Annotated in this window: 35 protein-coding genes (1 of these 35 running past the window's edge); 17 read left to right on the plus strand and 18 right to left on the minus strand. The window is 40.3% G+C overall.

Annotated features, from left to right (window positions below):
• Positions 1-187: 187 nt before the first annotated feature.
• The 3 genes from G7092_RS06765 to G7092_RS06775 all read right to left on the minus strand — a co-directional run bounded on the left by G7092_RS06765 (position 188) and on the right by G7092_RS06775 (position 7,064).
• A complete protein-coding gene (locus G7092_RS06765; RefSeq protein ID WP_166087488.1) occupies positions 188-1,552 on the minus strand; it encodes a RagB/SusD family nutrient uptake outer membrane protein in 1,365 nt (454 codons plus the stop codon).
• A gap of 38 nt (positions 1,553-1,590) precedes the next feature.
• Positions 1,591-4,674, minus strand: coding sequence for a SusC/RagA family TonB-linked outer membrane protein (locus G7092_RS06770; RefSeq protein WP_166087490.1), 3,084 nt, complete (start codon positions 4,672-4,674; stop codon positions 1,591-1,593).
• A 1,298-nt stretch (positions 4,675-5,972) separates the two neighbouring features.
• A complete protein-coding gene (locus G7092_RS06775) occupies positions 5,973-7,064 on the minus strand; it encodes a lipid A deacylase (RefSeq protein WP_166087493.1) in 1,092 nt (363 codons plus the stop codon).
• A 347-nt stretch (positions 7,065-7,411) separates the two neighbouring features.
• Here G7092_RS06775 and G7092_RS06780 point away from each other — a divergent pair, with 347 nt between their 5' ends.
• From G7092_RS06780 to G7092_RS06805, 6 genes are all read left to right on the plus strand, one after another.
• Positions 7,412-8,083 carry a response regulator gene (locus G7092_RS06780; RefSeq protein WP_166087495.1) on the plus strand — a complete coding sequence of 224 codons (672 nt, stop codon included), beginning with the start codon at positions 7,412-7,414 and terminating at the stop codon, positions 8,081-8,083.
• A 70-nt stretch (positions 8,084-8,153) separates the two neighbouring features.
• Entirely contained in the window at positions 8,154-9,473 is a 1,320-nt protein-coding gene (locus G7092_RS06785) for a sensor histidine kinase (protein ID WP_166087496.1), read from the plus strand.
• 295 nt (positions 9,474-9,768) lie between these two features.
• Positions 9,769-10,170 carry a hypothetical protein gene (locus G7092_RS06790; protein WP_166087498.1) on the plus strand — a complete coding sequence of 134 codons (402 nt, stop codon included), beginning with the start codon at positions 9,769-9,771 and terminating at the stop codon, positions 10,168-10,170.
• A gap of 316 nt (positions 10,171-10,486) precedes the next feature.
• Positions 10,487-13,555, plus strand: coding sequence for a SusC/RagA family TonB-linked outer membrane protein (locus tag G7092_RS06795; protein ID WP_166087501.1), 3,069 nt, complete (start codon positions 10,487-10,489; stop codon positions 13,553-13,555).
• An 18-nt stretch (positions 13,556-13,573) separates the two neighbouring features.
• A complete protein-coding gene (locus G7092_RS06800) occupies positions 13,574-15,016 on the plus strand; it encodes a RagB/SusD family nutrient uptake outer membrane protein (protein WP_166087503.1) in 1,443 nt (480 codons plus the stop codon).
• Between the two features lie 665 nt (positions 15,017-15,681).
• On the plus strand, positions 15,682-15,933 hold the full coding sequence (locus G7092_RS06805) for a hypothetical protein (protein ID WP_166087505.1): 252 nt from the start codon (positions 15,682-15,684) through the stop codon (positions 15,931-15,933).
• On the opposite strand, the gene G7092_RS06810 is transcribed toward G7092_RS06805, so the two are convergent.
• The 13 genes from G7092_RS06810 to G7092_RS06870 all read right to left on the minus strand — a co-directional run bounded on the left by G7092_RS06810 (position 15,930) and on the right by G7092_RS06870 (position 34,271).
• Entirely contained in the window at positions 15,930-16,088 is a 159-nt protein-coding gene (locus G7092_RS06810; protein WP_166087507.1) for an ATP-binding protein, read from the minus strand. The genes G7092_RS06805 and G7092_RS06810 overlap by 4 nt on opposite strands.
• A 422-nt stretch (positions 16,089-16,510) precedes the next feature.
• Entirely contained in the window at positions 16,511-17,635 is a 1,125-nt protein-coding gene (locus G7092_RS06815; protein WP_166087510.1) for a S1 family peptidase, read from the minus strand.
• Positions 17,632-20,502, minus strand: coding sequence for a hypothetical protein (locus tag G7092_RS06820; protein ID WP_166087512.1), 2,871 nt, complete (start codon positions 20,500-20,502; stop codon positions 17,632-17,634). Before G7092_RS06820 ends, G7092_RS06815 begins: the two co-directional genes overlap by 4 nt.
• A 77-nt stretch (positions 20,503-20,579) precedes the next feature.
• Positions 20,580-21,590, minus strand: a complete 1,011-nt coding sequence (locus G7092_RS06825; protein ID WP_166087514.1) for a C1 family peptidase — start codon at positions 21,588-21,590, stop codon at positions 20,580-20,582.
• A gap of 54 nt (positions 21,591-21,644) precedes the next feature.
• Positions 21,645-22,850, minus strand: a complete 1,206-nt coding sequence (locus G7092_RS06830) for a hypothetical protein (RefSeq protein ID WP_166087516.1) — start codon at positions 22,848-22,850, stop codon at positions 21,645-21,647.
• Between the two features lie 667 nt (positions 22,851-23,517).
• Positions 23,518-23,679, minus strand: coding sequence for a hypothetical protein (locus G7092_RS06835; RefSeq protein ID WP_166087518.1), 162 nt, complete (start codon positions 23,677-23,679; stop codon positions 23,518-23,520).
• 532 nt (positions 23,680-24,211) lie between these two features.
• Entirely contained in the window at positions 24,212-27,847 is a 3,636-nt protein-coding gene (locus tag G7092_RS06840) for an ABC transporter permease/M1 family aminopeptidase (protein WP_166087520.1), read from the minus strand.
• A 12-nt stretch (positions 27,848-27,859) separates the two neighbouring features.
• Positions 27,860-28,747, minus strand: coding sequence for an ABC transporter ATP-binding protein (locus tag G7092_RS06845; RefSeq protein WP_166087522.1), 888 nt, complete (start codon positions 28,745-28,747; stop codon positions 27,860-27,862).
• A gap of 23 nt (positions 28,748-28,770) precedes the next feature.
• Entirely contained in the window at positions 28,771-29,505 is a 735-nt protein-coding gene (locus G7092_RS06850; protein WP_166087524.1) for a hypothetical protein, read from the minus strand.
• Positions 29,492-29,893: a GntR family transcriptional regulator gene (locus G7092_RS06855; protein WP_166087526.1), complete on the minus strand. Its 402-nt coding sequence runs from the start codon at positions 29,891-29,893 to the stop codon at positions 29,492-29,494. Before G7092_RS06855 ends, G7092_RS06850 begins: the two co-directional genes overlap by 14 nt.
• A gap of 11 nt (positions 29,894-29,904) precedes the next feature.
• Entirely contained in the window at positions 29,905-30,693 is a 789-nt protein-coding gene (locus tag G7092_RS06860; protein WP_166087529.1) for a hypothetical protein, read from the minus strand.
• Between the two features lie 4 nt (positions 30,694-30,697).
• Positions 30,698-31,531, minus strand: a complete 834-nt coding sequence (locus G7092_RS06865; protein ID WP_166087531.1) for an ABC transporter ATP-binding protein — start codon at positions 31,529-31,531, stop codon at positions 30,698-30,700.
• 292 nt (positions 31,532-31,823) lie between these two features.
• Positions 31,824-34,271 (minus strand): TonB-dependent receptor, encoded by a 2,448-nt coding sequence (locus G7092_RS06870; protein ID WP_166087533.1) that lies wholly within the window; start codon positions 34,269-34,271, stop codon positions 31,824-31,826.
• 301 nt (positions 34,272-34,572) lie between these two features.
• Between G7092_RS06870 and G7092_RS06875 the strand changes: the two genes are divergently transcribed.
• The 4 genes from G7092_RS06875 (at position 34,573) to G7092_RS06890 (ending at position 43,358) form a co-directional block, all read left to right on the plus strand.
• Positions 34,573-37,305 carry a TonB-dependent receptor gene (locus G7092_RS06875; RefSeq protein WP_166087535.1) on the plus strand — a complete coding sequence of 911 codons (2,733 nt, stop codon included), beginning with the start codon at positions 34,573-34,575 and terminating at the stop codon, positions 37,303-37,305.
• Between the two features lie 13 nt (positions 37,306-37,318).
• Entirely contained in the window at positions 37,319-38,524 is a 1,206-nt protein-coding gene (locus tag G7092_RS06880) for a right-handed parallel beta-helix repeat-containing protein (RefSeq protein ID WP_166087536.1), read from the plus strand.
• Between the two features lie 90 nt (positions 38,525-38,614).
• Positions 38,615-41,353 carry an alkaline phosphatase family protein gene (locus G7092_RS06885; RefSeq protein ID WP_166087538.1) on the plus strand — a complete coding sequence of 913 codons (2,739 nt, stop codon included), beginning with the start codon at positions 38,615-38,617 and terminating at the stop codon, positions 41,351-41,353.
• A 199-nt stretch (positions 41,354-41,552) separates the two neighbouring features.
• Positions 41,553-43,358 (plus strand): phospholipase D-like domain-containing protein, encoded by a 1,806-nt coding sequence (locus G7092_RS06890; protein WP_166087540.1) that lies wholly within the window; start codon positions 41,553-41,555, stop codon positions 43,356-43,358.
• Positions 43,359-43,505: 147 nt separating this feature from the next.
• Here the strand turns inward: G7092_RS06890 and G7092_RS06895 are convergent, their stop codons facing one another.
• The gene (locus G7092_RS06895; RefSeq protein ID WP_166087542.1) at positions 43,506-45,581 is read right to left on the minus strand and encodes a DUF1800 domain-containing protein; all 2,076 of its coding nucleotides are present in this window, start codon (positions 45,579-45,581) and stop codon (positions 43,506-43,508) included.
• A gap of 706 nt (positions 45,582-46,287) precedes the next feature.
• Between G7092_RS06895 and G7092_RS06900 the strand changes: the two genes are divergently transcribed.
• The 4 genes from G7092_RS06900 (at position 46,288) to G7092_RS06915 (ending at position 51,046) form a co-directional block, all read left to right on the plus strand.
• Entirely contained in the window at positions 46,288-47,151 is an 864-nt protein-coding gene (locus tag G7092_RS06900) for a sulfite exporter TauE/SafE family protein (protein ID WP_202985230.1), read from the plus strand.
• A 137-nt stretch (positions 47,152-47,288) separates the two neighbouring features.
• Positions 47,289-48,623: an asparagine synthase-related protein gene (locus G7092_RS06905; protein WP_166087546.1), complete on the plus strand. Its 1,335-nt coding sequence runs from the start codon at positions 47,289-47,291 to the stop codon at positions 48,621-48,623.
• Complete coding sequence (locus G7092_RS06910; RefSeq protein ID WP_166087548.1) at positions 48,613-49,542, plus strand: archaeosine biosynthesis radical SAM protein RaSEA; 930 nt, start codon at positions 48,613-48,615, stop codon at positions 49,540-49,542. Before G7092_RS06905 ends, G7092_RS06910 begins: the two co-directional genes overlap by 11 nt.
• Complete coding sequence (locus tag G7092_RS06915) at positions 49,535-51,046, plus strand: NAD(P)/FAD-dependent oxidoreductase (RefSeq protein WP_166087550.1); 1,512 nt, start codon at positions 49,535-49,537, stop codon at positions 51,044-51,046. Before G7092_RS06910 ends, G7092_RS06915 begins: the two co-directional genes overlap by 8 nt.
• A 235-nt stretch (positions 51,047-51,281) precedes the next feature.
• Here the strand turns inward: G7092_RS06915 and G7092_RS06920 are convergent, their stop codons facing one another.
• Positions 51,282-54,815, minus strand: coding sequence for a CRTAC1 family protein (locus G7092_RS06920; RefSeq protein ID WP_166087552.1), 3,534 nt, complete (start codon positions 54,813-54,815; stop codon positions 51,282-51,284).
• Between the two features lie 186 nt (positions 54,816-55,001).
• Between G7092_RS06920 and G7092_RS06925 the strand changes: the two genes are divergently transcribed.
• The 3 genes in view from G7092_RS06925 to G7092_RS06935 are tightly spaced (each overlapping or abutting the next) and all read left to right on the plus strand, a layout consistent with a single transcriptional unit that may run on beyond the window.
• Entirely contained in the window at positions 55,002-56,816 is a 1,815-nt protein-coding gene (locus tag G7092_RS06925) for a CRTAC1 family protein (RefSeq protein WP_166087554.1), read from the plus strand.
• Positions 56,816-57,670: a hypothetical protein gene (locus G7092_RS06930; RefSeq protein WP_166087556.1), complete on the plus strand. Its 855-nt coding sequence runs from the start codon at positions 56,816-56,818 to the stop codon at positions 57,668-57,670. The genes G7092_RS06925 and G7092_RS06930 overlap by 1 nt, the downstream gene beginning before the upstream one ends.
• Positions 57,651-57,671 carry the start of a VCBS repeat-containing protein gene (locus G7092_RS06935; protein ID WP_166087558.1) on the plus strand. 3,264 nt of this gene lie beyond the right edge of the window, so 21 of the gene's 3,285 nt are visible here — the first part of the coding sequence; the start codon lies at positions 57,651-57,653; the stop codon falls past the right edge of the window. Before G7092_RS06930 ends, G7092_RS06935 begins: the two co-directional genes overlap by 20 nt.

Below are 57,671 nucleotides of genomic sequence, written 5' to 3' on the forward strand. Positions count from 1 at the left end.
AGATCGACAGTCCGCATTCCCCAAAACAGCATATTGATGGATATCCTCTAATTTTGTAAAGTCATTGGCCCAAGGGCCAATGACTTTACTTTTACTAGCCGACAAGTCAAGGAGCTCAGCCCTTTCGAAAGTCCAAAGTATCCATAAAGCCTCCCGAACACGGCCTATCCGATCATCGATCAGGCAATTATTTACCCCAATTCACCTCTGCAAGTGGTCTCGGCATCGCATCGAAAATGGTTTGCCTTTTCTGGTCAAGCGGCAATTGGTTCAGACGGCCATAACGGCGCATATCTATCCAGCGGTGTCCTTCATAAAAAAGACTATACCTGCGCTGTTTTAATAATTCGTCAATCAAAGCCTCTTTAGTAAGCACTCCGGTATAAACCGGCCGGCTCCCCGCCTGAGTGCGGACGATATTTAGGGCATTTACCGCGTTTTGATATTGCCCCAGCTGTATCATACATTCTGCATAGATAAGGATTAATTCCTCATTTCGAATGATCGATATAGGTGTCAAATTAGTTGGATAAAGGGCGACATCATATGAACCCGAAATACCAACCAGATTTGCGGCTGAGCTACGTAATGCTACTTTATTCAACCGGGCATCGCCGGGTTCGGCATCCGCAACAAAAGCATTGTTCGCCACTACGGTAACCGCATTGTTAAGAGGCTGATACAAAGGATTGAGCGCATCCGGTGCCACACCCCAGTTAAATACAGGCCCTGTTGTTAAGGGGCCGTCGATTTTGAAAAAGGAAGCATTCAAATCATCCAGTGCAATTTGCCAGTTCTGCTGGTAGATATCCACGCGGGCTGCAACTGCCCGGTTGAACTGAAGAAAAGTAAGGGGCGTATCAAATCCAGCAAAACCAGAAGGCGCATTGAACATAAAAGCATTTCCTGCTTGTTTGAGTTGATTGGCTGCTGTATCAAGTAAAGCCTTAATCGATGTAAGGCCTGCCGCATAGGACACAAATGGTCCTGGATTTAAATAATCAGAGAGGTCCGTACGGATGCCATTTTTGCCCTGCATATTGAGAATATGGAGCATTTCAAAGGCAATAACGGTATTGGAGAATCCTTCCACACCCAGTTTTTCCTGCGCATTTATCGAATTGGTGTTAAGCGCTGACTGTTTCAGAATAGCTGCCGTCTGGCGGGCACTGCTGAACGAAAAATAATAACCATTATAAAATGCCCCGGGGTCAAGCGCACCGTTAAGACCGGCCAACTCATTTACCCACCTGGTTTCCGATTCATTGATCACATAGACTTCACGTCCAAGTGTCCCGGCAACCTTGCAGTAAGATTCGTAACTGCTCGTTCCGTTACCTGGATTTGTATTGTACCCGGTTCTCATGGCAGAAAAAGTGCCGATAGCTAATTGTGTAATTTGACCACGAGTCGCGTTTTTCAGCACGGTTGAAAGTTCGGCACCGTTTGGATTAGGAATCTCCGGGTTATTGAAAACTTTATTACAGGCGAATATCGTCAGTAGCCACATGATACAGGTAGCAGCGACAAGTTTGTTTTTAATTGGTGTCATTGTTAATTTTTTTAAAGTAAAATCAATTGATTGGGAAATCAGAAATCTACACCGAGGTGGAACAATACCCGTTTGGTATAGGGAGCGCTGACAATATCATAATTACTCCCTACCGAGGTTTGACCAAAGGCAGATACTTCAGGGTCCAGACCCGTATATTTGGTAATGGTGAGCAGGTTATTTCCGGAAACGCCGAGGCGCATTCCTTTGATAAAGTTGCCAAACATTCTTTGCAGCTGATATTTGTCAACCGTATAGTTCAATGCGATCTCCCTCAACTTCAGATAACTGGCGGGTTCGATAAAATATCCGGCTGTCAGCCCTATTTGTCTGGCAAGGCCGGTAGGTATTGCAGGTCCGGGAATCCTGTTTCCAGAGGCATCGAAATGTGTCGGAACCATCCAGTCCGCGCTTTGCCCACCTTCGTCCTGTTGGAACCTGGTGAAATTACTTACATAGCTTTTATAACTCCAGTGCAGCAGAAATGACAATTCGAAGTTTTTTAAAAAATCTATTTTATTATAACTCGTCAATTGAAATTTGGGTTGTGCATCACCATATTTGGTCAGGGTACCATCCGGTTTTACAGGGGTTCCCACGAATTCGGTCGGAGATTGTCCAACACGCAATTCATTAAATCCATAAAGCGCACCCAGATTTGGTCCCGCAGCAGAAGGTGGAATGATTAGCCGGGTGATCAGGCTGCGGTTATACCAGTAATTCAATATGGTGGTCCATTTAAAGTTCGGATGATTGACTGGTGTTGCACTTAAGGACAATTCAAGGCCTTTATTTTGCAGATCTCCAATAGGGTAACCCGTAATGCTGGAATAGCCCACAGAAGGCGCCAGGGTAAAAGGCTGTAATAAATTCTTCACCTTTTTATTATATAGGGTCAGTTCAAGTGTGATCAGGTTATGGAAAAAACCGAGATCTGCGCCATATTCTATTTCGCTGGCAATCTCATATTTAACCTTATCATTACCCAAGGTAATTGGTGCGGTAACCCCCAGTTGGTTTTGGTAAACCGTTGGATTTAATTGACTGAAATTACTACCAAATGCAGCCGGTCCGCCGGTTTGCCCGTAGGCCACCCGAATTTTGAACTGGTTGATCGCATTAACGTTCCAGAAATCAAATTTCGAAATATTTGCAGCCAAGGCACCTTTTGGAAAGGGATAAAAAGTATTGTATGCAGTGTTAGTTGTATTTTTATCCACCCGCAACGCGGCGGTTGCAATGATGCGGTCTTTCCAGTTTACCTCATGCTGCAAGAAAGCGCCTGTATTGATCAATTGCTGAAAATAGCTATAGTTGGAACGAACCGCAGCATTTACCGGGTTGATTTGTCCGGTTTCCAGCCCCTCGCCTTGTACTGCGTTAATAGCCAGATTCTGGTTAAAACGAACCAGGCCGGCAGAGGTGGTATTGGTAAAGTCAGTACCATAAAGAGAATTCACCAATGCCAGTTGAAAGTTGGTATTGATATTTCTGTCGTTGGTAAAACGGGATGCACCCGGATAGCCGCTGATCGCATTAACCTGAGATTGTGCATCATCAGGCGCATATAATTCTGCCTCTGTCAACAGGTAATCGATCCCGCCCTGAAAACTTGCTTTGAGATGATGGTGATCCTTCTTAATGAGGGTATAATTAGTGGCAAAAGACTCGATGAAACGGTTGGTCGTTTCCTTGTTGATAAAGTCGTCAATAACGTGAAACGGATTTTCCGCGTAATATGGATTTACCGGGTAAGTTCCATCTGCATTGCGATGTATCTGTGCATAGGCGGGCAACGATGTCAGGTTGGTGCCGATGTCAACACCATTATTATCATTGTTTTCCCAGCCCCTGTTGGTGACATTATTGATGTAGTTGGAGTTAAACTGCAGATCCCAGCGATCGTTGATAGTATGGTTGATGTTGGCTCGTAGTGTAGCCCTTTTGAAACCTGTATTTTTGGTAATCCCGTCTTCGTTGTTGTAGCCTCCTGAAATATAAAATCGCGTATTGGCAGAGCCTCCGCTTAAACCCAACTGGCTATAAGTACCCAGGGCGGTGCGCCCGTAGATTTCTTTGGGGTAATTATAGATCTGACCTGCAGCTTTTGCCTTTAGATAGGCAGCAATTTCAGAGTTCTGTTGTGCCGTATCGCTGTAAAATGCCTTTATTTTGGCCACATCCCAGCTACCGTAATTTAATAGTTTTGTAGCAGAAATAGCTGCCACATCCTGGCTAAAACTGATCTTTGTTGGGCCATTGAATCCTTTTTTTGTGGTAATAATCACCACACCGGCATTTGCCAGTGTGCCGTAAATAGCAGCCGCACTTGACCCTTTCAAAACTTCCACAGACTCAATATCTTCTGCATTAATATCTGCCAAACGGTTTGCCAGATTATCCTGACCCTTGGAAATGCTGTTTGCCCCGGTAAAAGCGTTCGTTCCCCGACCTGCATCAAAACTTGAATTATTAAGAATGACCCCGTCCATGATAAACAACGGCTGAGAACTGCCGGTAATGGATGAAATTCCCCTTAACTGCATCGAAACACCGCCGCCGGGCGCACCGCTCATTTGCGTAATCGTGGCCCCAACAATCTTACCGCTGAATGCTCCATCCAGCGTCGAGGGCGTGACGGTTCCGGTAAGGCGCGCGGCGGAAAGTGACGTGACCGCATTCGCCGCATTACTCCTTTTAACATTGGTAGCCAGGCCCGAGGTGATAACTACTTCTGCCAATGCCTGGCCTACAGGATCAAGAATAACGTCCAAAGTTTTAGAAGAGCCTACTTTGATCTGCTGACTTTTGTAGCCGATATAGGTAAAAATCAGCAAATTGTCATTGCCAGTTACTTTGACGTGGTACATTCCGGAGGTGTCAGAAGTTGTGCCGTTTGTGGTACCCTTGACCCGCACGTTTACGCCCGGCAGTAACTCTCCTTTGGTAGAAGTTATCCGGCCACTGATCATCGCCTGGCCAAAAGCATTGTTTATTAAAAAGAAAGCCAAAAGTAATGTTATTGCGCTGGCCATGTTGACCTTTTTACAAGCGCTGTTTTTGGGGAAGGAAAATATCCGGAATAGAAATTTTATAATATTTTGAATTAGACGTATTTTCATAATCACTGATTAATTTTTCTGATGAAATGGTATTCTAAATGATTGATTTCAATTTTTTTTTACATGCCGTTGGGACTTGGAGGTTCGGCCCCCGTCGTTCCGTAAGCAGGATGGTAAAAAATTGCGCTGAACAGTGATCTTTTAATACACGGTCTAAGAATTGGCTTTTTCATAACCGTCAATTAATTTTCGAATAAAAAATTTTAAGATTGATAACGCGGCAAATAGGTTATCGTAGCGGTAGTAAGTAATTAGGGGGCTCTTTATCCATCGTGTTTAATATTTAAGGGGTTAATAAATATTCCTTGTGGAATGTGCCGCGAAGATAGATTGCCCCCTTTGAAAGAACCGTTAGAGGAAGGACAGAAATAAATTATAAATTCATTAGAAAAAAACAGTGAAATAAAGAGGCAAAATAATGGTTTGAAGCTCATTATACATTAAAGCAAAATCTGTATATGCAACTGTTACCATCAGCAAAGCAATATGGATATGATGATATCCGAAAAGGTCACGAACTTCATCGCTCGAAAACAAAGCAAAACATATTTATGCAGTGTTTCCTGCGTAAGTTTTCTGTGATTTGCCCCATGCCCAGGGTCAGAAAAGAAACAGTTAAAGAAGCAGAATAATCGTTGTTTAGTATTTTCGGAACGTAAATATTGAGCAAAGCCGCGTTACTTTGCCTTAAATTGTTTTTTAAATTTGACCTATAGACATTACAATTTCAGATGCTATTAGATATATAATTTGTGATTTACGCATAACTTTAGTTAGCGGCAATTTAATCATAATGGCGCTTTTTCATAGCGAACATCATTCAGACTATACCGTAACATCTATACCTGTGAAACACCTTCAGCGCTGCTGTTGAGCATTGCCAAAAATAATCTTCCCCGGTGCGGAGTGCATTCCTAATTTTGGTTGCCATTGCCTCATCTTTACCGCTTGGCTTGTTTTTACAGGATTCCTTTATCCGGCTCCTTAGTTTTTCTTGGTAGTAGTCCTAAGACTCTTTACTAATCATTTATACAAGAGATTTCGAACTTCTAAGGCTTTCCTCCTCTTCCCTTTTCTAATTCTTGAAGTATCCATTATGTGCAGCCCTTAAGTTGGATATTTCTATAACATCTTGTCAATTCAACAACGAACAATCATCACTAGTTCATTAAGGCAAGGATAGAAGAACTTCAGATAATTTCTTATGATAAAAATGATTAGTAAAACACAAATATCTTTTAATATAATACGGAAAAACTTGAAATGATTCATAAAGTTTTATCTACTACAAAGAGAATCTAATCATCATTAAATCTTGCTAAAGTTTTTCTTCCGATGTCATAAATTACTTTAAACCCGGGCTGACTATCGCTTAAACGTCCGGGAGACTGGTGTAATCCTAAAATAAACTGACCTTTCAAATGTTTACCCATAAAAGCAGAGTATATAAAGTCAAACCGGTTATAAATAGGTTTAGAATAAAACGGATCAGCAAAAGTTAAATAATTAGGGTCCCCTCTATAAAACTCATCAAATATGGAAAAGCGTTTATAGCTCATATAAACACTGGCCACAAACCCTCGCGAGATTTTAAAATTATATAAGGTTCGGGTACGGTGCGCTGTACCCATGCCGCCAATTTCAAATTTTAAAGAATCAAATATGGTGCGGTGACTGAAATCAAGTCCTAAACGGATTTGAGCGCCGCCGCTATCCTGAATGGCAGCAGTAGTATCGCTTTTAGAACCCGCATCATGTTCAAACAGAAAAAAGTGTGAAATGTAAAACGGGTGTCCGGGATAAGGTATAAACGTACCCAGCTCACCAGCCATAAATTGATTTCGGTCAGTGGGCGTCTGCCTGCTAATCCAGTCAATCCACGCTGTTTCATATCCTAACTTGTGTCTGCTTCTGATCAACAAACCCTGGACATTAGGTCGATAATATTGCATAGTATCGTTTAATAATGCACGTGGGTATTGCGTTAGCAGATCCTGTCGGGGAAATTGCCCGGCATTAAACAACCAATGTTTACTATTGTAACTATAATAAGCAACAGGATCTGCTTTCAAAAAGTAAGGCTTTCCGCCAAATTCATGTAAGGCATTAATACCAACTACAAAATGGTTCGAGCTATCCAGATTATATCCCAGATCAAGTGCAGTGCGTGTTCCTGAAATGGTTTTTCGCAACGGAATTAAAGCGTCATATTCATGATCGTCTAAAAATGCAAAACCATTAAAATGAATATCAAGTGAATTGGTTGTACCCGGAGTTTGAGAACCCAAGATCGTATGAACTGAGTCATTGGTGTTGTTTTGCTGCTGTGCAATAACAACAGGGGCGGTTAAAAAAAAAGAAATAACCGTTAAGTATATTTTAGGGGACATAAAGAGTTTTTTGACGAATAAAAGTAGAATTATTTGTTACTATCCGCATGACCATAGCCCCCCAGACCTCTTCACAGAACTACCAAAACACCTTGAGAAAGATGCTTTGCAATGGATTTTCCTAAAATAGACGAGAAGAGTGAAGTCTTTAAAAAAGTTTGATTCAACAATGCAGGCGCATATTTTACTTGGAAAGTCATCCTAAAATTAAGCTGTCTAGAATCGTTTTTTTTGAAAAAAAAGGCGGATATTAAAATTCTCTAATATCTATTAGAATGTCTTAATCTTCAATACAATACCTTTCTGGTAACCTATCTTTGAACAAGTTTTATAAAATATTTAGCCAAATGAACATATTGCTGATCGAGGATGAACCCAAAGTAGCTGGCTTTATTAAAAAAGGATTGGAGGAACAGTTTAACCAGGTTACGCTGGCTTATGATGGTAACATGGGTTGTAGGCTCGCATTAGAAAATGACTTTGAATTGGTTATTTTAGATGTGATACTGCCGCATATTAACGGATTGGAGGTATGCAAACAAATAAGGCAATTCAAGAAAGAACTTCCTATCTTAATGCTCAGTGCATTAGGTACAGTTGGAGATAAGGTACATGGGTTCGAAAATGGAGCGGATGATTATTTAACTAAACCTTTTCATTTTGATGAGTTACTGGCGAGGATCAAAGCACTTGACCGGCGCCGGACAATGGTCTCTATCGGTACGGTTTTTCAGGTTGCGGATTTGCAAATGGATAGTTATAGAAAAACGGTGACCAGGGGTGGAAAAATGATTATGCTCACGGCAAAGGAATTCACTTTTCTAGAGGTACTCATGTATAATAAAAACCGGGTGCTGTCAAGGGTTTATATTGCAGAATCGGTATGGGGTATCAATTTTGACAGAGGAACTAATTTGATTGATGTTTACATCAATTATCTGCGTAATAAAATAGACAAGGGGTATCCAGAACAATTAATTCATACCATTATTGGTATGGGGTATATGATTAAGGGTTAGTTTTGTCTTTTAAGAGAGGAGGATACAAGAGTTGAAAGTTAAAAATAAGCTATCGCTTCAATTTACCTTTATGTTTGCGGTATTACTCTTTATGGTACTCATGGGTACCTATGTTTTTGTTGAACAAAGCAGGATTAAAACTTTTTTTAATAAACTGGACGACCGTGCGCTCACTGTTGCACAGTTTTACCTAGCCGAGGATAACTTATCAAAAGAAAATTTCAAAGATGTTCTTAAGAAGTTCCCTCAATCGTTATCCGATGAGTATATCCGAATTTATGATGATAAGTTTCAACCCAAATTCATAAGGGAGAGTTCAATTAAATGGGATACCAATATCCTTCAACGGGTTGTTTCGGGAAAACGGTTACATTTTTCCCAGGGAGACAGGCAGGTAAGCGGCATTTATTACCGGGATAATTCCGGGAATTTTATTATTATGGTTTCGGCTATTGATTTGAATGGCTATAATGATATGCACCAGTTGAGGATCATTATGCTGTTTCTTTTCTCTGTTTCCTTGTTAGTCACCTTTTTCATAGGCAGAATATTTTCCAGGTTTGCCTTATCACCTATTGTTAATATCACCAGTAATTTAAAAAGGATCCGGGCTTCCAGTCTTGATCTGAGATTACCCCTCGGTAAGAATAAAACAGACGAAATCGATAATTTATCCTTGACCATTAACCAATTATTAGAGCATTTGGAACAATCATTTGAAAACCAACAGTCATTCATTTCAAATGCTTCTCATGAATTGCGCACTCCAATAACTATCATATTGGGTGAAGCGGAAACCACCATTATGCGAGAACGCAAAAGTGGCGAATATCAACAGGCCCTGATTAATATTATAAAGGAAACAGAACGTCTGCATTACATTATTAATAGCTTGATGGAGCTAATGCAAACCAGTACAGACAATCTAAGCTTTCAGAATATTAGAATAGATGAGTTGCTTTGGGAAATAATTGATGAGTTATTAATTAAAACGAATGAAAACCAGGGTCATATTCAATATAAGGCGCCTGTTGATCGTTCAAAATACACCTTATTTGGTAACAGGCAATTACTTGTTATTGGTATCAGTAACATTATCAAGAATGCCATAAAGTTTTCTGGTGGTAAAGATGTTTATTGCGAACTATTCAGCGACGTAAAAGGTATTAATATCGTGATACAGGATCAGGGTATTGGGATAGCACAAAAAGATCTGCAGCGAATATTTCAGCCCTTTTTCAGAGCATCCAACGCACTTAAATATTCGGGATCCGGAATTGGCTTATCCTTAACGCAGAACATCGTTCGTCTTCACAATGGTATCATTGAAATCAAATCAGAGATTGGTAAAGGAACTGAATTTCGTATTATTCTACCGGCGTCTATTTAATCCTACCTGTTTATCTATTTTTTTTATACATATGCCCTCCGGCATTTAAAGAAATTAATTACTATTTAATCTCCTCCTAATCAAGGTTTAAGTATGCTTTAATTAACGATGTATACTTTTGGTATTATGACCACAAAATTTGTTTGCGGCTAGTGCCCAACGAATTGCTTTTGACAGACTTACTCTGCGTGTAAAACAAGCTGAAACCAACAAGCAACACGATAAATGATTCGGCTCTGGGATACGCTCCGTAACTGATGCTGCAGCAGAAAATGGCACAATAAAAAATACACCGATGGATAAAAGGAATAATGGAATTCTGTTAGAAACTCGTTTCCTGATACCGTGTATTATGGTAATACTGTTGTTACTTGGCGCTTGTAATAAGGATGTGGATAGTGACGGATACTTACTTGTAACGGTTAAATATAAAGGCGCAGCGGTGAGTCAGGCTACTGTTTATATCAGGAAGGATAGTTTATACCAGCCCCTGGTTAAAATGATCAAATATGATAGCGTTCAAAGGGCCGATGGCTCAGGTGTAGTATTATTCAATAATCTTGAGGCTGGCAAATATTATATCTATGCAACAGGTTCCGGCGTATGTGGAACTGATAGTGTAACGATCAGGAAACGCTATCGCGAAAATAATTATGATATTGTTGTTAATACTACTATTATCAATACAACTAATTAGTAGTCCATTAATTGTTGAATACCCTATAAGGACTAAAGGTCACCAAATAAACCATATCTCATAAGACTACATTATAACAAACTCATTTTCAAATATTTTAATATTTCAATACAGCTATTATGATGCGCTAGTGTCATGTGCCTATTGTTTACCTATTCTGAAGGATATAATGGATGAAAAGGAATATTGGAACACATTAATAAAAATTAACCCTAATCTAATATCCGTTCAATCTGGTATTGAACGCTCTCTAATATCCCCCGTTTAGTTTTGGCGATGTAATTGGCATACGGTCATTTACAATAAAGCCAAGCTTATGAATATAAAAAAAACACTACTTATTTACATTGCTTTGATGTTGTTTTTCTCTTTAAAAAACTTTGCCCAGACACAAAAAATATCAGGAACGGTAGTTGATAGTGCTTCAAATGTTATCCCCGGTGCGGTTATCCGGGTTCATGGAATGGCAGCTGCCACCACTTCAAATGCCGAAGGTAAATTTGAGCTATCATGTGGCCCTGGAGCAACCACCCTTCTGGTTTCCTCTATTGGGTACAACAACCAAGTCGTGAATATAACTGGGAAGCATGAGGTTAAAATCTTGTTATCATCAAACACAAATGAGTTAAAACAGGTTGTGGTAACAGGCTATACCCGGCAAAACAAAGCGCAGACGCCGGGTGCAATTACCACGCTTAAAGCTGCACAATTACAAAACGTGCCGGTAGCCTCATTTGATGTAATGCTACAGGGGCGGGTACCTGGTTTATATGTAGGAACACCTACCGGACAACCGGGCGAAGCCGGAAGGGTTACCCTGCGTGGTATCGGGTCTATTAATGGCGATGTACAGCCCTTGTATATTATTGATGGCATACAAATATCAAATACCTCCTTTTCAGGTCTTAATCCTGATGATTTTGAATCGGTAACGGTTTTAAAGGACGCCGCCTCAACCGCACAATACGGATCAAGAGGGGCTAATGGTGTAATTGTTATTACCACTAAAAAAGGTAAATCATGGGACGATGGAAAACCCAGAATAAACTACACAACTTATTTTGGTATATCACAGGTGAACACTTCGCATATGAATCTGATGAATACCGATCAGCGTCTTCAATTTGAGGCCGACATTAAAGACCCTTCTTTGCCTGGTTGGGAATACTCTCTTAATAATCCTAATAAACTGGTGGGTGGTGTTCTGATTCCCAAAACACCGCAAGATTACGCTTTTGGAACCTCCTACCTGGATAGTTTAAGAAAAATTAATACCAACTGGACCAAAACTCTTTTGCGTACCGGTTACACGCAATCACATGCATTAAGTTTGTCTGGTAATGATAAAAACACCAATTATTATTTATCTCTTTCCTATTTAAATCAACAAGGTATTGCCATAAATTCGGGTCTTAAACGGTACAGTATCCGGTCGGATGTACAAAATACCAGTGGGAGACTCAAAAGTACATTAAGTATAGGATTGGTTCAATCCAATATACAGTATATTCAAAATGAAGGTACAGCTTCATCCGGTGGCGCTACCGCGGGTGGTGGCGGTTTATCGGCAAACAATCCTATTGCTGCATCTTATTTTGCATTACCTTATGAACATCCCGATGCCAATGATACAGGTCCGGCCAATGTGGGGTCTGATGCATTAAATCAATATGCAAATTCCCAACTAAAAGATACCCAATTAAAATCGGTTATCTCCCTCAACGAACTTTTTCGCCTTACCAATACACTACAACTTACAGGGACAGTGGGTTTAGAATATCAGCAGGATCATGTTACTCAAAACGTGAGTGCAAATTCTTATTATGGCCAACAGATTAGCAATGGCAACCAGGGGATGTATCAGGACAGTATTACCATGAATTACAGGGTTGTGGCAACTGGCGGTATTCGCTATTTGAAAGACTGGGGAAACAAAAATGAGATAGAAATAAACTTGCTTGCAGAATCAAACAGATACATAGGTACCTATAATGGTTATACCGGTTATGGTTTAACATCGCAGTTAACAAACACTCCTGCTGCTATTACCCCTGGTACAGCTACCAACAACTTTATACCTAATGTGGCTGGTGCTATAACCCCAAACAATCTTTTGTTATCTCAAATTGCTCTGTTCCGGTATTCGTACGGTAACCGTTTCACGCTCACCGGTAGTTTACGCAGAGACGGAACTTCTCAGGTTCCTACCGGCGCCCGTAACATTGTGCTTTATGCTCTGGGTGGAAAATGGAATTTGATGGAAGAATCATTCATGGCTAACCAGCATATCTTTAGTAACCTGCAATTAAGGGGTAGTTTTGGTGTTACTGCAAATGGAGGTGGTTTTACAAGCGACTTTGGATACCGCACCTTATATGGAACATCCAATTATGGCGGCAGCCAGGCTGTCATACCCACTACACCAGGTAATGCTCAATATACATGGGAAAAAAACCGGATTGCCGATGCAGGTATTGAATTTGGCTTTTTTAATAACCGGATTACCGGTGAACTAGATCTGTATAATCGTATAACCAATAATCTTTTTGTAAATAAAAACTTGTCGCTCACTACCGGGTTTTCGTCTTTGGCAACCAATTCAGGCAGTGTGCGGAACAGAGGTTTGGAGCTGGCGCTTGACGCACAGATCGTCAGAACAAAGGATCTTAAATTTTCAATGGGGCTAAACCTGGCTTATAATCAGAACAGGGTACTAAGCCTCGGCGGACCAAACATGCAATTTATTGATCAGATATCCATTAATCAGGTCGGATTACCTGTTGGTACTTTTTATGCCGTAAGATGGGGCGGTATAAGCCCGCAAACCGGGGCTCCTATATATATTGACAAAGCGGGTAATCCTACCAGTGTTTATAATGCTGATGATGCTGTTCCACTAAAAGCCACCTGGGATCCTCCTGTTAAGGGCGGTGTTAATCTTTCCCTTAGTTATAAACGTTTCGATTTTTCCATGCTACTGAGTTTCATACATGGTATGTCACGCCTATCCTACCCCTACTTTTATAGCCATTCCGCCGACCCTAATTACCGCAACTATAATCAATCGGTTGATATGCTGAAAGTTTGGCAAAAGCCAGGTGACGTTACACCGTTTGCGGGAGCTCAATATACCAGTCAGATTACCTCAAATGATGTACGCAGCTCTGACTACATCAAACTTCGTAATGCATCAATCAATTATTCCATTCCGGTAAACGGCGAATTGGCTAAACATGTACGTGGTATCAAAGTATTTGTACAGGGGCAAAACCTGTTAACTTTTACCAAATGGCAAGGATATGATCCCGAAGATGCCAATGATATAGCCCAATACGAATACCCGATGCCCCGTATTATAACTGCCGGCATCAATGTTTCCTTTTAATCTATTTAATACTTAAACATGAATACTCTTTTCAATTTTCGTAAATATATTTTGCTAACAGGCATCCTTATCGGGCTATTAGTTAGTTCCTGCAATAAACAATTAAACATTTTACCTACAGATCAGATCAATGCGGATAACGTTTTTGCCAACGTAAACAATTTTACCCTTGGAGTGCTGGGCGTATATGCAGATTGGCGCGAGGAATACCTTATCCGTATCGGCTCAGTATTATCTGACGAGTGCCGTATCGGCACTAAAAATACGGGTATCAGTCTTACAGGTTCCGGGCAAAATCTTTTTCGATGGGCCTTTACTTCCAGTGATCAGGAAGTAGCCGCTCCCTGGACAAATGGCTACCAAGCTATAAGCAGAGCAAACTATTTACTGGCTTCGATAAGTAAAGTTCCGGTTAAAAACCAAACAGATCAAGCAACTATGCTTAATTTAAAAGGCGAATTACTTGCTATCAGAGCTTTTCAGCATTTTGATCTTTATCGTATATACAGTTATTCGGGATTGTACAGTGCCACAGCACTTACAATACCTTATGTTACTGGTACCAGTATTACTAATTTACCCACAAGGCCTACCTCTGCTGATTTCTTTAAAGCGTTGAACGCAGACCTGGCAGTAGCAGATACATTAATCAGTAAAAATAATAATGTTATTAACCGAATGGGATACAATGCGCTTCGTGCATTAGAAGCGCGGGTTGCTCTGTATACAAATAACTGGACAACAGCAATTGACCGGACTACACGGGTAATACAGAATGTGCCATTGGCCCCGGCAACTAACTTTCCGGCAATATGGACTGATCAGGGTACGACTGAGGTGATTTTTAAATTATCAAGAACTAATCAAAGCATATTGCGTCCCGGTGATTTGTGGTACAATATTCCGTATGGCGTGTACTTGTTTGCTCCTTCAACGGCTTTGTTAAACACTTATGATAAAGTTAACGATATCAGGTATTCCAGTTATTTTTCTACGGATACTACACGTACAGCAAAAGGAGAACTGACCGATATCATCAGCAAATACCAGGGAACAGCCGGCGCACAGAACCTTAATGACCTGAAAGTATTCAGGACTGGTGAAATGTACCTCATCCGAGCAGAAGCTTATGCCAGAACAGGCAATTTAACGAATGCAAGTAATGATCTGAATACTTTGCGCTCAAATCGCATCACAGGCTATCAGCCAATGAGCTATGCTAATTTGAGCGACTTGATTGCCGCTATTCTACTTGAACGTTACAAAGAATTGCCCTATGAAGGACACCGTTACTTTGATCTTAAAAGATTGGGATTAAACATCGTAAGACAAACGGCAGATTTACCAGTGGGTATAACCAATACAACCTTAATGCCTTCAGATAAATATTATTATATCCCTATTCCCCAAAATGAGGTATTAGCCAATCCGAATATCAAGCCGAATAATCCGGGCTGGTAATCACATAGGTAATATCAAACACAATAAGTTACCACTATTTTGCTATTGCATCATCCGTAGAGTAAAAGATATTTAAAAATGCAAATCACTAAGTATCAACGCACAATAGACAAGGCACTCATCCTATTGCGGGTAGATGGGCCAATTCAAAGTAAATGCCGGATCCGTTTCTGTTTGGGCAGTGAAAAAGTAAACGGATTGTTATCAATGAAAAAATGTCTACAAAGCCGGTTAAAAATTAATAAGATATCGTTAATAACGGCATAAATAATAAAACAAAAATTTAACATCTTAAATAAATGAAAACGAAAAAAAATAATAGTTGGAGCTATAGCTGTAGTTGCAATTGGCGCGGCTGTAGGGTTAATAATAGCCGCCACTAAAAAAGAAACAGTTACAGAAAAAATAACCAGTTGGTTCTGGGATTTCCTGGATACTTCTAAAGATAAATTATTCGAAGTGGCTGATACTTTAAAAGACTCTATAACCAATAAAGTAAAAAACTAAGTATAACCGTTTAAAGGGCAAAGAAATTTTTAAATAGATAAACGGATTTAAATTTGCATTCAGCTTCTATTCATTTTTTCTGTGCCTGTTATACAGTTTGCGGCTCTGATCTTCTTATCAAACAAGGAATAATATAATAAAGCAACTATCTTTATAAAATGGAATCCAAGTTATTTTCTTATAAGGTTGAAGGCATAGTGCTTGAACGGGTAAATGATAATCTGAAAGTAAGTCCTGTTTTTGACAGAAAAGAATTGGCAGAAAAGCTCAGGGAGATTTTAAAAGAAGATAATTTTACACTTGATGAACGATCTTTAGAATATAAAATTGAAGATGGTCAACTTTATCTTCAAGGCTTGGCTGTGAAACAAACTGAATCAAAATCAATAGGTTTTAGAACAAATAATTAACTGTTCTGATTGTTATAAGGTATGCTAAACCACATATTGCAACCCTGTTGTGCTTCGCTTTCTACCCGGATGCTCCCTCCCTGCAACTCTATCAACTGCTGGCACAGGTATAGCCCTAAACCTGTGCCAGGCTTTCCATGAGTACTCCATCCCATATCTGATAATCACCTATCCTATATATTAGCCCTAAACAAATGAAGTATAGTTATTAAATCAAAGAAGTTACTAACATCTAACAATGTGCTTCTTCCGGTATGTGCAATGTCGTTACGAATCTTAACAAGGGTTCCTACTTTTCTTAAATAAATATCGTCTTTGCTAAATTTAAATGCCATGATAAAGGAAAGTTTCGTCAGCGTAGCATACTGCAATGAATCATTGGTATCTAATTTTTTTAAATAATTTCCATTGACGGTATCAGCATGAAAAGTCATGTGATAAGTACTACCAGTCTTTGCATGAACTGTTGTACCGGTTAAATCGACAGGGTCAAAACCTCATTACTCAATGATTATCTCATCTAACTGGTTCGCATGCCATTGATTTTTTATATCGAGAGAAATTTGTAGTTATAATATTAACGACCAAGCCCCAACAGATTTCGTATTGCGGTTATGCGTACTACTTTTTCTCCAGGGCAATAAGGAATACTACAAATATTTGATACATTACAGGTACCATTCCAGATGAAATCCGTTTCTCCACCAACTAGGATGCCAATTACCTGATTATTATTTAGATCAAACACGGGGGAACCGGAATTACCCTCGAAAGCATCTAAGCTGGTGTAAAAAAAGGCCAATTCATTGTTAGCGACTATACTGGCATTGGCAGAAACCTTTTTGGGTAATCCATAAGGGTGGCCGATCATGTATACTTGATCGCTAAGGCGCGGATTTACAACTGTTGACCAAACGAGGGGGGGCGCAGGCAATTCACGATCCACTGAAAACATAGATATGTCCAATTCTGCGGATGACCGCATAATTTTCTTTGGAAAAAAAACACTGTCAGTGGAAATAAGCTGCTTAAGTCCCCCTGTTTTATTGTATATCTCAAAACCGAAGACAACTGCGTAATTGCTAAGCGAGCCGGCGAAAACGTGGCTGGCGGTCAGCATTTCCATTTTACCAGTAACCATTGCAGTACCGGTGCCTAAAACCGGCTGGTCCTTAAAGGCTTCTCCCGGACAAAGTTGGTAAATCGCACCGAGCGAACGGCTTGCATCAATTTGGTAATAACCGGAGCTTACCTTGATCAAACGACTGCGATCAACCACAATGGCAACTGAACGCGCGTTGAACAAAAGTTTTTGCACCCAGGGTAATGATGGGTCGAGGCTGCGCACCTCTACTCGACTATCATAAGGAGTAGGACCGGTTATAATTTTTTTACCCTCCGTAATTTCACTTGGTGAGATATGGATCGCTCCCTGATTCCCGACGGGTGGAACGGGATGTTGCCTCTCCGCCGAGTCTATAATAATCACCTTGGGTGCCGTCACTTTTTTTTGCCCTTGTTGTTTGACGCCGCTCGCTTGTTGCAATAAAAGGTCATTGCTACTTTTTGAAGATTTCAAATATTCATCATGATCATTTTGTATAATCTTTCCAACGCTGACAGCTTTCTTCGACGTATCCATTTGTGCCAAAAGCATCTGTTTGGACAAAATCAATATAACCAGTATGATCCAATGTTTCATTTCTTGGGCGTCTGAGGTTTGGTATACAAATTCAGGAAAGGGATATCTATCGTTATTCCTAGCCCTACCCTAAACGTGCTTGTACCCGAGGTAAGAGATGATGTCTGTACATCAGGACCGTATTGTACCCCTGCGTTAATAGAAAAAGGGCTTTTAGGGATACCATAAGTTATAAAAAGGCCAGGCGATAAAAAATTCTTCCAGGTCAGTTGTGGTAGAGGCGACGTTTGTCCGTTGTTGGAAAGCCGTAATTGTGTAACAGCCCCCAGATCTATTACAGGCACGAATACACCCAAATCTGAGCCCAACACATTTCCCCAAGTAACGCTAAACCCGACCGGTGCGGTAAATCCCAAAGTATTCGCGCTAGGCACACCAGAAATTCCTACCTCGCGGGCAAAAAGAACTCCGGGATAAGTATTAATGGCTACATTAAAGGCAGATTTCTGCTTTACAGAATAACTTCCTGTAGGCAAAGCAAATGCTTCGACCGCATGTTCGACGTCATCGGAAGTCTTGGCTACGGCCATATCATTAACCAAATGAACGATACTGACAACTGTAGAATCAAGTTGTTTATTTTCAAACTTTATTCTTGATAGCGGAACTTCGATATCCACTGCGATATTTTGTTCGGCGGTCAACAAAGTTGGATTGACAGGCATATCCTGGACTATCTTTGCATGAAATATCGTGTTAATATAAGCATCGAGATCGATAGTCACTTTTGTTACTTCTGCCGGGCTAAAGACCGGAGCGCCTTTGTAGTTCAGCTGTAACATTTCATCTCGCAGTGGGTGCAATAAATAGCCATCATAATAAGACACTATGAGCTGTTGGAAACGATTATCTGTCAGTAACGTTTTTAATTCGCTGACATGAATGGCTGGAAGATTTCCATTGGTCGAAAGTTTTTGAAGCGAATTGGTAAGATTATCGATAGTAGTCAAAATAACCGGATCTGGCCGGAGTGTATTTGCAACGTAGAATGCCTCAATTCTTATCAATTCGGCACTAATGTTGACAGCAGCAGCAGCTAAACTAGGAGATATTACATTTGGATTGTCCTTCAGAACCCGCATTTGTTTCCAGCCATCCCAAACCGGGTTAAAATGTGTTGAAAATGAGGCAACGGCAAGATAGTCTTTCAAGTGAGGAATACTCCCTGGATCAAGAGTGTTAACCAGGTTCAGTAGTTGAGTGATGCCGTCCGCGTAATTTTTATTCCGAATGGCACGTACTGCATCGTTGCAAGTGTTTGCTACCAAAATAAACGGTTTCATTTTATCGGCTAGTTGCAGGTTGTCCTCTGATGATCTTGAAAATAATGCCACCAACTGGTCCGCATCACTGCCAAGGTCTGAAGTAAGATCTATCAGGCTCTTGGCAAAATTATAAACTGTATCTGCCCCGACGGCTTGCTGGCCATTGTTTAGCTTTTTGATGGTTTGTGCTTGCTGATAAATTTTTTCCGAAGACTTGCAAATGTTAGTCAACATAGGAGCCACCGCTGAAAACATGGTCTCGGCATAGGCTTCATCTTTCATTAGGCTCTGAAGTTGTTTCGAGAGATCAATGACCGAAAGATTCCGTCGGGACAATTTGATTTTGTAATATTTCAGGTCTTGCTGGTACAAAAAGCCGAAATAAAGTTTCATAAATTCAGGCTCTTTACCATATGTTTTCCAAAAACTAACAGTCGTATATGCAGGTTCGCCATTAGTTGTAACAGTCAGACTGTTAGAGAACATTTCCAGTAAGTTGATGAAAGATGCCAGGTTACGAGAAGTGCTGTCAGGACGACTTTGAAGATCTGTAAGCAATTGCGAAGAACTGATGATGTTGATATAATCTCCGGGATATTGAATATTGTTGATTTTGCCGATCAGCGGAATGGCATCGAAAGCTAATTCAAGATCTGGATGCCCTGCTATCAGTTTTTTAAAATAGTTTGTGGTTCGCAGATTGTAAGCATTGTCGACCAGATGATTGATGTCATTTTGAATATATTGTTTCAGTTCAGCCGGAAAACTACTGATTTTATCAGGGTTATAATGTTGTAAGTAGCTCAACGTTGTTGGAAGAAGTACCAACAGTTCAGCGAGCGGCGTGGTCGACTTTTTGGTATTCATCCAGATTTGGATATTTGAGATAGCGTAAGCCACGAGCTCTTCTTTGATTCGCTTAGCGATAAATTTACTGATACCATCAATTATTGCGGTTGTGCTGACATCAAGGCTACCGCCGAGCAACGGCAACGCCTTCTGAACGGCTGAATTCGCATTAACGGTTGCCATCAAGTCGATTCGGTTAGCGGACAATTGCCGATATTTAAACTGAAATTTTGAGATTACCTCAGAAACGAATCTATTACTATCAAGCAAATAATAAAAAGCCAATTGCGACAATTGCCGGTCATCAGCTGTTGCCTGACTTTTGTAATAAGTTTTTTGTAATACATCGAAGCTATCTCTATTCTTGTTGTAGATTTGAACATTGGTAGTAGCGACTGCGGGAGAAACACCTGTAGCGATTGGTTGATTTGCGATCACTCGCTTTGCGAGGGACAGTGCGCTTAAGCATGAATCTGCCTGAACAATCGCAGTAGTTACCAAGGCCGCAGAATCCGCAGGATAGATGACATAAGATTTAGGGTAGGATGTTCTGAGAAAACTTTTGAAGACACTAATCACTGTAGCTCGGTCTTGGACAAGGGCATCTTGTCGCTGGTCTGGTCCAATCGCGGCATAGTCCTTTTTAAGCAGGTCCGCTAAGACGGATGCCTGACCGGCTACCGGCGCATTCTGCTGGGATAGCCCAGTAAAAGATGCCAGCAAAAGCAAGCACATAATAAGGTAAGGTTTCATGTCAATAAATTGTGAATGGTTTGATTACTAATTAAGTTTAACTTTATTTATTTCTAAAATTATTATCAAATGTTTTTTTAATTACGTAGATCAGACAATACGATCCCAAACGCTGCGAAATGTGCCATGTCGCTATACTTGATCCACATGAACCCATCAATTCCCCAATCTGTGCCCCAACTGTTCATTACAAGGAATGCTCCATCATACTTGATATTATTAAATCCGACGATACAAAAGGCATGATTGGTGGTGTCATGGCAGACGTTTAAGACGTAGTCTGTCGAATCAGGTTGCCATAATGGAACCCCATTTCCCATTACATTAAAAGAGTCGGTGCTGATCCAAGTCACAATTACAGGCAGCCCCCGGGCGAGACTTACTCGTATGGAATCTCTTTTTTTTGTATCACTGTCACAAGGTGTAAATACCATATTCGCATTTACCCTGTAGTGCCGCGCTTTTTTGCGAAGTGTCGAAGTAATCGTGTCGGAACTGCAGTCCTCGGTTCCAAAATCCCTTTGAAATACACTTCCTGAATCTCTTAGCATCTGGCAGGCCTTATAAGTGTCAAAGCCTTTGGTTTGGCAAATCGCCGCGTTTACGCACATCATCTTTTGCAGGAATGCCGTTGAAAATACAGTGGTATCTGGTTGCCAAGTGATTTGATGTGCTTTATTATAAAGTAATGTGCGAGCAGCATAAACGCTGGCGTAGGCGTAGCAAACCGGATATTGCTGATCGGCTACAGACGGGGCAAAAGACCGGAGGTCGATTGAATCAATACGGCTGGATAAAATCATTTTATCTGCTTGAATTACCATTTGTGTCATTTTATGATGACGATCTTTATTGATGGTTTTCGATTGCCTGGATGCGACTAGTGGACGAACACTTTTTTTTCGAATTAGAACCGCTTTGTTTTGAAGATGGGTAGATATTGCTGTAGCAGCTGTAAATGCTATTGGGACACCTGTTACAGGCATAGCGACCTGCCCAGTCAAGTGGCCTCTTAACGTTTGACCAAATACTTTTAAAGGCAGAAGACCTATAAGCCCGCCAAGAAAAACAATAAGTTTTTTTTTCATATACTACCAAGTATTTATCTTGAAAATATCTAACAATGAACATTTTTTAAACTTTTACTCATTGAAAAGTTTCGCCAGAAATAAACTAAAATCAACATCGTCCTCCATATATTTTTGAAAATCGTGATCCTGCAAGCCTAAGGCAATATTGGGTGTTGTGAATTGTACCGGATAGATCATTTGCTGGACTTGCGCTAAAGAATAACCGCAACCCCGCAGTGCTAATGAGACATTGCGTAACTCATTTTCGTGATCACACCCGAGCGTGGTGGCGCCAAAACTTGTCGAAAAAAATGCTTTCGAAGTTGCATAGTCTTTCGGATTATAGCCGATGGCGATACCGACAATATTATTAGCAACTGTGGTAATATCAGGCGAACGGTGATTGAAATCCACAAATGTAAGGCCACCGGGAATTGCAGGTACGATCATTCCCAATTTAATCGGCACGTCCACGGGGGCAGGAATACTGGAAGCAATGCTATCTACATCATGGGTGTTGCCGTCAGCCAGCCATTTGGAGCTGGTGTTGAATAGGGCGCCGGTGGCCACACTTGCGCCAAGGCTATGCGTAACTATGGTAAACGGCAAACGGTCATCAAGGTGCCGCATCAAATCCCTCAAAGCGAGTGAAACCCAACGGGTATTGTTTTGGGCATGCTTCCATATGGCCAATAGATCGGTGCCGCTAACCGAGGTCAGGCCGTCCCAGTAAACTTCAATATAAAGCGGCTTTATCTTAGTGTCGTAACCCTTTTGAGAAACCGAGTGTTCAAAAAAAACATAACGCGAAACGGGATCGGTTACATTAAAGCCATGAACTAGAAAAATAATATTTTTAGCTTGTAGGTTTTCCACGAGCCGGTGCACCTGACGACTGATCTGCCTCAGTTCCTGCTCTTCCACTTTTTTATAATCCCGATCAAAATTTCCAGTCTGCGAAACTTGATAATAGTTAAGAAGCGCGTTCTGCGCAGTTTGATTAGCATGAAAATAAGCATACAAGTTAGCGCTGCTTATAGTTGATGCGTTTACATTGTGCTCACGGGCTGGAAAAAGAAATAATTGTTTATCTATAGGTATAGCGTTTACCGGATAAAAGTAGCCGAACTTGTCGAGATATACCCGCACTACCCGATTCGAATCAGCTTCGTACCTGGACTGTAGATCACGCCAAAAAACCTGGCGATTAGCTGGCTGGGCCATGACAGCGGCAATACTAAAAAAAAAGAAAACGCCGAAAACGACAATTACTTTCATGATAAGGTTAAGTTACTGATAACAAGATCATAAAGTTATATAAAACGTCGCTATTAACGAAACTTGTATCCAAAATAAATTGTGCATATTTTCATGAGCACTTGCTGATTATCTCACTCCCTGCGGAGTTACTAAACACACGGATAAAATTCACATGAAAGCTTCAAACATCAGGTATGGTGATCGGGACGAACTTAATTAGCTTGAATAATTTCCCCTGAAGAAAATAGAACTGGACTTGATAACTCAACTTGCAAAGTGGTTTACCTGATCGTTCGAATTAACTGTTCCTGGGGCGTTAACGGAAACCGTATCAAGCCCAACTGAGGCGATATGATTTATGGAATTATCCAATACATTAATTGTAAAGCGTAAAATCCCTGTCAACTTGGGCTAATCATTATAAATAAATATGCCTGAAAATAAGTATAATTATCAATAAAAAGACTCCACTTGAATAATCCACAACGCCTTTATATTTCAGACTTGTTAGTCCGCGTATAATAGAAAAGGCTGGAGAAAATAATAGCAAAGCGTATGTAAATAAAGGATGAATTGTTGTATTAATTATTGGTCTTGCCAAAAAGTAACCTATAATTATTACTAACAAAACATATATGTAATAAATTAAATTTTTCATTGATTGGAGTTTAATGTATTGAGTAATTTATTTGCTTGAATAATTTCCCCTGAGGAAAATAGAATTGCACATTATAACTGGTATATATGCACCCGCTGTTTCGGCAACCCATCGATTAGCCTTTAATATAGCCAGACTGGCACCAATACCTGTTATAGGTACCATCATCACCCATCTTTCTAATTTCATCAGCGTAAGAAGGTAAATTAGCACTTACCTCATCACTGTTATTTAATTTTAATGCTAATTAAAAGAAGACTTTTAAACTTCTTCAATATGTTTCTATATTTGAAATAACAACTAGAGTCATTTTGCTATTGCGTTATTCGTAGAGTAAAGGATACTTGAAAATGTAAGTTACTGGTGATTAACATATAATGACCAAGGGTTCACGGAGACAACACTCCGCAACAAATGGTAAAATTTAAAAAGCGCTATTCATAGCGTTCAAGTTCAAAAAGCACCAAAAACGGCCTCAGTAAAGCGGAAATGCAATAGGTTCAAAACCCTAGCTCTACGCTGAAAATATCGGGTAGTGTATTAAGTCAGATTATTATTAAATTAACATGATATTAATAAAAAAAATACTACTTTAAAATATAAAAACCTAAGTATTTGCTCCAATTCCAAGCGACTTAATAGAAGGATACATCACCATCATAAGTTCACAAAGTGAAAATGATTCACAATTTTAAGTGTGGAAAATTAAATTACCCATCTGCTAAAGTTGTTTAGAATTATCCATCGGAACCCGGTCGATTAATTTATTATAAGGATCAATACCTACCTTTTCGGGTTTACCATTTACAATAACAGCGATGGTATGTTCCCCTGCTTTAAGTTTGTGCTTTTGAAAATAAAGCGGGTTTACTTGTTTGTATCCAGCTTTATTGTAAGAATCGCCTGCAAAAACAGCTATGTCGATATAATCATCCATAGCTGCAGGTATATCATTTGCTCTACTATCGATATAAATTTTACCAGTGCTCACCTTAAAAGTCACCTTATATTTGTTATTCCCTATCGGTACTGCTTTCGCGCTGAGAACCCGGTTATTGTAAAAAGTGATCTTCTCCCAGGTATCTGTCAGGTAATATTGGAGCGAATCCGGTGTGTGTTTTTTCAGATAGCGATACAGGTCATTACTACCAGAGTATGGTAGCTGCGTTTTAAAGGCATAGGCGTCCTTGAATTCGCGCAGGGCGGCATTTATATTGTGTTCGCCTATCAAATCTCTTAACCCATATAAAATTGCACCTGCCTTGTTCCCCCATTCGTACCATTCATTGGCTTTTAAAACCGGATGCTCGGGTTCGTTTCCGCGACTGTGAAGAAACAGGTATGGCCACATCTCATCCAATAATAATTGATGAATGTTGTTTTTTCCATATTTTTTTTCGGCCATTACATAGGCATCATATTTTGCAAGCCCCTCCGGAATTACTAATGAACCAATTGTATTGTTGGGAGCCACCTGGTAACGCCACCATTGCTGAGCTAACTGTTGTGAAGCCGTATAATAGCAATAATCAAATAGGCCTGGTTTGCGAAAATCGGCGTTCCATCCATTATTTTCTGAGTAGGAATCCATTGTCGACAATGATGTCGACCGGGGCCCATATACACCGGTTTCCACGATCCGCATATCATGAAAAGGAAAGTTGCCATAGGTATCTGAAAAATAGCTTATACCCTCTCTAATGGCATCTTTATACCTGTTAACGTTTGCAGTGTGCAGCGGGTTGTAATACACACTTGCATTAACCTTATGACCGCCACCCAGTTTAATTACATCATTTAAAACAGCGTACTTCGCACTCAGGATGCCAAAAGGTGGATACATGCCGGGCTTACTTTGCACGTAATGGAAATAATTACGCCCATTTTGCGTCCATTGTTTTTGAAGATCGCCGGGTGCTACTACTGTTTGTCCCTTCGTTGTACTTACTGTGATATCCGTTTTTTGAATGCCTGCTCCTTCACCAATTTTTAATGCATTGGCACCACGGGGATCGTTTTGTTCAAATACTTCTACTTTCTTAGGTGGTAGCCCATATTGTTTACGCTCATATGGGCTACCCAATTCATCATCGTCATCATAACCCATCCCTGGTAAACCGCCTTTAAAGAAGGTACCGTTACGCAAAATATCTGCACTGTAAAGGTCATTGCTGAACCCATTGTAATAAACAGACGAATTCATTTCCACTATAATAGAATCACCAGGGGCCAGTGCCTGGCGGAATTTATACAGCCTGAAATCTGCGGTATCCAGCTTAGGTCGGAACCAGTTGAATTTTCCTTGCGCATAAATTAAAGGAGTAGTAAAGGGAACAGGTTCCCCATTGATCTTTAAATCATAGGTGGTTACCTCATCCCCGTCTATAAGCAGTTGGCTGATGGTTTCCTTGGTCTTATTTACAACTACGAAATATCCATGTGTTGTAGCTTGCTGCTTTTCCGGAAACAAATCGATATTTAGCTTTACTGAAGTTATTGTAGGTAAAGGCAGGTTTTGGTAACGTTTTAACGTTTTCTCATACAACACAGCACGCTCCTCATTTTCTGATTTGGTGAGATAACTGTTAAGATAACTCACATTGTAATAAATAAACGACGACAAGGACAGGAAAGCAATTAACAAAAAAGCTGTCATCAATCTCGTTTTAAGATCAAACCGGCCAGAGACCAATTGCAACCTTTCTCTAAATGTAGACGATACACCGCGGTAATAAAACAAGGCGGCTATAATAACGAGTAACCCGGCAGCCGACAGCCAATAGATATTAAACCAGGCTACAGGAGCTGCCATGTGACCGATACCATCCATATCCGAGATCCGATAACCAGGTGTATAGGAATACAATAGGATGTTATAATTAAAAATAGAGGTGACATGTAAAAAGTATAAAGCAACCCAAATGGTTATACCTATCCCGTGCGCCGCAAATTTATTATTCACCACTACATGAACCACGTATGAAAACACAACCATTTCCAGGAACCTGGGTAAAATAAGGCCGAATACTGATACCAGATAGGCAGGAAAGTTAAATTGTGTAAATCCTTTGATTAGCTGTATAAACACACCCAATATCAGAGGCACAAGTGATAAGCCCAGGCCCAAAATCAATAAACTTATCAGCCTCGATCCGTTCAACACCCAATTTGGTGCAGGCAATGAATCGTTAATAAACGAATAACGGGTTATCCTGTCGCGGTGTACGGTTTCGCCGGTGTAAAAAATGATAATAAAGAAAATAAAGAATAGGAACACTTCATTAAAAATATCCAGCAGTTCAACTGTTCTCGGGAAATCAGAAATGCTGTAAAAACTATTCCCCATAAAAAACACGAATCCCAGGAATGTAAGTCCGCAAATAATAATGATCCAGAAATAATTGTCGCGAATAATATTAAGCAACTCCGTTTTGGTAAGACTGACGAGTGTTTTCCAATTATAACTTCCCGAAAAACGGGTAGTTACCTGAGGTCTTACGGCGCTTCTGTTTACTACACCATCTTTAACTAAATTCTTATCGTGCTTTCCACTAAAAAAATCTTCGAAATTAAAACGGACATAGGTATATACTAACACGATCAGTCCCAAGCCTGGCCACAGGATGCGGTTGAGTAATAACAGGCCGCCAAACTCAATCATATGAGTATTTTGAATGGCCGCGGTAGCAGATTGCTTTTGCTCCCGTATACCATTAAAAGCAAAAGGGTCAGTCAGATTTATTACAAACTGGTTATTGGTACGTATCAAAAAGAATGATGCTATCAGGTATCCTAAAAACAAAATGATGCCGCCACTATAGATCACTTTGATATTACGGGTTATAGCAACCAGACCGTAAAACAAAGATGAAGTAAAGAAAAGATTGGGTACCGCGATCAATAAAAATGGCTGCCAGTAATACATGAAGTTATTTGGCCCATAATTGCTGGCATCTTTCCAGTGCATTATTGGGCCAAGCTTTGTACCCAAAAACACACCCGCCATAACCGCGCTGCCGATGAGCAGCACAAACATCAGTGAGCTAAAGTACCGGCCCCAAAAGTACCCGGCCTTGGTAATGGGATAGGTAAGGTAATAATCTTTGGTGTTGTGCTCAATATCTTTATATAAGGGCATGCCCATAATGCCCGATGTAACCAGCATCATAAACAGGCTTATCCATCCCATCGCAAATGCAATAAGCATAGGGCTATTAATATGTTCTTTTTCGCCAACGGGCAGCGAACCCGTTGCAAAAGAGAGCGTTATAAAGACAAGAGTGGCGGTAAAATAAACATACACCAAGGGCCTTCTGAGGCGATTTTGCACCTCAAAAGCAAATATTTTCCAAAACATAATCGTAGGGTTTTAAATGGTATTTACATCTACACGGGTTGCAATATTGCTGAAATAAACGTCCTCCAGATTAGGTATTGCTGATACGAAGCCATTAGCCGGATCAGTTTCGGACACGATACGAATGTGTAATTTTCCCGTTTTTAACTGAGTGGAAATCACTGAAAAATCATCCTGGTAAAAACTCAGCTCGGTCTTGTCAATCGCCTTGCTAAAAACCCGGCCTTCCATCTCATTTACTGCTGTATCTGGTTCACCTGCATATAATACCTCGCCCTGACAAATGATAGCAAAGTTGGAGCATAGCGTACTCACATCCTCTACAATATGGGTTGACAGGATCACGATGGTATTTTCGCCCAATTGGCTCAGGAGATTGTAAAAGCGGTTCCGTTCGGCAGGGTCTAACCCGGCGGTTGGTTCATCCACGATGATCAGCTTGGGATTACCTATGAGCGCTTGTGCTATTCCGAAACGCTGTTTCATCCCGCCAGAGTAGGTGCCCAGGTTTTTCTTTTTATCTTTACTAAGATTTACATTATCCAGCAAGGCAGCAACCAATTCCTTTCGCTCAGCATAATTACCAACTCCCTTTAGCTGGGCAATATGATCAAGCATACGCTCGGCAGATATTTTAGGATATACCCCAAATTCCTGAGGCAGATAACCCAGCAGCTGCCGTACTTCTGTTTTGTTCCTGAGCACGTCCAGATCATCCAAAAAAATGCTGCCGGCATCAGCCTCCTGCAAAGTGGCTATAGTACGCATCAGAGACGATTTTCCCGCACCATTTGGGCCAAGTAATCCAAACATACCATTGTTTAGCGTAAGCGATACATCCTTTAGCGCATGCACACCATTGGAGTATGTTTTTGAAAGAGCGTTGATCTGTAATTTCATAATTGCTAAAGGAGTTAAATGATTTATTTTTTCAATGATTTGATAGCCGCCCCATTCATGATGAGCAGGGCGCTATCTGCCAATCTGTAATTTAAACCGGGGATATTGGCTTGATATAAAACGAGTTTACCTTTATTGCGGACATCGAGGTTAGCCTGTTGAATGACATTACTTTTCAATACAGTTAATTTTGATCCGCTAAGTTCATTGATACTTGTTATAGCACTTAAATGTATCAGGCTATTGTTTGCTAATAAAACCTGGCTTCCCCATTCCTGGCTAACTGATAGGCTATCCTGTTTAAATCCATCTATCAATATTTGATGATATGCCCAGCCTTCTCCTGCCAGTGTATCAATAAGGTTCTGTTTATTTAGGGTAGAAACAGCACTTGCATGCACAGATACCAGCCTAGGGCATGATATCACTACCATATAAGTCTCTCCTGTATTAAATCGGGTATATTTCCAGTTTAAATCAACCTGGAGTGTATTATTTATCTGTTTAAAAGTTAAATTATCTTTTATTACATTGTTAACCATAACCTTAAATGGTCCCTGAACCAGTTTCACATTAATTATGTTGGAAGGGTTTATGGTAACGCTGTTAAAGTTTTTATAGGGCAAACTGCTGAAGTTTATATATGTTTTTTTATAATTCCCGGTGAGGAACTCTTTCTTCATAGCAATAGCATAGCCTATGGTTGATACAATAATTACAAGGAAAGCAGTGGCTACTATTTTATTACTCGTTTTCATTGGTAGTATTTGTTTGGGGTTTGCTATTATCTTTTTTAAACTGTTGGTAGAGGTATTGCAAATCGCCCAACTCAATATCCAGCAGGTAAATATTTCTAAAAAACTCGGGCAACTCCTGCTGCATGAAACGCTCTTTACGGATAGCCTTTATTTTAGCAGCACCATCAGGTGCCACAAAAAGCCCCATTCCCCGTTTGTTGATAATTACTTCCTGGTTTTGCAAAAGCTCATAAGCCCGGTTAACTGTATTGGGATTTACCTCCAATTCAATGGCCAGGTCGCGTATAGAAGTTATTTTTTCGCCCGCGGGCCATTTGCCTATTAATATATTTTCGCTTACCGCCCCGGCAATTTGCAGGTATATGGGTTCGTTTTCTTTAAAATCCATGTGCTAAGTAATTAAGCCTGCTTTTCTTTTAACCGGTAATAAGCTGCAATCCAAAATAAGACTGCTACTACTAAATACAAAGCCAATGAATAAATTTCCTTGTTGCCTTGCGGGTTTATAATAACGATATGCCCATTCTCCCAGAAAGCGACATTAGTTAGCAGAAGCGCGGGTCTGGTGTCTTTATGCAGCATTAAATCCATTAAAAATTTATTCCCATACATTGAAACAGCCAGCACAATAAAAAACAAAAACGCTGTTTTTATAAAGTGAAGCTTTTCAAAAAATATAGCGCCGTAAAATGTCAAGGAATGCATAAATGCATATAAGATCAACACAAGACATAGTAAGGGAAATTGCAGACCTCCAGGCTTTTGCATCAGATCAAACAATTCCGACTGCTGCTGTGAATGCTTAATGCTTAATAAAAACAGCATTATCAGGTAAAAACTAGCAGTAATTACTAAAAACACAATTATAAAGGAATACAACCAGGCCACCAGATATTTCTCAAAATGACTGGCCGGCAAAGAAAGCGTAGCTATTGCTTTTTTATTGTTCCCATATTCGGCAAATATGGTACTGGTAAATATAGTGCCGCCCAGCAAAAGCATCCAAATGTAAAGTAACATCTGAAACATAGGATCAAGCGATGTGTTAATAAGATAGATAAGAAAGGTCCCTCCCATTACCATAACACCGATCAACACTGTTGCCGACATCAGGTAGCTTTTATAATGTTCCTGACTATGCTTTATAAACAGCCTGCTAAACCTATCAGCATTAAAGAAGTTCGACATATAACTAAGCTTTTAAAATTTCAACTATTTTTTTAGTACCGCTAATAATGGCGTTAAATAGCAGTTCCAGATCTACTTTACTGTATTTGTTGGCTGTATTCTGTACTATGGCATTGCTTCCCCGCATATCTCTTTCCTCGTACAATACTTTTAAACCTTCTGTATCAGCATAAAAACCAAATGTCAATTTTTCAGCTACTTCGTCCATCGGGCGATTAATCACGATTTCCTTTTCGTGTAACACCAGCAAAGTATCTATCAGGCTGTCCAGATCGCGAACCTGATGGGTAGAGATAACGATACAGCGCTCATCTGTTAATACCGAAGCAATCAATTTGCGGAATTGTACTTTTGACGGGATATCCAACCCGTTTGTAGGCTCGTCCATGATTAATAGTCCTGTATTGGTAGCCAGACCAAAAGCGATCATTGCCTTTTTCTGCTGACCGAATGATTGTTTATCCATCACCGCGTCCTCATCAACATCCAAAGCTTTCAGATAAGTATAAAAATCTGACTTGCTAAATTTTGGATAAAAGCCCGCTGTATTAGCAACAAACTGGGCCGGGGTGAGTGAGGGTACGTAAAAATCCTCGGCCAAAAAATAGATCTCCTCCAGTACAGAAACCGGCCTTCCAGAAACATTAATCTCATTTACTAAACAGGAACCCTTTTGAGGATAGACTAATCCGGCTATGTTTTTTAACAAAGTTGATTTGCCCGCACCATTTTTACCCAACAAGCCATAAATATGCCCCTGTTCCAAAACCAGGTTCAGATCTTCAAATAATAAAGCCTGCCGGTTATAGCTAAAGCTTAAGTTTTTTATTTCGATCATTTTTATATATAGTGTACTAGTTATCTAGTACATTACAAATATAATTGATTGTTTTTCGAATTTCCAAACGATTTATATAATAATTTACATTTATAATCAACAGGTTATAATCGACACTGTACAATGAATTGATTGGCGAATTGCTACCACAAACGGGCGAAGCAGTTTCATCATTTTCATCGGCAATCCTTTACATACTAAAATCATTCAAAGGAAGACTTTAAGACTTGGGATTAGATACAAAAAAAGCCCTGTTTTTAGTAAAACAGGGCTTAAATTAATCGGTGTCAATTTAAAATTTATAGGCCAACGTTGTCAAAAACTGGCGTGGCGCAATCGGCGTGATACTGTAATTATCATGGATCAGATAATTAAGTGTATTGGTAATGTTGGATACCTGCGCCAATAAAGATATTTTTTTGTACGTGTAACCAGCCGAAAGGTCCAGTGTTGCGTACCCTCCTACCGGCAATAAACGACTGTATGTCTGGGTTTGACCAACTACGTTATTGTAACCCGCCAAACGAGATCCTGTGTAAAATGCTGAAGCCCCCACCTTAAATCCTCTGAGCGACGAATTACTAAATGTGTAAAAAATACTTGCATTTGCGGTATGCTTAGGATTGATCACCAGTGGCTCACCTTCGATATTAGAACCCTTTAAACCAGATGTTTTGGTATACCTGGCATTGTTATAAGCATAACCGGCAATAAAGTAAAAGTTTTTGCTCAGGTTACCCGTAACATCAACTTCCACACCGTCACTGGTGGTTTGTCCGCTAAATGTTTTTACGGTGTTATCGCTGTTAACAGTTACGCCATCAGCCTTGAAGGGTGCTACCACAGCCAGGTTGTTATTAACAATGCGATAGACGCTGAAATTGGCTGATAATTTTCCGTTAAAGAATTCATTTTTTACCCCAGCCTCATATTGATCCAATGTAGACGGTTTTAGGCCCTGCCCTGTATTTACATCAGTACCTGTGTTTACAATAAAATTGTTGCTATAGCTCGCATAAATAGATGTTGTTGTTATCGGTTGATAGATCAATGATGCTTTTGGCGAATAGGCACGATCATATCGTGTGGCCGCAACACCCAATCCAGTGGTACCTTTTTGAAGATAATTAATATTTGTTTGATTGGTTTGCTGCCATGACCAGCGTACACCAGCCAATATTTTGAATTTATCGGTTAAGCTAACCAAATCCTGTACATAAGCACCAAAGCGATACACTGGTGCTGTGGTACGGTTTGTATCAACTGCATTCGGAATATCAGTGCGCTGGGTGTATTTATTCAAATTTATTGTATTGATCTTATCATAAACATAACTACTGATGTTTTGACCATTGATGCTATAACCGTTGGTTACATTAACTACCTTAGCTGCATCGCTACCTATCAAGATCTGATGGCCTATATTACCTGTTTTAAATTTGCCGGTCAGGTTTAATTGGGTGGTATAATCGCCTTCATGAGTGTTGGCGCGCGCCAGGCCTCGGTTCCATTCACCGGTAGCACTCACACTATTTGGAAGACTGGATTGATAGGAATCAATATTGGTTCCTTGTGCCGAGGAAATGAAGTTTAATTTCCAACTATCGTTAATGGTATGGTTAACGGTAAGTGAGCCGGAATATTGGTTCATATGACTATAAGCCCAGGAAGTATTAATAAACTGTGAGCGTGGCACCATTGTTGGGATAGCCTGTCCGTTATTCAGCGAACCGATACCCCAGTCTGGGGTAAGATTCGATTTTAGATAATCTCCTTCCAGGATAATGGTGGTACTTTTACCTAAATTATATAACAAGGAAGGGTTCACATAGGTACGTTCTGTTTTTACCCCATTGCGATAGCTGCCTGCATTTTCATAAGTTGCAATAGTACGGAAAGCCAGATCTTTGGATATCGGTCCATAAACGTCTACTGTTGGCTTATAATAATTATAACTGCCATAACGCATAGATACTTCTCCGCCAGTTTCAAACTGAGGCTTTTTTGTTATCATATTAATGATCAATCCGCCCGAGACATTGCCGTACATCAAGGCCGAACTTCCTTTAAGTACTTCAACAGATTCCAGTGTGCTTGCCTCCGGGAAACCGGCAGTATTTACCAGTACCCCATTTTTAAAAATGCTGCCTGCACCGCCGGTGATACCGATACTATAGCCGCGAGCAGTAAAAGTTTCGCCTACTCCACCCCGTGTTTGGGTCAACGTAACTCCGCTGACGTTCCGTACGGCATCACCCAGCCGGTTGATCTGCTGATCAGCGATTACGGTGCTGCTCACTACGCCTGTACTTTGCGGCAAATCGAACGAGCGGATACCAGATTTATTGAGCGACACCGGGCGGTTATTTAATGTTTTACCTGAGGTAATACTTACTTCTTTTAATTGAGCAGAGCTCTCTGTCAAATTAAAATCTACTTTGCTGGTTTTCCCCACATTAACAACTACTTCCCTGCTTTCACCGGCAGTGCCAACGAGAGTCACCTGTAAGGAATAGGTTCCGGCCGGAATATTTTGAAGAATATAAGTACCGTTTTCATTGGTTAAGGTAGTTTTATGTAATGACATCAGGGTTACAGTAACACCTGGCGCTGGTTTCCCATCAGTTGTTTTAATAATCCCTGAAATTTTACCCGAAGGTGTTTGCGCATAGGTCAAAGCCAGGTTAAAGGAGATGAATAAAAGTAAAAGGCTAAATTTTTTAAAGTAAGTTTGCTTCATTTATATTTATTTAGATTAATTCTAATTTTAGGCAAATATAACAACCCGTGTGATTTTAACAATTATTTAGACTAAGTTTAATTAAAATAAAACCCAATAAAACAATCAATTCCATCGGAGAAGAGAAAGCTATTCAGGTTAAGTTATTTACTCATCAATCACTGAATAATGACCTTTGCCCTCTTTCTCCGCTCTGAATATTAAGTTTTGATTACCAATAAGTTAACATTGTAATTACGATCGTTTATTCAGCATTTCTCCCAAATTGGCCGAGTGATTTGCAAAAAAATCACTTGAACATATGAGGAATAAACTTTACCTGATTGTTGTTTTTCTTTTTCTTTCTTCCGTAGCCGCAGCCCAAACTGCAACGATGAAGGGACAAATAATGGATGAAAACACCAAAGAACCATTAAGTGGTGCCTATGTGCACTTTGATGGTATAAAAGGAGGATCAATTACAGATGCTTTCGGACATTACCAAATCAGCGGTGTATCACCGGGATCTTATAAAGTCAAAGTAAAATATATTGGCTACAAAGAATACGAGCAGCATATTGAGCTTTCCACAGGCCAAACGCTAACTTTAAATATACCGCTTTCCGAAAAAACCGAATCGCTAAAAGTGATAAGTGTATATGCTAAGGCTAGTACCGAATCAGAATCGTCTTCCCGTCGTTCAGAGAAAAACGCGGGTAATATCACCAATATAATTTCGGCACAAGCCATGCAAAGATCGCCGGATATTAATGCCGCCAATGCGTTGCAACGTGTATCAGCGGTAACCTTACAACACAATAGTGGTTCAGATGAAGCATATGCCATCATCAGGGGTCTTGAGCCGCGCTATAACAACACTTTAATTAATGGTGTAAAAGTTACCAGTCCTGATCCTGTATCCAGATTTATATCGCTAAGCATTGTTCCTTCCGATCTACTGGATCGGGTAGAAGTTAGTAAAACCTTAACGCCGGATATGGAAGGCGATGCCATAGGCGGCACAGTGAACCTGGTGTTTAAAGATGCACCAGAATATGAATATTTCACAGCTAATGCATCAATTGGTTACAGCGCTCTGTTTTTTAACCGCAAGTTTGATGATTTCAATCACGGAGCGGTATTAAGTAAAAGTCCCACTGAAAGATTTGGGCAAGGATATGTGGCTCCACCGGGATATTTCACCCGACCTAACCTTGATTTCACTAAAAAAAATGCCCCGTTAACTTCCCTGTTAGGGTTTACCTACGGACGCCGATTTTTAAAGAATAAACTAGGCTTTATTGTGGCTGATAGCTATCAAAATCAGTATTACGGTACGAATTCGCAATTTAATCTTGCCCAGATAGATCCTCAATCGAGTAACTTTCAACCAATAATCACTGATGTTGCCAACAGGGCGTATTCAACACAACAGCTAAATAACGGCTTATCGGCCCATTTGGATTATAAACTTGATGATAACAATAAAATAAGCCTGGATAATGTTTTTCTGTACACATACATAGCTCAAACCCGTTTAAGTATTGATACTTCTATAGTGGGTGGCAATGGCGGCAGAATAGGTCCTGGTACTGGAACTGTGTTTAATGATAATAGATCAACCACCCAAAGTCAGTTTGTCGAAAATCTTAAGTTAAATGGTAAACACATAATTGCAAAGCATTTTCTTTTTGATTGGTCTGGTGTATATTCCAATGCTACACAAAAGGCACCTGACCGGGCAGATATATCGATTAATCACCTGATCAATCCCGACTTTACAAGTACTCCTAATTACTTTGATAATATTTCAAGGATATGGCAAAAAAGTGGCAATAAAGATCTGAGTGCCATGGCTAACCTGGGTTATAAAACAGCATTAGGAGAAAAAAATTCTGTAGAACTTAAGGTTGGTGGCTTATATAGACATAGTACGAGGTACAATCAACAAAACTCCTATACGCTTAGGCCAACGGGCACTGCCAACGGTGTAAAAAGCCCGTTTACCGATATTTATTCTGCCGATTGGATAGTTTATAATGTTACCGGGACCTCAACAAGTGATAAAGCTAATTATACAGCCTATGAAAATATTACTTCGGGATATGGAGAGTTTAAACTTACCCTTGATAAACTGGAGATAGTTGGTGGTATACGTGTAGAAGGCACTGTGCAGGGTTATGATACACATCCTGTTGTTTTGGATACTTCTAGTAGTGCAAAAAAAACATATACCGATGTTTTGCCCAGCTTAAATTTGAAGTATAAACTAAGCGACAAAGCAAATCTCAGGGCATCGTATTTTAAATCCATAGCGCGCCCGGCTTTATATGAATTAGTACCCACTCCTACTCTCGGTCAAAGTAGTGATATTACAGGTAGCCCATCTGTACTTCATACAGAAGCTGATAATTTTGACCTGCGATATGAATTATACCCTGGCAAAGAAGAACAGTTTTTCATTGGTGGCTTTTACAAGAGTGTTAAAAACCCTATAGAGTTTGCCTTAAAAGAAATAAGCGGAGGCCAATTTGAACAAACTCCCCAAAATTTTGGTACGGCTAAGGTAGCGGGAGCCGAGGTTGTATACAGCAGGTATTTTGGTGACTTAGGGGTTTCTGCCAATTATACTTACACTTATTCCAATATTAGTTCCCCAAAATTTTACACCTCAGTTAATCCATCAGATCCTACTGCTGCTCCTACTACTGTTCTTAAACTGCAAAGCAGACCACTACAGGGGCAAACCGGAGATGTTGTTAATTTTTCACTCTTATATAAAAATGATAAACAAAAGGCATTTGTACAATTAGCATATACCTATACCAGCCGGACTCTTCCCTTCGTATACTCCAACTATGGTTATGATTATTACCAGCAACCACAATCCTTTTTGGCTCTATCCGGAGAAAAACAAATAAACAAGCATATTACACTCACTGCAAAAGTTAACAATTTGCTGAATACCCCTACTACCATTAAGATCAATAACCTGATACAATCACGTGATGTATCCAATGCGAGTTTTAATGTAGGTTTCCGTTACGCACACTAAGCATAAAATCAAAATGAAAAAAAGATATATTTATATGTTAATAGTTAGCTGCTTGCTAACTATTATATTAAACTCTTGTAAAAAAGCTGAAGTCACCACCTTTAACAAAGTAAAAATACCTGCCTCAAGTCCAATTACCCCGGGCAATATCAGTGGTTTTGTTAAGGGTACCTTATTAACCGGCCAAACTTACACCGTAACAGGCGATGTAACGGTTAAAAAAGGCGATACACTGGCATCACAACCGGGCTCTATAGTTATTGTTAAAAATAATGCACAATTCACTATCCAGGGCGTATTGCAATTACTGGGTAGCAAGGATCAACCTATATTTTTCAATTCCGATTTAAATAAACCTGGTACATGGGGTGGTTTTCAGGCAGATACAGCCCAGGCTATTACCATTAAATGGACGCATATAGATAATACAGGCGGACCCGATGCGTCTGGAAGCGCCAGAAGAACAATCATTGTGGCAAACGCCATTCCTGTTGATATTGAAGATTCATGGTTCACCAATGGTCAGGATGATTTGATGGGATTATTTGGTGCGACAGTAACGATACTTAGAAACACCATCAGTTCGTCAGGAAGTACAGACGGAGAAGGCATTAACCTAAAATCGGGCACTAAGGGAGTTGTTGCTTATAATGTGGTATTTAGCCAGGCTGGCAGCGGTATAAAGCTTGAAACCAATGCGAGTAAACCTTTTCCACAAACCGAGGTGGATGTTTATAATAACACCCTGGTATCTAACGGATGGAGACGAGGCTCGGCCGAACCTGGGCGTGCGGTCTCAGTGGGTGTAAACGCTATCGGTCATATTTACAATAACATTATCGTGAACGATTATCATGGCATCGAGCTTTTTAGCGATGGCGACCTGGTACACACCACTTATGGAAACAACCTGTTTTATGCTACCGTTGATACCTATGCCGATCTGGTTGACCCATCACAAAAAATCAATATCAGGGATAACTTTTACCCGGCATCAGGCCTGGGCAAACCACAACCTACCGACCTGATCTCCAAAAAAATAGGCGACCTCAATCCGCTGTTTGTAAAGTTTGACGGTACTGTTGCTGCACCAAACGGTTATCCGAATACCAATGATTTTCATTTGCAAAGCACATCACCGGCTTTTAGCGCAGGGAATACAAAATATAACCTTGATATGGGCGCTTACACAAGTGATGGTAAAGGCAATCAGCACTAAGTAACAATGACGATTTATTTGGCATTCTTTAAATTTTAATTTAAGCTAATACCATAATTTTACTTCACAGTAAAATCATTACTGCAACTTATGATTAGAAAGTACTTTTTGTTCGGCATACCAACCGCTGGTTTGTTTATTTCGCTTATGGCGTGTCACCGTTTAAACAGTAATAAACAGTCTGCCGGAAATGAGCAGGTGAACATGCATAGCGCCTATGATGATAGTACGCTTAACCGTAGTATACTACCAGTTTTAATGCCTTACAACAGGATTATTGACCCGGCAGGTCAGGTAGTAACTTTTGGCGATGCTGGCGATGAAAACCACAGTATGGATGTACGCCTTATACCCGGCAGCAAGCTTATTGCTGTAGAAGACAGGTATGGGATAACGCTTATTGATACCGTTGTAAAAAAGGTTATCACCCGGTGGACCTACAAGCAGAATACACAATACAGAGGGCTTACAAGCACTTATTCTGGTTTGAAAGTATTAAAGACGAATGATCAGACACAAATATTTTGGAGCGCAGCGGCGGGCAAGGGTAAAGATTCTAAATCGTACGTTTTTCAGGCCATTTGGGATGGCGAAAAGATCAGCATTAAAAACACGTTCAGTTTCAAGGCCGAAGGAGAATCGCCATTAGCATTGCCAAATGACCTGGCTATCAATAATGAAAACGGGACCAACTATTTATACGTGGTTTTGAACGGTAATAATCAGTTAGTAAAAATTAACCTAACAACCAATAAAACAGTCTGGACAAAAGCCACGGGTGTGGCTCCTTACGGTATTGTAATAGCTAAGAATAAAGTTTTTGTTACCAATTGGGCTGGTCCCGAAGCGGTGGATACCGTAAACCGGGAAACAGCAGGCGTGCCTTACGGCAAAACCTATATTGATCCCAAAACCGGGGCAACTGCACAAGGTACCGTTATGGTAATGGACTTAAATAAAGGTAATGTTATTAAAGAGATACCTGTTGGATTACATCCCAACGCTATCATCAGCAGTACTGATGAAGCTTTTGTATATGTTGCCAACGGCAACAGTGATATGGTTTCGGTTATATCCACAAATTCCCTTCAAAATGTTGATGCCATAGATGTAAAATTAAATCCTGGCAAAAAAAGCTACATAGGCGATACACCAAATGCATTGGCCATAAATACCGATGGCACCGTTTTATATGTGGCTAACGGTTTGGATAACGCGGTTGCTGTGGTAAAACTTGGCTCAAAAGCATCAAATAATGCATCAGATAAAAGTGAAGTAAAGGGATTTATCCCGACTGAGGCCTATCCGGGAGGCCTTGCTGTTGATGGTAATACCTTATTTGTAACCAATCTGGAAGGCGAAGGTTCGCGTATTAGCAGCAAAGAAATTGGTAAAGCAGATTTAGGTGGCGAAGTAGCAGAAAACAGTCCTGCCGCATATAACTCCCACCACCAAAAGGCTACGGTTTCCATTATCAATATCCCTAATGCTAGTCAACTGCAACAATATAGCCAAAAGGTACAAGACCTTAACCTGAGTTTCAGGCAGCAAATAGCTAATTTGCTGCCACGTAAAAATGTACCCGCCCGCCCAATACCTGAGCGTATTGGTGAACCGTCGGTATTTAACCATGTGCTGTATATTATAAAGGAGAACCGGACCTATGATCAGGTTTTGGGTGATATGCCCGAGGGCAACGGAGCTAAATCTTTATGTATTTATGGCGATAGCGTTACCCCAAATCAACATAATCTTGCACGGAATTTTTTACTGCTTGATAATTATTATGTATCGGGGAAATGTTCGGCCGAAGGGCATCAGTGGACCGATGCTGCTATGGTTACCGATTATGTTGAAAAAAGTGTACGATCATGGTTCAGGAGTTATCCACATGTGCAGGAAGATGCATTAGTTTATGACGGTAACGGCTTTATCTGGAACAATGCCGCCGATCACGGTAAAACGGTTAGGATATATGGCGAGGCCTGTGCGGTTCACTTTGATGATAAGTTAAGCTGGACGAATATTTATGATAATTATAAGGCAGGTAAGCCCTTTGTGTTTAACAATACGAGCACCATATCGCGGGTTAGGCCCATGCTCTCACAAAACTATCCGGGTTCTGATGAACATAAGATCAATGAACAACTAAGAGCAACCGCCTTTATTAAAGAGTTAAATGAGTATGAAAAAAAGCCAGGCGATCAATTACCCCAACTGATGGTCATGGCCCTTTCGGCTGATCATACTGTAGGCACCAGACCTGGCTACCCAACACCAAACGCTATGGTAGCTGATAATGACCTTGCTCTCGGTCGCATTGTAGAAGCGATATCCAAAAGTCGTTTCTGGAAAAACACGGTGATTTTTGTTACTGAAGATGATTCACAGGCGGGTTGGGATCATGTATCTGCCTACCGTACCACGGGCTTTGTGATCAGTCCGTATAGCCGGTTGCAAAGCAAAGTGAGTAAAAACTATAACCAAACATGTATAGTCCGTTCTATTGAGCAGATACTGGGTTTACCACCCATGAATATTATTGATGCCACAGCATTGCCCATGTTTGACTGTTTTACCAATAAACCCACTAATTACACCTATCAAAGTGTCCCTAACCTTATCCCCTTAAATAACATCAATCCGAAATTAGCTACGCTTAAGGGTGCTGCCCTGCATTTTGCGCAACTATCCTCTAAGCCCGAGTATGATCATATTGACGGTGGAAATGATGATGTAATGAACAGGATATTATGGTATGCAGCAAAAGGGAAAAAAGCATACCCTGTCAAACTCGCCGGGAATGATACAGATGATGATAAAGAATAGGCAATTAAAATAGTGTGTTAGTGACCCCATGTAACCCTTTTTAATAGTCTTTAATGATTACGTATTAATACCTATTTATAGCTTTAAAATACAGTAGAAATACCCTTTTATTTACCTTTTATTCATCGTAGCTTCAAAATATCTTAATTTATATAGCATACATTAAGACAATCTTTACCTCACTTAACTAAATCATATCATGTTTGTAAAAAACTCAAATCAAAATGGCTTTTCAGTCAAAGCATGGCGGGGTGATGCTAAAACTTTGCTGGCCTTTAATTTCACCGATAATACCATGGTTACGAATTTGGCAGGCTTTTCCATACAAGTCCAGCCTCATGGGCAACAAGCTTATTATCTTTTTAATAATCTGGTATTACCATCCGGAGCAAATGCCACAGTTCCCACCGAAACCAATCCCAATTCTTCGGCAAATGCACCTATACAAAAATTCAGATGGCTGCACGTACCTGGCTCCTTTCATCAGGACGATACCGTTTTTTATGGTGTATATACTTATACCATTACTCCAAGATACTTTAATGATGGACTATTAACAGCTATTGATCCTTCATTAAGTGTATCAGTAGATGTGCAGGTTGCTCCATTTGCAACCAGCCAGGTACAATTAGGTTTTACCCGTGGTTTTACGCAATCACAGGCCTTTACTCATCATTTTGGGTTAAAAGCCTTGTTTCATCCTGCCGGAAAGGATTTGATTTTTGATACAGGCGGTATTGCAGGCACTAACGCTGCAGGACAAACTTATACGTTTTTGCAAGAATACCAGTGGTCGGGCTTTACTGCACGTCAACGAGTTTTCGAGATTCTAAATGCCGTTGCTGCTGATGCCTCACTAAGTATAGATGTTTTCGCCTATGATTTAAACGAACCTGATCTGGTAAAGATTTTACTTCAATTAGCGGCATCAGGAAGAATCCGGGTCATTTTAGATAACGCGAGTTTGCACCATGCTCCCGGCGTACCAGAGGATGCATTTGAACAGCAATTTAACAATACAGCCAAAGCTCCAGCCGCTATATTACGAGGCAAATTTGGTCGTTTTGCCCATGATAAAGTTTTTATAGTTTATAAAAACAATCAGGCATTAAAAGTACTCACTGGTTCAACCAATTTCTCGGTAACCGGTATGTATGTAAACTCCAATCATGTTGTAGTTTTTAATAATGCCGATGTTGCAGAACTTTATTCCAAGGTATTTAATGAAGCCTGGAATGACCATGTATCCGAAACATTTAACAAATCATCATTAGCAGAAGGCCCATTTCTATTTAACCAGCTTGGCTTACCCAAAATGAGTATCAGTTTTTCACCGCATCAGGCTGATATAGCTCAATCAACGCTGGATGCAATAGCCACAAGAGTCACCGCTGCTACTAGTAGTGTGCTGTTTGCTGTGATGGATATCACTTCGGGCGGAGGCCCTGTTTTTCCAGCATTAAAAGCTATCCACGAAAATCAAAATATATTCAGCTATGGAATTTCTGATGCACCAGGCGGTATTTCTTTATACAAACCAGGTAATAAAACTGGCGTATTAGTTGGTGGCAAACCCGGTACTACTATTTTACCTCCCCCATTTGATAAAGAGCACTCCATTAGTATTGGGCACCAAATACATCATAAGTTTATAGTTTGCGATTTTAATACTGATAATCCGGTGGTATGGTGTGGCTCTTCAAATTTAGCACTGGGCGGAGAAGAACAGAATGGCGATAATCTGATAGAGATCAATGATATCGATATTGCAACAGTTTTTGCACTGGAAGCAATTGCACTGGTTGATCATTTTGATTTCCGTAATGCAAATATTATCCCTAAAACACCTCAGGCTCCTACAGCTGTTAAAGGTGGAGATAATACGCCTGATCCAAAAGCTAACCTTGATACTGCGCCACTAAATTTATATAACAATGATAGCTGGGCTACGCGTTATTTTAATCCTAATGATTTGCATTGCACAGATCGGGTGTTGTTTGGATAAATTAAAAAGAATATAAATAATAGGAGAAATTCCTGCCTCCTATTAAACTTCACAAAGCAAACCGTTACTGCACAAATAAAATTGAGCGTAAAAACTTCACAGACGAAAAAATATCGAAAGCAATTTCAGCAATGGTAAAATACATCTTTATCGCTTCTGAAAATCTGGCGAACCAATAATGATCCCTGCAACAAGCGATCGGATGTAGTAACTATTCATTTTATTATTAACAACCTGTATAGAAACTACTTGCGGAGGCGCTGGTACTTTTGCCTGGCTTTCAGCAAGGGCACTCATCAGTGCCATATCACCAGGTGCGCCAACTACGGGTTTTTCTGAAGTAACGGACACTGGTTTGGGTAGCTGCTTGCCTGTATAAGCCAGTTTAGCCAGCATAACAGGATCATTCAACAGTGGGGTGAGCTCTTTCAGAACTCCGTTGGGGTCGGTGCCTGGAAGTAAAACCGCACTATAATCTTTAGCTGCTGTTATAGGATCATTTGCAGTTGCTTTGCTAAAATCACCAAGTTTAATGCTTACACCGCCAACCTGTCCACCAGTTAGCGCCAGACCAAAATCCATACGATCAAGTAAAGCACCGGTGTTTATCCAGTAGGCAGCACGGTCTGGGAAACCGGTAGGCGCCTGGTAATAATAAATTTTTTGTCCCATCTTTGCCATCCAGTTAAACAATGGGTATGGATCTTTCACATCAGCATTTAATGCTCTAAGCGAACTCACAACCAGTTCAAAAGGAGATTTTACCTTTGCATCTAAGTTCTTTTTATTCCAAAACTCTTTGGAAGTAACCATCGTTATCAACACTTCTCTAATATCACCATCATGATCAGTAAATGACTTGGCCATTTTATTAATCAGGCTTTGTGGTGGTGTATCATTTACAAACCGTACTGCCAGTTTTCTTGCAATAAATTTTGCAGCAGATGGCTGGTGCGCCAGCATTTCCAGCAGGGTCAGTCCCTCCTGATATTCAACTTCAGGATCTTTACTGGCCGGAAAAGTATGGCCCAGAACCACTTTCTGGTCCTGATCATGCCGGTTTGGGGTAAATAAAAAGTCACCCTCATGCACATAACCTTTGGCAGCAAGATTGCCCTCGCCGATCTTGGTGACTAACCCTTTCATGGCTGAACCATAAGCATAATCGCTTATAGGGTAAACCGTCCAACCGGTCAACACACGGGCAGCCTCGGTTACGTCGGTTTGAGTGTAGCCCCCATCAACACCCAACGTATGCAGTTCCATTACTTCACGGGCATAATTCTCATTGAGCCCATTTACATTTTTCCCTTGTTGTGTGAGCGTTTTTACCTGTTTAGCTGGCTGGGTTGGCGAGGCACTCATCATCATCGACATGTCCGCTGCCTTACTTTTATCTGTTGATTGCGGTTTGTTCCCACCTGTCATGAGCATATTGGCATCATCAGTTTTGGGCTGTACAGCAGGCGCTTTGGGCTGAATGGGTGGTGGAGGCCCAACGCTGGTAAAATTGTCCAAATAATATAGCATAGCCGGCGATTTTGCCGATGCCAGCAACAACTGATCAAATTTGCTCATAGCATTAGGTCTTATCACATCGCGTTCATAAGCCGGTATAAATTGGGCGCATTCCCCTTTAAAAAAAGATACATTAAAGTGGTTGAACCAAAAATCGGTCAGCATCTCGCGTAACTGATTCTGCGAATAAACGGCCCTTATAATATGCTGGTCGATAAACTGTTTATATAAATCCTGATCATTTTTAAACCCCTTCCTATCCATATAGTCCTTTATCTGCGCATTGAAAGCTTTTTTGTCGACAGCTTTATCAACGGAGTCTTTACTGATAGCACTGTCCTTGATCGCCAGCGTACGGATCACAAATCCCGGCGGGTAGACGTGGCAAACTGCGGTATTGGTCATACCTATGGCATCATAAGCAGCCAATCGTTTGTTCAATGAGTCGTCCGCGTTAACCCCATCCAGCTGCTGGGCAAACCAGTTCTCCAATCCCATTCTCATCACCAAATCCACTTGGCCCGGCGTAGCACCATAGGTAAACCGGCTTATTAAGTATTCGGCAGCCTGACGTTCGGTCAAACCAGCTCGCTGATAAGGGAACTTATAGGATATTACTGGTGTTTGGTGGCTATAAAAAGAAGATAAAAGGAAAGCGCTGCTTATCATCAACACAGCACAACCTGCTTTAAAGCTATTTCTCATAATGTAGATGCTGATTACCGTTATTTTAGACCTATAAATATCTGATTGGTTTAAACTTTAAAACAATTATAACCTGCTTTATTTGGTTAACCAGAACAATCCCCAAATTAGACTTTATAAATTGTTGAATATTTCCATAACAACTTGTCAATTCAACAACGAACAATCATCACCAGTTCATTAAGGCGGGGATAGAAGAACTTTAGATAATTTCTTATGACAATAATGATTAGTAAAATACAAATATCCTTTAATATAACCCAGAGAAGCTTGAAATGATTCATAAAACTTTATCTACTAAAAGAGAATCTAATCATCACTAAATTTTGCTAAAGTCTTTCTCCCGATGCCATAAATTACTTTAAATACTAACACTCAGTATCCGCACTGCGCGAATCAACGTAGATCCGATGTGGTTTTTATCGCGCCAAACAAGAATTCCCACTATTATTCCAACGGTTAGTAATTCTTTTAAATTATAATTTCAGTAAAATCTGATTTTGTTATTTTTAAAGATTAAAATCAAACTATATAATTATATTAAACAGATAAAAAGCCTAGTAATCATATGGTAGTCAACAATCTAAAACGCCTCCCGTTAATTTATCTTACACTTTTATTTTTAATTATTAGTTGCTGGTTTTACTACATGTTTTATACGCATAGTTTTCATTTGTTTGCGAAACATTATCCATCATTAATAACTATGATCGGAGGAGCTTTTATAGCCGGTTCAAGTCCTGAGGGTAGTGCGGCAGTCGCCTATCCCGTATTTACCCTTTTTCTAAAAATAGCACCAGGAGTTACACGTAATTTCGCATTTGCTATTCAAAGTATCGGCATGACCTGCGCATCAGTACTCATCCTAAATAAAAGAATAAAAGTAGAATGGAACTACATTAAGTTTGTTACCCTTGGCGGATTATTCGGGATGGTATTTGGAACATTTTATGTGTTACCACTTATTTCAGCGCCAGTGGCCAAGCTTTTTTTCGTATCGTTATGGTTAAGCTTTGGTATTGTTTTGTGGAACGAGAATCGTAAAAACAAAAGGGATATGTATGATGCTATACCTAATTTCGGCCGTTCAGATATAGCACGCCTGGTTATACTGGGTCTTATCGGCGGAGTGATCTCTTCTATTTTTGGAACCGGCATCAACATTTTTTCATTTTGCTTTATGACCATTTACTATCGTATTAATGAAAAAGTGGCCATCCCTTCGTCAGTTATCATCATGACAATAGAAACTATTTTCGGTTTTTTTATCCATACCAGTGTGATAAAGGATTTCCAAAAACAAGCATTTGAAATGTGGTTGATATGCATCCCCTTTGTGGCCGTATTTGCACCATTGGGTTCATATGTAATTAGTAAAGTATCCCGAAAGGCTGCCGCTAATTTTTTATCGATTATATTGGTTGTTCAATTTATTGGTGCCATGTATGTACTAAAACCCGTTGGCTGGCATTTGGCCATGAGTTTAATTGTACTGGCTTCGGGTTTGGTTATTTTTGCATTGGTATCAAAAACACCTCGCCGTAAAGAACTCAGCCAGCAGCCACTTTAATGTTTAACATCAGAAAAATAGCGGCACAGATTGTCGCTATTTCATCAGAAAATATTAACATTGCATCATCCGGAACAATAGTTTGCCCAACTCAAACGGTCGGCTCGGTTCCAACGCCAATTTATACCTGAAATTTTATGAACATCCCTAATACAACAACATCAACCGACTTTGTAAGCCTGCTTGATGACGGCAATAACGTTATTTTTAACATGACATCGGAAGAAGCCGCGGAAGCAGTAATTTCAGGTGATGCTGCAAGAGTACGCGAAATAGAAGGGCAATTCGCCATAGTGAAAAAAGTGGGACAGCAGGTCTTTTTAGCACGCTCTATTGGCAGGCCGATGCGCTATTTTCTGGCCAAACAAGTAAGCGGTCCGCTGTTAATTGTTGCCGAACGAATAGATGAAATTTATAATTTCTTGAAAGGAATGGAGCTCCATCATCAGTTTCACCCCTCTTACACCAGGATGGTACCGGCGCATTATGTGGTACGATTAGAAGTAATAGGTTGCCCGGATCCAAATCCTGTTTATACACGTTTTTTTGAACCCAAAAGAAATAATCTGACTCATGATCTGGATGAGATCGGCAAAGCCTATATTGGAGCGTTGGCTGATGAATGCCAGAAATGGCTGCTGTCAATCCCCGAAAATGAGCCGGTGGGCGTTCTTTTTTCGGGCGGTATTGATAGTGGATCAGTCTTCCTGGTACTTTACTCTCTGATGTTGAAATTGGGTATGTCGCCGCAACGGCTAAAGGCATTTACCCTGTCGGTAAATAACGGCCCTGACGCTGAGCAGGCGCACCAGTTTTTGGATCAATTAGGACTTTCACTATTTCTGGAGGTTATAGATGTTCCTCAATCTGCCGTAAATTATAAAGAAGCTATTACCGTAATAGAAGATTATAAATCCAGAGACCTGGAGTCGGCAACAATGGCCCTGGCCTTGTGCAAACAACTGCGTAACTTATACCCGGAATGGAAATATCTTGCAGATGGAGACGGCGGTGACGAAAACCTGAAAGATTACCCTATTGCAGAAAACACTGAATTAACCATCCGTAGCGTATTAAATAATATGATGCTTTACCAGGAAGGTTGGGGCGTTGATAAAATCAAACACTCTCTCACCTATTCCGGAGGACAAAGTCGCGGGCATGTACGGTCTTATGCTCCTTGTCGCTTACACGGGTTCAAGGGTTTTAGTCCTTATGCATTGCCCAATGTTATAGAGGTTGCCGAAGGCATCCCTTTTATTCAATTAACAGACTGGAACGAAGAGTCGCTTTATGCTTTAAAAGGTGAGATCACCAGCAGGGGCGTAAAAGCTATTACCGGTTTTGATATGCCTGTATTTGAAAAACGCCGTTTTCAACTTGGGGCCGCTACCGAAAGCACTTTCAAACAACTTTTTCCGCAAGGCGAAGCCGAGTACCGGGCTTATTTCCATTCCCTTTATGCACGATAACCAGGAGATTGAAAAATTACGGCCCCAAAGAAACGCATTAAACCCAGAAATCCCCTACCATTTTTTACATGAAGAGGAACCGGATGCGAACGGTGTATTACAAAAGGTAAATACGATTTTTCTGACCGGTAAAGAATGCAGTTTTAAATGCCTGATGTGTGATTTATGGAAGAACACATTAACCGGACCTACACCACCAGGAGCAATTTTAAAGCAAATAGATTATGCTTTAGAACGCCTACCAAATGCTGATATAATTAAGTTGTATAACAACGGTAATTTTTTTGATCCGAAGGCTATTCCCCCTGCTGATTATCCGGGAATAATTGAACGCTTACAACCCTATAAGAGGGTAATAGTGGAAAATCATCCTAAACTTTGCGGTACGACCTGCCTGGAGTTTAGAGATCAACTTTCTGGCACACTGGAAATAGCCATGGGGCTTGAAACCATACACCCGCAGGTACTGCCTAAACTCAATAAACAACTCACCGCCGCAGATTTTAAACAAGCTGCCTCTTTTTTGCGAACTAATCATATAGATGTACGTGCATTTATCCTGTTAAATCCTCCTTATCTTACTAACCTGCAGGAAAATATAGAATGGGCAATTAGTACCATACAATTTGCGTTTGAAAGCGGAACACAATGCTGTTCTATTATCGCCACCCGTTCCGGCAATGGCATTATGGAAACGTTGCAGCAACAGGGGCACTACACGGCACCCACACTGGATGCCTTGGAGGATGTTTTTGAAATGGCCCTTTTGCTAAAGCAGGGTCGGGTATTTGTTGATACCTGGGACATTGGTTTTCTTTCCAAATGTCCTCAATGCTTTCAGGCAAGAAAAGAACGTTTAGAAGCGATGAATCTTCATCAGCAAGTTTATCAGCGGATCAACTGTAATTGTAATGACTGAAAATAATGTTCATGACTGTGACATCCTGATAGCCGGCGCCGGTTTCGGTGGATCGCTAATGGCGCTCGTTTTACATAGCCTGGGTTTCCGGGTTTGTTTGGTTGAAAAGGGTCAACATCCACGATTCGCCATTGGTGAATCCTCTACCCCTATTGCCGATATGATCTTACGTCAGCTATCCCAGCAATACAATCTGCCCTGGCTTAAAGATTTTTCACGTTATGGTAGCTGGCAACAATCGCACCCGGAAATTGTATGCGGTATTAAAAGAGGCTTCAGCTATTTTAAACACTACCCAGGCAAAAAATTCACCACAGATATTAACCATAGTAATGAGCTTTTAGTTGCTGCCAGTACAGATGATATACACTCAGATACCAATTGGTTGCGTGCCGATTTTGATGCATTTTTAGTAACTAAGGTAAAAGAAGCAGGGATTGTTTATACAGATCTTACAGAGATCATTTCGGCAGAAAGAAGTACCAGATGGAAGTTTCAAACCAAGGGCAATCAATCATGGGATGTAACCGCTTCTTTTTTTATTGATGCTACCGGTAGTGGTAATTTGCTACATACGCTGCTGGGCATTAAATCCTCATCTAATGATTTCTTGACGGATTCATTTGCGGTATTTTCACATTTCAACAACGTTCCGCGTTGGACAGCGATCTTGCAGAATGCTGGTATCCCTACTACCGACTTCCCTTATGATCCTGATAACTCCGCGTTGCATCAAGTTTTAGATGAAGGCTGGCTTTGGATGCTTCGGTTTAATGATGAACGTATCAGTATTGGGTTTGCGCTAAACGGACAGAAAAATAACTTTGAGGGCGTGCCGGTAAAACAAATATGGGATGGTCTATTGGAGAAATACCCATCCATTCATGACCTGCTGAATAATGCTCCTCTTTCATCACAACCGGGTACAATACTAAAGTCGGGCAGACTTCAACGCAAAACAGAATGCTGCGTTGGCCCCGGATGGGCAGCGCTTCCGCATACAGCAGGTTTTATCGATCCTCTTTTTAGTTCTGGCATCGCCCACTCCCTGTCTGGTATCCTAAAAGTAGCCGGAATAATAGAACAATACTGGGGCAATGATGATCAATTGCACCAGGCCTTGACACAGTATCAACATGGTGTTTTTGAAGAATTAAAACTTATAGACCAACTTGTTGCCGGGTGCTATCAAACTATGGATCATTTTGGGCTTTTTAATGCCTGGTCAATGCTCTATTTCGCAGCTACAATTGCCTATGAACAGCGCCTGCTTCAGCAAATGCAGCCCGGATATTTCCTTGGTGCCGATGACTTGCCTATGAGAGAAATGATTAATCTAAGTTATCAGGAACTAAGCGAAATTATCAGAAAACAGCATGTAACAGCAAACGACATCAGCCAATTTACTGAACTAATAAGGCAAAGAATAGCCCCGGTTAATATAGCCGGGCTGCTTGATCCGGCATTAAAAAATATGTATCACCACACAGCGGTAAACCTTTAAGTTCAAGGTTTTCATTGTATGCTTTTAGCAAGAAGCGAAGTATTGGTGTTATGCCCATCACAAATTGACGTATGGCATTTGATTGGGTTGACTCCATTAACAAAAAAGTGGGTTTACATGGTTTACGCTTTTTACGGTTAACACACACTTAAATAATTGATTTTTAAATATTTATGAATTATTTCTCTCAAAAAGTGTAAACCATGTTTTGGGTATAAATGTTATTGACTAGGTATCAATTCTTAAATGACATGACACTAGCATTGCGTATAGCATTTTTAAAATCCATAGTGCTTACTTTACGAGTATTATATTTTTGCTGATAATCCCGGTGCGCTTTGTCATTTGGATACGCCACATGGGTATATGGATAAGATGGCATGTTATGGAAAGGTAATGGCGCAACGGTTTGCCCGCTGGCCGTATTCAAATCTCCATCTTTTACCCAGCCTTCACTATAAATCAGAAAATCCCGTTTCCAGTCTTTGGGTAATGCAGGCAATCGCTGTGCATCAAAATCAATGCTGATTTCGTCTCCCCCATCGGCTATGATGTATTGGTCGTCGCCTCGTTGCAAAAGCGGCAGCACATCTCCATAACGGGTATAATTACCGGTAAGATCGCGCCATTTTTGTCCCTGGGTAGTATGATCATAATCAAACCATTCAGGTCCGTAAGGACCGCCTTTGCGGTAAGATGAAGAATACCCCCTGTAACCCAGCGTAGCACTGGTCATTACCAAATCACTCATTTTTACAGGCGCTTTTACACTCCCTGTAGTATAAAACACTTGATCCCAATAGATCTGCATATTGGTTCTGATCCTGACGCGGCGGTCATTAACGGTAAGAAATTTACCTGTAAGATTGGCGATAACCATTTTGTCCCTACCCATCGGGAACCCGAGGTTAGGGATAACCGTTTGCCACTCCCCTTTACTGTTGATCACCTGTAAAGACGGCGGATGGACCTTATATTTATCCGACTGCGTTATCGCTGTGTTGATACTGGCATCAGTCGGAAATATCCAGCCGCGTAAAAACAAGCGTAAGCTATCGCTTTTAGCCTTATTCCCTAAGTCGAGTATCAAGTCATGATCTTCGGCAAGCCCCTGAAATTTGGTTAAGGAAAAAGTTGAAGCATACTGGAAATCATAAGTACTGATCTTCGGCAGCAGGTTATTGCCTTGTTCATCCCTGGCGGATAGAGGCAAATATTTTTTTGCTGCCTGGTAAACCGTCCTGCCCGGAAAAGGAGGGGGAACAAAGCGTTCATCTACATAAATATCCACAGAATCGGGATGGTCAACAGCAACCAGGCCGGCTTTGTCAAAGTAAACGGCTTCCCACAATTCTTCCGTAATTTTGATGCTGTATTTACCATCCTTAGGTTTAAGTTTCTCGCCAGGGATCAGTAGATATTCTTTTGAGGCATCCGAAAATGAATAAGTGGTATCTTTTCCATGAATAGCCAAGGGCATACCCAGCGCGCTTCGCCAAAGCATATCTTTAATAAATTCATATTTTTCACCATTCCACGTAAATAAAAATGGACACGAACCTTTGAGTTGCTCCTGCTCCAATATTTTTTCTTTACTGCTGGGGTCAACTATAGTTCGGGGTGTGCCGTTGGGCCATACGATACGAACAGCATCCAGTGTCTTACGGTTACCTATCCCAAATTCAGTATTAGGGCCGGTAACCGTTTTACGTTGATATAGATCTCCTGCTTTTAGTTCAATCTGCGCACCTATTCCAAACCTGTTATTTTTACTGTTGCCATAAGATAAACCAGCCAATTGTACCTGCATATAATTATTCTGATTGCCACTATCATTTCTAATTAACTGAACACCTGCAGGTCCTGCTAAAAAAATATCTTCGTCTCCGTCCGCATTAAAATCGAGAATTTTAATCTGCTCTGCCTGTAGCACTGTTTTTGGTAAGAGATACGAAACATCACTGAATCCTTTGCTATCGTTATGAAATAATCTAACACCACTTTTTGATGGATCAGCATTAACACCAGCAACCAACAAATCAAGGTGTCCATCATTATCAAAATCAACAAATGCAACGTCCTTTACTGTTATTCCTTTTAGCGCATTACTCAATGTACTGGATGCCGGATCTACAGAAAAACCATGCCCTGTATTACTGAGCAGAGAACATAAGCCGTTAGCACCTCCCGGAACAACAATATCCAGCAATCCATCATTGTTATAGTCGCCAAAGGCAACCGTGCTCCCTTTATATTTACGTAGGCCTAATGAGTCGCTGATATCTTGAAACTTAGAATGCCGGTTATTGGTCAGTAATTGCAAACTTCCGTCTTCTCTCAATGCAGTAATATCTAAGTCCCCGTCTGAATCCCAGTCACCAAAATCTGCTGCGAGCGTACCGTGCGGATCACCTGTAAGCCCCATACTACCGACGGTTTCCGTGAAAGTCCCGTTGCCATTATTCCGAAAAAATTTATTTCCACCTTTTTCAGCAACATATAAATCAAGATCACCATCCTGGTCAAAATCGGCAAATAAAAGCTTACGCACATGATCCATATTCTGTAATCCTATATTTTCTTTAACCCGGCTAAAAGTACCATCACCATTATTATGATATAAGATCATGTCCTTGGTAGTGGCAATAAAAAGGTCCTGAAAACCATCATTATCATAATCTGCAAAAGTGGCATCCATATCCAAACCCGGGTTATCCATAGCATCAATACCTGTACACAATTTAAATTCCCCTGTTTTGGTGATAAAAAGAGAACGTTTGGATGTGGAAGAACCTATAGGCTGAAAACTGGAATATACATAGAAATTCCCTTCCGAATCGTAATCAGCCGTGGCTATTAAAGAATGTGCAGCATTTGCTTTATTAGACAAACCTACGGCTGCCGAGGCATCGGTAAAAACAAAGTCGGCTAAGGTTCCCCCTTGGTTAGTAAGGGCTGTTGTAAACTGAGGGTAGCCTCCCAAAAGCTGGGGGATCTCGATCTCGTCGGTTCCGGAGGCATAAGCCACACTTGTTTTCATCAACTGATGAAAACGAATGATATTGGGCAAAGCCTCAACGCTGTGATTTCCTTTTAATAAAGAAACCGCTTTTTGGTAGGCAGTATTTGCAGTGGTCGAAAAATCGGGCGCCATTTTTTTGATACTTTCCAAAAAATAGCGTGCAGAATCTGCCTGGTTGTTGCCTGCATAAAGCTCGGCCAGCTTCAGCCGTAACACCGTATTTGCAGGTGTAAAACTTAATGCCTTTGTCAAACAGCTTTTTTCCCAGCTTTGAGGCTTTGTTGCTGGGCCAACGCTAGCCAGGTTATACCAGGCTTTGACATTTTTAGGATATTTCACAATAATGGCTTTGAGCTGGCTTATACCATTATCCCGGTCTCCTTTTTCAATATAAACTTTTGCCAATAGTAATTCCAGTTCCAGGTCATCCGGTTTGATCTTCAATCCAGATTTTAATTCCTTTTCAGCTTCGTCGAATTTTTTTTGAAGCAGATAGAGCCTCCCCAGGCTGCCGTAATTTGAAATATTATCCGGGGTTACCTGTATCGCTTTTATAAATGAAGCCTCTGCTTCATCAAACTTGTTTTCAGCCATATACTGGCGTGCAAGTTTCCCGGGATCAGTATCGTTTTCTGCGTTTGCTTTTCCGTTTTTTCTGCCGCATGCAGTAAATAATAGTATAGAACCAAACAAACAGATGAGTAGCGTTTTAAAAGCATTTTTTTGCGATACTGATATTACAGGCATAATTAGGTTTTGCTGCGAAAGTAGAAAAATACGAAAGCTAAGTTAAGCAATATCAAACAGCATTTCCATGAGGTAAAGCTTAAAAGCCATGCTTTTCATAGCGGAACACGCTTATATTTAGTTTGTTATTTTTATGCATTATGATACCTTTATCATTCCAATTAATACACGAGCTATTCCTTTTTTATGAGTACACCCAAACAGATCTATAAAATTTTGGCTATCATTCTTTTTATAGTTTTATTGATAGGCAGCGCATTACTGTCACATGAGGGTGTATTTCATTTAAATGGCGATACTGGCGGAACTAACGAACAAGCGGCCTTAAGTAAATATGGTTTTTATCTGGAACCCGTGGATATCAAAGCTGCAGGGATAGATTTTCGTCATTTATGCCCTGTGGTTGATTCAAAATTAAATAACATTGCATCACAAATTGCTTCTATGGGTGCATCCGTTGCTATTGTTGATTTCGACAATGACAGGTGGAACGATATTTACTTTACCAATAGCCGTACAGGCAGTTTAAACGCGCTGTATCGCAACCTTCACAATGGAAAATTTGAAAATGTAGGGGCTCAGGTAGGTCTGGCCGATGTAAACAAAAAAGGGACAGGTGTTTCCATGGGAACTGTTTGGGGCGATTATGATAATGATGGTTTTACCGATGTGTTTTTATATAAATGGGGCAAACCAGAGTTATTTCACAACATTGGCGGTAAAAAATTTGTAAACGTAACCGAAGGTAGTGGCTTGCCCAATTGGGTAAATGCCAATTGCGCCATCTGGCTGGACTTTGACAACGACGGAAAACTTGATCTTTTTTTAGGCGGTTATTATAACGAAGCCTTCGATCTTAGTAATTTGAATACCACTAAAATTATGCCCGAAAGTTTCAGGTATGCTAATAATGGTGGAAAAAACTATCTCTTTAAAAATCTTGGGAATGGCAAGTTTAAAGATGTTGCTGCCGAATATGGACTGGTATCTACCAAGTGGAAACTTGCGGCCGGTGCGGCCGATTTTAATGGCGATGGTTACCCGGAACTCTATGTGGCTAATGATTACAATGTAGACGAGTTTTATATCAATGAAAAAGGAAAAAGATTTGTTGAACGTGGTAAACTGGTAGGTATAGGCAATATTCCTAAAAGCGGCATGAGCGTGTCATTCGGCGATATTAATAATAGCGGCATGCTGGGTATCTACACCACCAATATCACCGAACCTGGTATATTAATTCAAGGCAATAATTACTGGCAACCCAAAAGTAATACAACAGGCGACCCCTCATTTGTTAATTTGGCACAGTTATCTGGGATCGAGAATGCTGGATGGAGCTACGGTGCACAGTTTGGTGATTTGAATAATGATGGATTCATTGACCTTTATGCTGCTAACGGCTTTATTTCTGGCAAAAAAAACACATCGTACTGGTATGATTACTCCAAGGTTACCGGTGGCAACAGTAAAATAATTGGTGATGCTGCCAACTGGCCTGATATGCAGGGGAAAAGCCAATCTGGCTATCAGCAAAACAAAATATGGCTTAATAACAGTAATGGCCTTTTTGAAGATGTGTCAAACAAAGTTTGCCCTTATATTACATTCGACAGCCGGTCGGTTGCCATGGCCGATCTTTGGAATCGTGGTGTATTGGATATTGTAGTAGCCAACCAAAATAACATACCGCTTATTTATAAAAACAATTCAAAAAACAATAATCATTGGATTGATTTTGATTTGCATGGAACATTAAGCAATGCAAGCGCTATAGGTGCAAAGGTACAATTGGAATGGGATGGGAAAAAGCAGATGCAGATAGTTTCGGGCGGTAGCGGATTTTCGGCTCAAAACCAGCACAGGATTCATTTTGGTATTGGAAAAAGCACAACAGCAGATAAGGCAACTATTTATTGGCCTTCAGGAAAAGTTGAGAAATTAGAGAAACCACAGATAGATCAGCTTCATGTAATTACTGAAAATAAGACAAACAACTGATGGATTTAGTTAAAGACGAAAAATTGCCTGACAACAATGTACATGCAAGCAAAAAAATTGATTATTTCCCCTATATACCTCCCCTTTTTATCACCCTGATATTATTAGTTGGGCAGATCACTTTTGGTATACTGGATAGCTATATTAATGTCATCGTATCCATAGCTACTTCAATAATTGCCGAAGTACTTTTAGCCCGACTGATACTGGGCACGCGTAAAAACCTGGCTAGTGCGTACATCACCGGCATCAGTGTAGGCATCCTGGTTCGTTCAAACATGGTTTGGCCTTATGTAATTGCCGCACTGCTTTCTATTTTATCAAAGTATGTAATAACATATAAAGGAAGGCATTTATGGAACCCTTCGAATTTCGGTGTTTCATGGTTGCTTTTTATGGCACCACTTAGTGTTGCCGGTTTGGGTATACAATGGGGTAATAATCTTTTACCGATGGCGGTTATATGGTTTTTAGGTTTAGGTATTGTATACAGGGCAAAAAAACTTCACGTAACTTTAACCTATGTAACCTGTTTTGTTATCCTGGCGTACATTCGTAGTTTAATTACCTCTGATCCATTTCTTGCAGAATTAGCACCTCTTACCGGGCCAATGTATCAACTGTTTATATTTTTTATGATCACTGATCCAGGGACTTCAGTATCTGGCAAAAAGGCGCAAATAGTGGTGGTGATCATTGTGGCTATAGTTGAATTTATCTTAAGACTGGAAAGTTTTATTTATGCCCCATTCTACGCACTTTTCCTGGTAGGACCTATTGCCAGGTTTATTGATTTAAAACAAAAAAAATCCCAAACAATAGCAAACCAAACAAATGAAGCAAGGCAAAATTAAA

The sequence above is a fragment of the Mucilaginibacter inviolabilis genome (genome assembly GCF_011089895.1).
Taxonomy (GTDB): Bacteria; Bacteroidota; Bacteroidia; order Sphingobacteriales; family Sphingobacteriaceae; genus Mucilaginibacter; species Mucilaginibacter inviolabilis.

Excerpts from the sequence above, each read along its gene's own strand:
- G7092_RS06875 (WP_166087535.1), top strand. The coding sequence starts at position 34,573 with ATGAGGAATAAACTTTACCTGATTGTTGTTTTTCTTTTTCTTTCTTCC.
- G7092_RS06880 (WP_166087536.1), top strand. The coding sequence starts at position 37,319 with ATGAAAAAAAGATATATTTATATGTTAATAGTTAGCTGCTTGCTAACT.
- G7092_RS06840 (WP_166087520.1), bottom strand. The coding sequence starts at position 27,847 with ATGTTTTGGAAAATATTTGCTTTTGAGGTGCAAAATCGCCTCAGAAGG.
- G7092_RS06865 (WP_166087531.1), bottom strand. The coding sequence starts at position 31,531 with ATGATCGAAATAAAAAACTTAAGCTTTAGCTATAACCGGCAGGCTTTA.
- G7092_RS06810 (WP_166087507.1), bottom strand. The coding sequence starts at position 16,088 with ATGGGATGGAGTACTCATGGAAAGCCTGGCACAGGTTTAGGGCTATAC.
- G7092_RS06800 (WP_166087503.1), top strand. The coding sequence starts at position 13,574 with ATGAATACTCTTTTCAATTTTCGTAAATATATTTTGCTAACAGGCATC.
- G7092_RS06905 (WP_166087546.1), top strand. The coding sequence starts at position 47,289 with ATGAACATCCCTAATACAACAACATCAACCGACTTTGTAAGCCTGCTT.
- G7092_RS06765 (WP_166087488.1), bottom strand. The coding sequence starts at position 1,552 with ATGACACCAATTAAAAACAAACTTGTCGCTGCTACCTGTATCATGTGG.
- G7092_RS06805 (WP_166087505.1), top strand. The coding sequence starts at position 15,682 with ATGGAATCCAAGTTATTTTCTTATAAGGTTGAAGGCATAGTGCTTGAA.
- G7092_RS06770 (WP_166087490.1), bottom strand. The coding sequence starts at position 4,674 with ATGAAAATACGTCTAATTCAAAATATTATAAAATTTCTATTCCGGATA.
- G7092_RS06845 (WP_166087522.1), bottom strand. The coding sequence starts at position 28,747 with ATGAAATTACAGATCAACGCTCTTTCAAAAACATACTCCAATGGTGTG.
- G7092_RS06850 (WP_166087524.1), bottom strand. The coding sequence starts at position 29,505 with ATGAAAACGAGTAATAAAATAGTAGCCACTGCTTTCCTTGTAATTATT.
- G7092_RS06780 (WP_166087495.1), top strand. The coding sequence starts at position 7,412 with ATGAACATATTGCTGATCGAGGATGAACCCAAAGTAGCTGGCTTTATT.
- G7092_RS06860 (WP_166087529.1), bottom strand. The coding sequence starts at position 30,693 with ATGTCGAACTTCTTTAATGCTGATAGGTTTAGCAGGCTGTTTATAAAG.
- G7092_RS06915 (WP_166087550.1), top strand. The coding sequence starts at position 49,535 with ATGACTGAAAATAATGTTCATGACTGTGACATCCTGATAGCCGGCGCC.
- G7092_RS06790 (WP_166087498.1), top strand. The coding sequence starts at position 9,769 with ATGGATAAAAGGAATAATGGAATTCTGTTAGAAACTCGTTTCCTGATA.
- G7092_RS06890 (WP_166087540.1), top strand. The coding sequence starts at position 41,553 with ATGTTTGTAAAAAACTCAAATCAAAATGGCTTTTCAGTCAAAGCATGG.
- G7092_RS06825 (WP_166087514.1), bottom strand. The coding sequence starts at position 21,590 with ATGAAAAAAAAACTTATTGTTTTTCTTGGCGGGCTTATAGGTCTTCTG.
- G7092_RS06795 (WP_166087501.1), top strand. The coding sequence starts at position 10,487 with ATGAATATAAAAAAAACACTACTTATTTACATTGCTTTGATGTTGTTT.
- G7092_RS06820 (WP_166087512.1), bottom strand. The coding sequence starts at position 20,502 with ATGAAACCTTACCTTATTATGTGCTTGCTTTTGCTGGCATCTTTTACT.
- G7092_RS06885 (WP_166087538.1), top strand. The coding sequence starts at position 38,615 with ATGATTAGAAAGTACTTTTTGTTCGGCATACCAACCGCTGGTTTGTTT.
- G7092_RS06835 (WP_166087518.1), bottom strand. The coding sequence starts at position 23,679 with ATGAAATTAGAAAGATGGGTGATGATGGTACCTATAACAGGTATTGGT.
- G7092_RS06775 (WP_166087493.1), bottom strand. The coding sequence starts at position 7,064 with ATGTCCCCTAAAATATACTTAACGGTTATTTCTTTTTTTTTAACCGCC.
- G7092_RS06900 (WP_202985230.1), top strand. The coding sequence starts at position 46,288 with ATGATCGGAGGAGCTTTTATAGCCGGTTCAAGTCCTGAGGGTAGTGCG.
- G7092_RS06895 (WP_166087542.1), bottom strand. The coding sequence starts at position 45,581 with ATGAGAAATAGCTTTAAAGCAGGTTGTGCTGTGTTGATGATAAGCAGC.
- G7092_RS06870 (WP_166087533.1), bottom strand. The coding sequence starts at position 34,271 with ATGAAGCAAACTTACTTTAAAAAATTTAGCCTTTTACTTTTATTCATC.
- G7092_RS06930 (WP_166087556.1), top strand. The coding sequence starts at position 56,816 with ATGGATTTAGTTAAAGACGAAAAATTGCCTGACAACAATGTACATGCA.
- G7092_RS06910 (WP_166087548.1), top strand. The coding sequence starts at position 48,613 with ATGCACGATAACCAGGAGATTGAAAAATTACGGCCCCAAAGAAACGCA.
- G7092_RS06920 (WP_166087552.1), bottom strand. The coding sequence starts at position 54,815 with ATGCCTGTAATATCAGTATCGCAAAAAAATGCTTTTAAAACGCTACTC.
- G7092_RS06925 (WP_166087554.1), top strand. The coding sequence starts at position 55,002 with ATGAGTACACCCAAACAGATCTATAAAATTTTGGCTATCATTCTTTTT.
- G7092_RS06855 (WP_166087526.1), bottom strand. The coding sequence starts at position 29,893 with ATGGATTTTAAAGAAAACGAACCCATATACCTGCAAATTGCCGGGGCG.
- G7092_RS06815 (WP_166087510.1), bottom strand. The coding sequence starts at position 17,635 with ATGAAACATTGGATCATACTGGTTATATTGATTTTGTCCAAACAGATG.
- G7092_RS06830 (WP_166087516.1), bottom strand. The coding sequence starts at position 22,850 with ATGAAAGTAATTGTCGTTTTCGGCGTTTTCTTTTTTTTTAGTATTGCC.
- G7092_RS06785 (WP_166087496.1), top strand. The coding sequence starts at position 8,154 with ATGTTTGCGGTATTACTCTTTATGGTACTCATGGGTACCTATGTTTTT.